This is a genomic window from Streptomyces nojiriensis (assembly GCF_017639205.1).
In the GTDB taxonomy this organism is placed as follows: Bacteria; Actinomycetota; Actinomycetes; order Streptomycetales; family Streptomycetaceae; genus Streptomyces; species Streptomyces nojiriensis.
Map to the genome: position 1 here is coordinate 3,751,683 of NZ_CP071139.1, position 57,107 is coordinate 3,808,789.

Genomic DNA, 57,107 nt, shown 5'->3' on the forward strand with positions numbered 1-57,107 from the left:
ACGGCCCGTACGGTCGTCCGGTCCATCAGCTCCAGCAGCGAGGGGGTCAGGCCCGCCTCCATGACGGCGCAGACGGCCTCGCAGGCGGCCGCGACGGAGGGGAACTCGGCGGCCAGCGCCAGCTGCCGGGGCGGCGCCGGCCGCAGGGCGAGGACGGCCTGGACGACCACGCCCAGGCTGCCCTCGGAGCCCACGAAGAGCCGGGTGAGGTCGTAGCCCGCCACGCCCTTGGCGGTACGCCGGCCCGTGCGCAGCAGCCGCCCGTCGGCCAGGACGACGTCGAGGCCGAGCACGTACTCGGCGGTGACCCCGTACTTGACGCAGCACAGGCCGCCCGAGGCGGTGCCGATGTTGCCGCCGATGGTGCACTGCTCCCAGCTGGAGGGGTCGGGCGGGTAGTACAGGCCCTGTTCGGCGACCGCCCGTGAGAGCACGGCGTTGACCACGCCCGGCTCGACCACGGCGATGCGGTCGACGGCGCTGATCTCCAGGATCCGGTCCATCTTGACGAGCGAGAGCACGATGCAGCCGTCGGAGGCGTTGGCGCCGCCCGACAGGCCCGTCCGGGCGCCCTGCGGGACCACGGGGATCCGTAGGGCCGTGGCGGTGCGCAGGACGTGCTGGACCTGTTCCACGGTCCGGGGCAGGACGACGGCGGCCGGGGTGCCGGCGGCGCAGAAACTGGCCATGTCGGTGGCGTAGGAGGTGGTCACCTGGGGGTCGGTGAGCAGGGCCTCGGCGGGGAGCCCTTCGAGCAGGCGGGCCCGCAGACGTGCGAAGAGGTCGTCATCCATGGGTCCAGCGTGGCAGCCGGGGCCATCGGTGTGAACACGACCGCGACCCCCTTCGGACACCTCGGCGAGCTCTTCATATTGACGCACAGTGACCCCATGGACCGTATCGACGAGGAATCGCAGACGCCGGCGCCGCCCGTGACCTTCACCGGCCGCAAGACGCTCGTGGCGGCCGCGGTCGCCGTGGTCCTGATCGCCGGGGCCCTGCTGATCCGCCCTGCCAGGACGGCCGACGACGCCCGTCCGCCGGAGCCGGGCGAGCGGGCCGCGTCGGCGGTGGGCATGGGCGCGCCCGCGGCCGCGGTGGACCTGACGGCGCTGGTGGCGGACCGGGAGAAGTGGCTCGCGGCGCATCCGGAGGATGACGCCTCGTGGGCCGTGCTCGGCTCCGCGTACCTCGAACAGGCGCGGCGGACGGCCGATTCCGGCTGGTTCCCGAAGGCGGAGCAGGCCCTGAAGCGCTCGCTGGAGGTCCGGCCGGCCGAGAAGGGCAACTTCGACGCGATGACCGGCATGGGCGCGCTGGCCAATGCCCGGCGGGACTTCGGGACGGCCCGCAAGTGGGGTGAGCTCGTACGGGCGCAGGCGCCCAAGCGGTGGACGGCGTACCCGGTGCTGGTGGACGCGTACACCGGGCTCGGGGACTACAAGGCCGCGCAGAAGGCGATGGAGCTGCTGCTGGACATGCGGCCGGGCCTGGCCGCGTACGTCAGGGCCTCGCAGGTCTACCGGGACCGCGGCTGGCGCGAGGACGCGGTGGTGGCGATGGAGCACGCGGCGGGTGCGGCGAAGGCCCCGGCGGAGAAGGCGTACGCGCTGTTCCGTCTCGGGGAGCTGTCCTGGGAGCGGGGTGACGCGGCCGAGGCGCTGCGGCAGTACGAGGGCGCGCTGCGGACGGATCCGGCGCAGGCGGAGGCCCTCGGCGGCCGGGCCCGCGCGCTGGCCGCCCTGGGGCGCGGCGGGGAGGCGGTACGGGACTACCGGCTGGCGCTGGGCCGGTCGGCGGTGCCGCAGCTGGCGCGGGAGCTCGGCGAACTGCTGGACGCGCTGGGGCGGGGGCCGGAGGCGCGCGCCCAGTACGAGGCGCTGACCACGATGGTGGCCCGCGACAGCAGGAACGGGGTCGACGACGTCGTGCTCCTCGGCCTGTACGAGGCGGACCACGGCGATCCGGCGGCGGCGGTGCGGAGCCTGTCGGAGGAGTGGTCGCGGCACAAGAGCGTGCAGGTCGCGGACGCGCTGGGGTGGGCGCTGCACCAGACCGGCGAGGACGCGGCGGCGCTGGAGTACGCGAAGAAGGCCACGGAACCGGGACTGCGCAGCGCCGACTTCGCCTTCCACCGGGCGATGATCGAACGCGGCCTCGGTGACGAGGAGGCGGCCCGCCGCCACTTCCAGGAGGCCATGCGGACGAACCCGCACTTCTCGCCGCTGCGCGGGCCGGTGGCGAAGCAGGCCCTGGCGTCGATCGCGCAGCCGCCGCCGGGGGGCCCGGAGAACATCCGGCCGACCGCTCCGTGGGTGGAACCGGAACTCCCGAAGGCGGCGAAGCCGACGCCGACCCCGAAGCCGGCGGGGCGCTGAACCCCGGCCCGGGAAACACGACGGCGCCGCACCCGGGAACGGGTGCGGCGCCAGGCCCCCCTCGGGCCGTGTCTGCGGGCCTAGGCCGTCTCTTTCGGATCTTGCCGGAGGCTAGAGGTTGCCGCGCTTGTCCTGCTCGCGCTCGATCGCCTCGAACAGGGCCTTGAAGTTGCCCTTCCCGAAGCCCATCGAGCCGTGGCGCTCGATGATCTCGAAGAAGACCGTCGGGCGGTCCTGCACCGGCTTGGTGAAGATCTGCAGCAGGTAGCCGTCCTCGTCGCGGTCGGCCAGGATCTTCAGCTCGCGCAGCTCGTCGATCGGCACGCGGGTGTCGCCGACCCACTCGCCGAGGGTGTCGTAGTACGTGTCCGGGACGGACAGGAACTGGACGCCCGCCGCGCGCATCGAGCGGACCGTCGAGACGATGTCGTTCGAGGCCAGCGCGATGTGCTGGACACCGGGGCCGTTGTAGAACTCCAGGTACTCGTCGATCTGCGACTTCTTCTTCGCGATCGCCGGCTCGTTGATCGGGAACTTGACCTTCTTGGTGCCGTCCGCGACCACCTTGGACATCAGCGCCGAGTACTCGGTCGCGATGTCGTCGCCCACGAACTCCTTCATGTTCGTGAAGCCCATGACCTTGTTGTAGAACGCGACCCACTCGTTCATCCGGCCGAGCTCGACGTTGCCGACGCAGTGGTCGATGGCCTGGAAGGTGCGCTTGGCCGGGGGCTCGACCATCGGGTCGACGGCCACGTAGCCCGGCAGGTACGGGCCGGTGTAGTCGCCGCGCTCGACCAGCGTGTGGCGGGTCTGGCCGTATGTGGCGATCGCGGCCAGCACGACCGTGCCGTTCTCGTCCTTGACCTCGTACGGCTCGTCCAGCCCGCGGGCGCCCTGCTCGACGGCGTACGCGTACGCCGCGCGGACGTCCGGGACCTCGATGGCGAGGTCGATCACGCCGTCGCCGTGCTCGGTGACGTGCTCGGCGAGGAAGCGGCCGTGGTCGGTCGTCGCCTTGATGACCGAGGTCAGCACGAAGCGCGCGGAGCCGTTGGTCAGGACGTAGCTGGCCGTCTCGCGGGAGCCGGTCTCCGGTCCGGAGTAGGCCACGAGCTTCATGCCGAAGGCGGTCGAGTAGTAGTGCGCGGCCTGCTTGGCGTTGCCGACGGCGAAGACGACCGCGTCCATGCCCTTCACGGGGAAGGGGTCGGCCTCACGCGCGGTGTGCGGGGTGGTTTCGAGGTTCGCCAGGGACTCAGTCATGACGGCAGAGTCCCGCCGATCCACAAGCTGCGCAATAGTTTCCAGTTTGACTGTACAAACTGCCCAGCCTGACCGCAGGCTGGTTGAAACATCTGTGCACTATGACCACCCACGAGCACGCGTGGGCACCCGGAGGCGTCCATGGGCATCGACGAACTCGACGGCCGGCTCATCGTCCTGCTCGCCCGCGAGCCGCGGATCGGGGTCCTGGAGGCCTCGCGGCGGCTCGGCGTGGCCCGCGGGACCGTGCAGGCGCGGCTGGACCGGCTCCAGTCGAACGGGGTCATCCGCGGATTCGGCCCGCAGGTCGACCCGACGGCCCTCGGGTATCCGGTGACCGCGTTCGCGACGCTGGAGATCAAGCAGGGGCAGGGGGCCGACGTACGGGCGCACCTGGACGGGGTGCCGGAGGTGCTGGAGCTGCACACCACCACCGGGCACGGGGACATGCTGTGCCGGCTGGTGGCCCGGTCCAACGCCGACCTCCAGCGCGTGATCGACCGCGTCGTCGGCTTCGAGGGGATCGTGCGGGCCTCGACGGCGATCGTGATGGAGAACCCCGTACCGCTGCGGATCATCCCGCTGGTGGAGCAGGCGGCGGAGGACGACACCCGGGCCTGACGCCCGTGCGCCGGGGAAACGGGATCCCAAGAAGGCGTTGCAAAGAACTCTTTGCAAGCCTATCGTCGAGCCATGCCCGAGAAGCCGTTGGAACCCACGGAGCCCAACGTCCGTACGCTCGACGCCCGTTCACTGCGCGGCCTCGCCCACCCCCTGCGCATCCGCCTGCTGGGCGCGCTGCGCCACGACGGCCCCGCGACCGCCTCCCGGCTGGCGGACCGGCTCGGGGAGTCGAGCGGCGCCACCAGCTACCACCTGCGCCAGCTAGCGGCCCACGGCTTCGTCGAGGACGCGCCCGAGCACGGCAAGGGCCGCGAACGCTGGTGGCGGGCCGTGCACGACGGCACGGCGTTCGACGAGACGCTGACGCTCGACGAGGACCCGGCCGTGCGCGGTGCGGCGGACCTCTTCCTGCACGAGATCGCGACGATCCACACGCAGGAGCTGAGCACCTGGCTGGGCAGCGCCCACAACTGGCCCACGGAGTGGCGGCGCGGCGCGGACATGAGCGACTTCACCCTGCACCTGACCCCAGCGCAGAGCCACGAGCTGATCCACAAGATGCACGACCTGATCAACAGCTACCGCGACCTGCCGGCCTCGCAGGAGACGAAGGCGGTCCGCTTCCACACACACGCCTTCCCGCGCGAAGCGTGACCCCGGCGGGGTGCTCGGCGGGCGGCTCGGCGGCACGGATCCCTCTGCCGAGGTGGGTCGCCTCAATCGCCGACGGGGCCGGTCCCCTGCGGGGGGCTTGGCGGTTCACGGCGCGGGCTGCCCCCACCGGGGCCGCGCCTCAAACGCCGGCGGGGCTTCAAAGGGTGGGGCGGTGCCCCGCACGAGGGTCTCCTCGGCTCGGCGCGTTCGGGCTCGTCCCGGCCAGGCGGCCGTGGTCGCGCCTCGTCCTGCGGGGACCCTCCTGCGTGTCCCCGCCCCACGGCAGGGCTTCGACGGCGGAAGGGGAGTGGGGACGGGGCGGGGTGTCCCCGCAGGACGAGGCGCGACCACCGGGCACAACCGAGACACACAGCACGCGCCGAGCCGAGGAGACACCCCGGCGCGGCCCCACGGACCGACCCGTGCCGACAAGCCCGCCACACCCAGCCCCGCCGGCGTTTGAGGCGCGGGTCCGGGCAGCGCCCGGCAGACGACCCGCGCCCGGCAAACGGCCCGCGCACCGCACACATCATCCGAGGAGTCCACCGTGCACGCCTTACCGCCCGACGAACCGACCCGCCGCGCGGACCGGCGCCCCCTGGTCGGGGTACTGACCGCCAACACCATCTCCATAGCCGGGAGTTCACTCACCCTCATCGGTGTCCCGTTCTTCGTGCTGCACACCACGGGCAGCGCCGGCCGGGCCGGGGTCGTCGCCTTCTGCGCCACCCTGCCCGTCATCGTGGCCGCCCTGGTCGGCGGACCGGTCATCGACCGGATCGGCCGCCGCCGGGTCTCCGTCGCCTCCGACCTGGTCAGCGGCCTGTCGGTCGGCGCGATCCCGCTGCTGCACCACACGGGCGTCCTGGAGTTCTGGATGCTGTGCGCGCTGATGGCCGTCGGCGGCCTCGTGCACACCCCCGGCCTGACCGCCCGCGCCGTGCTGCTGCCCCATCTCGCCGAGCACGCCGGCACCACCATCACCCGGGCCGCCGGCCTCTACGACGCGGTCTCGCGCGGCGCCCGGATGATCGGGGCCGCGGTGGCCGGACTGCTCATCGCGGCGTTCGGCGCCGAGACCGTACTGCTGCTGGACGCGGCGACCTTCGGGGCGTCGGCGCTGCTGGTCGCCGCGTTCCTGCGCGGGGTACCGGCCGCCGAACCGCAACGCGCCGCCGGGAAGGTGTCGCTCACGGCCTACCGCGACGAACTCGCCGAGGGCTGGGCCTTCATGACCCGCACCCGGCTGCTGCTGGGCGTCACGGTGATGGTCATGATGACCAACGGGCTGGACCAGGGCTGGTCCTCGGTCCTGCTGCCGGTGCACGGCCAGGAGGCCCTCAGCGGCGCCACCGCGATCGGCCTGACGATCTCCCTCTTCGGCGGCTTCGCCCTGCTGGGCGCCCTGGTCTACGGCATGTGGGGCGAGCGCTTCCCGCGCCGCGCGGTGTTCACGGCGGCCTTCCTGCTCTCCGGGGCGACCCGGTACGTGGTGGCCGCCCTCACCGACACGACCCTGCCGCTCGCCGTGACGATGGCCCTGGCCGGCCTGGGCGCGGGCATGCTCAACCCGATCCTGACCACGGTCATGTACGAGCAGGTGCCGGAGGCGCTGCGCAGCCGTGTCTCGGGCGTCGCCACGGCGGGCTGCGAGCTGACCATGCCGCTGGGCGGACTCGCCGCGGGCCTGCTGGTCGACGGGTTCGGGGTCACCACCGCGCTTTTGCTGTTCGGCGGCACGTACCTGCTGACGACGCTCGCCCCGATGGTCTTCCCGGCCTGGCGCGGACTGGACCGGGCGCCGGCCGTCAGCAGGACGGAGCCGGCTCTCCCCGGTTCAGCGCGCGCAGCGAGTTCACGGCATCCGTCAGCGAGGTGACGGGGACCAGTCGCAGCCCCTCGGGGAGTTCCGACAGGGCGTCCGCGCACTCGGCCTTCGGTACGAGGAAGACGCTCGCCCCGTCGCGCCGGGCGGCCTGGGTCTTCAGGGCCACCCCGCCGACCGCGCCGACCTCGCCGTCGGCGGTGATGGTGCCCGTACCGGCGACGCTGCGACCGCCGGTGAGATCGCCTCCGCTGCCGTCGCCGTCGAGCTTGTCGACGATGCCGAGGGAGAACAGGAGCCCGGCGCTCGGGCCGCCGACGTCGGCGAGGTTGAGCTCGACCTTGACGTCCTTGGGGTCCTTGTGGAGGAAGCCGAGGGCCGCGTCGGTGGCGGCCGACTGCGACTTGGTCATCTCCTCCAGGTTGTGCTTCTCGATCTCCTCGTCGCTTCCGCCCGAGGAGTAGACGGCGTCCCTGGGCATGACCGCCTGATCAGTCTTGAACCAGTGGCCGATGAGCTCGTGCAGCTTCATGGTCGAGGACGGGCCGGTGGCCCGGATGGTGGTCATCCGCAGCTCGCCCTTGGTGTCCCGGACCGGGGCACCGGTCACGGTGATGACCGGCTTGCCCTGGTCGGAGCCCAGAACGTCGGCCGTGAGCCCGGGAATGGCGACCACGAAGGGCAGCGGCGCGAAGGCGGCGGCGGCGAACAGCCCGAGTACGGGCACGGCGCAGACGGCCAGGGCGGCGGGACGCGGCAGACGTGTGAGGCGTGAGAGCACCCGCCCAATCTATCCGGCCCCTCCCACCCCACCGGGCCACCCCGGCCCCGCCGGGCACATCCGGCCGCGGCGCCGCACCCGGCGTCGATCCGCCGAGCCCGCGGCCTAGCGAAGGGCGTCGGCCACCTCGCGCGCCGCGTCGACCACCCGCGGCCCGACCCGCTCCGGCACCGCGTCCGACAGCATGACGACGCCGACGCTGCCTTCCAGCCCGGTGATGCCCACGAGCGGCGCGGCGGCGCCGCTGGCGCCCGCTTCCAGCTCTCCGTGGGTCAGCGTGTACCCCGGCTCGATCAGGGAGCCCTGACGGGCTGCCAGGATGGCCCGCCCGGCGGCCCCGCGGTCCAGCGGGTGGCGGAAGCCGGCCCGGTAGGCCACGTGGTAGTCCGTCCAGGTCGGCTCCACGACGGCGACGGCGAGCGCCTCGGTGCCGTCGACGAGGGTCAGGTGCGCGGTGGCACCTATGTCCTCGGCGAGGGACCGCAGCGCGGGCAGGGCGGCCTCGCGTACGAGCGGGTGGACCTGTCGGCCCAGCCGCAGCACTCCGAGCCCGACCCGGGCCCGGCCGCCGAGGTCACGGCGGACCAGGGCGTGCTGTTCGAGGGTGGCGAGGAGCCGGTAGACCACGGTGCGGTTCACACCGAGGCGGTTGGAGAGCTCGGTGACGGTCAGACCGTGGTCGGTGTCGGCGAGCAGTTTGAGGACTCTGAGCCCTCTGTCGAGAGTCTGGGAGGTTTCCGCGGTCACGACGCCTCTCCCTCTTTCGGTGGGCGGCGGTGACTCTCGGGGTGGCACGTCGCCGGTCCCGCGGCGACGCACGGAGAGGCCGCCGGTAGCGGCCATAGCACCGGCTGCGCTCCCGCGGCGGCGCTGCCACGGTGCGTTTGATGCGGGGACAGTAGCGAGCAGGTCCGCTCAGCGGAAGGGCTCGTCCAGAATCCGGGCGCGTGCTACCTGTTTATGCCGTTTCCTGATCGACCTCGGTGTCAATTCGTGACCTCGATTGCCACAGGACGCCTTTACCACCCCATTACTCTGAGCATGTTCAAAACGACTGTGACCGGCTCCAGGGGGGATGCGCCGACGCGCACCTGGAGTCCACCAGGGGGGAATCACCACCTATGAAGCTCAAGCGCATTGCCGTCGCGGCCGCCGCCGCGGTAGTGGGTCCGACGGTCCTGATGGCCACTCCCGCGATGGCCGACGAGGTCGCCAACCCGGCGGTCTCGACCCCGGACGCGGCCCCGAAGGACGACGCGGCGCCGACGCCCGGCGAGAGCACCGGGTCGCCGGCGCCCGAGGCGCAGCAGCCCGGGTCCGCCCAGCAGCCGGAGGCCCCGGAGACCCCGGAGACCCAGCCGCAGCAGCAGCCGAAGCAGCAGCAGCCGGCCGAGGCTGCCAAGACCGGGCAGAAGGCCGAGGAGCGGGCCGCCGCCGCGGGTCCGAAGCTGACCCTGGACGGGCTCCCCACCAGGTTCACGGCCGGCGCCGGCTGGAGCGAGTTCTCCCTGCACGTGGACAACTCGGGCCGCGCCGCGGTCGACGACCACTCGCTCGAACTGGTCCTGTGGACGCTCGACACCTTCGGCTGGGAGGCGGGCGACATCCGGACCGAGATCTACGCGCCCGACTCCAAGGGCACCTGGGGCTGGCACGCGGTCGAGGCGGACGGCTCCGAGGAGGTGTACTCCTTCAGCCTGGCCGACGTCGATGTCGAAAAGAACGAGGTCTTCGACCTCAAGCTTCGGATGAAGTTCGGCAAGGACACCCCGCCCTCCCGCTTCTCCCTGTCCACGACCTCCGAGGGCGGCACCGGGGACCGCGTCCGGTACGAGTCCAGGGTCACCGGCCCCGGGCAGGAAGAGAGCAACGGCCCGAAGGTCTCGGTGCGGGGCCTGTCGGCGGGCGGCTTCACGGCCGGCGGCGGTTGGCAGCCGTTCTTCCTGAACGTCGACAACTCCGGCAAGAAGAAGATCGACGAGTACGGCTTCACGCTCGTCTTCGACAACGCCGTCAACAGCCTCCGGGGCGAGCACCTCGACCTGGAGATCTGGAACGGCGCCCGCTGGGTCCCCGCCGTGAAGGATCCGTCCGGTCAGCTCGCCGGCACGATCTTCGACCGCGCCGTCGGCGAGGACGCGAAGTTCGACATCCAGCTGCGGGCCAAGTTCAGCAAGGACGCCCCGGTCGGCAAGATCTTCGCCGTCGTGCTCGCGGACGACCACGGCGTGGACCACATCACCTCCGACGTGGCCTTCGCCCACACCTCGATCAACCCGGCGACGAGCACCGGCAACCAGCCCACGCCGGACGGCGGCGGCGCCAAGCCGATCGTCGACGGAAACGGCACCGGAAACGGCACGGGCACCGCGAACGGCACCGGAAACGACACGGCGCCCACCACCGGTGGCCGGCTGGCCGAGACCGGCTCCGACGCCGCCACCAGCTGGGCCCTCGGCGGCGCCGGCGTGGCGCTCGCCATGGGCGCGGCCCTGGTCGCCGGCACCGGCCGCCGACGCCGCCCGACCGCGTAACGGCGGACGGGGTCCGTGCGAACCTCCGCACGGACCCCGTCCCCCACTCCGTGGGAACTCACCGCATACGGGTGGCCCACTCCTGCACCTTCTTGATCCGCTCGCGCAGCTGCCCCGCGGTCGCCTCCGCGCTCGGCGGCCCGCCGCACACCCGGCGCAGCTCCGTGTGGATCACCCCGTGCGGCTTCCCGCTCTGGTGGACGTAGGCGCCCACCATCGTGTTCAGCGACTTGCGCAGCTCCAGCAGCTCCTTGTGCGAGACCACGGGCCGCCGGTCGGCCGGCAGCTCCAGCAGGTCCGCCTCGGAGTCCGGCTTGCGGCGGCTGTGCGCGATCTGCCGCGACTGCCGCTTCTGCAGCAGCATCTGCACCTGGTCCGGCTCCAGCAGCCCGGGGATGCCGAGGTAGTCCTGCTCCTCCTCGCTGCCCGGGTGCGCCTGCATGCCGAATTCGGCGCCGTCGTAGAGGACCCGGTCGAAGACCGCGTCGGACTCCAGCGCCTCGAAGGACATCTGCTCGTCCTCGCCGGTGTCCTCGTCCTCCTGCTTGTTCGCCTCGTCCATCTCCTTCTCGGACTCGGCGTACGGATCCTCCTCGCCCTGCTTCTTGGGCTTGTCGAGGACGTGGTCGCGCTCGACCTCCATCTCGTTGGCGAAGCCGAGGAGGTAGGGAATGGTCGGCAGGAACACGGACGCGGTCTCGCCGCGCCTGCGCGAACGCACGAAGCGGCCCACGGCCTGCGCGAAGAACAGCGGCGTCGAGATGGTGGTGGCGTAGACGCCCACCGCGAGGCGCGGTACGTCGACGCCCTCGGACACCATGCGGACCGCGACCATCCAGCGGCTGCCGTCCTCGCTGAACTCGTCGATCCGCTTCGACGCGCCGGTGTCGTCGGAGAGCACCACGGTCGCCTTGCTGCCGGTGATCTCCCGGAGCAGCTTGGCGTAGGCGCGCGCCGAGTCCTGGTCGGAGGCGATGACGAGGCCACCGGCGTCCGGGATGCCCTTGCGGACCTCCGTCAGCCGCTGGTCGGCGGCGCGCAGCACGTTCGGCATCCAGTCGCCGCGCGGGTCCAGCGCCGTGCGCCAGGCCTGGGAGATGGCGTCCTTGGTCATCGGCTCGCCGAGCCGGGCCGCGATCTCGTCGCCGGCCTTGGTCCGCCAGCGCATGTTGCCGCTGTAGGAGAGGAAGATGACCGGCCGGACGACGCCGTCGCCGAGCGCGTTCCCGTAGCCGTAGGTGTAGTCGGCGGAGGACCGCCGGATCCCGTCGTTGCCCTCCTCGTACGTGACGAAGGGGATCGGGTTCGTGTCGGACCGGAAGGGCGTTCCGGTCAGGGCCAGGCGCCGGGTCGCCGGGTCGAAGGCCTCCAGGCAGGCCTCGCCCCAGGACTTCGAGTCACCGGCGTGGTGGATCTCGTCGAGGATGACGAGGGTCTTGCGCTGCTCACAGCGGTTGCGGTGCAGCATCGGCCGCACGCCGACACCGGCGTAGGTGACGGCGACACCGTGGTAGTCCTTGCTGAGCGGTCCGGCGGAGTACTCGGGGTCGAGCCGGATGCCTATCCGGGCCGCGGCCTCCGCCCACTGCTTCTTCAGGTGCTCGGTCGGCGCGACGACGGTCACCTGCTGCACGACGTGGTGGTGCAGCAGCCAGGAGGCGAGGGTGAGCGCGAAGGTGGTCTTGCCGGCGCCGGGCGTGGCGACCGCGAGGAAGTCCCGCGGCTGGTTCTGGATGTAGCGGTCGAGCGCCCTCTGCTGCCAGGCGCGCAGCTTGTTGGCGGTACCCCAGGGGGCACGGCCGGGGAAGGCGGGTGAGAGATGGTGGGAGGCGGTAGTAGTCACGGTCTCCGGTTCGTGCTCTCGGCGTATCTGGTACGGGTGGCAGGCAGTCGTACGTAGGACAACCGGGCCACCCTACCGGCCCGGGCCCGCCCCTCGCGGAGGGACAGGCCCGTGACCTCGGCGGGTGCGGCGAGCGTCACACCGGCGGGGCGAGCAGCGCCCGCAGCCGCGCGGCGATCCGCACGACGTCGCTCTCGTGCCCGGCGGCCACATCGATGACCAGCGCGTACGCGGCCTCCTGGTCCACGCCGCCCGGGTCGGCCCCGTTCACGGCGAGGAAGGTCGCCGCGGCGAGCCAGGCGGTGCGCTTGTTCCCGTCGACCAGGGGGTGGTTGGTCGCGATGCCGTGGAGCAGCGCGGCGGCCTGCTCGTACGGGTCCTCGTAGGCGGGGGTCCCGAACATGCGGGCGCGGGGCCGGTGCACCGCCGACTCCAGCAGCCCGGGGCCGCGCAGTTCGACGGGCTGGTCCTGGGCCAGGCAGGCGTGCCGGGCCAGGTCGAGGACCTCGGCGAGCGTGAGGTGGCGCACCGGGGCCGTGGGGGCGCTCATGCGCCGAGCCGCTTCAGCAGGGGCGCGTGCCGCTGCGCGAGGCGCAGCGCCTCGGCCCCGACGCGGTCGCGCTCGGCCCGAAGCAGCGCCCGTACGGCGTCCAGCGCGAGCTCCTCGGGCGAGCGGCCCGTCGCGTCGGCGAGGTCGGCGCACTCCGCGCGCTCGGCGTCGGAGAGTCTGATGATCAGCTCGTTCATGGCCGGAACGGTAGTGCGGCGGCCGGTCGTGGCGCAGCCGGATTCTCCGGTGCCCGGCGGGCCCGGGCGGTCACTCTCCGACGGGAACCGCGACCGGAACTTTGGCGGGAACCTTGGCGGGATCCAGCCGGGTCGCCACCCAGGCCCCGACCAGGGCCACGCAGGCCATCGGCAGGAACACCACGGCGAAGGCGGCCGGGTGCGGGGCCGACGCGCCGTCGGTCACGGTGTGCGCGGCCCCCACCGCACCACCGCCCAGTGCGGCGAACGCGGCGCCCCCGCCGGCCAGCAGCACCACGTTCGCCAGCGCGTCCGAGATCTGCAGCGAGGCGGAATTGGCCCCTGCCTCCTCCGGCGCCGACAGCTGGAGCAGCAGCACGCTCGTGGAGCCGATCACCAGGCCCATGCCGAGGCAGCCGACCGCCCAGGCCGGCGCCAGCGTCCACACCGGCACCGACTCGATCAGCACGGCGGGCGCCGCGGCGATGGCCAGCGCCACCAGCACCATCCCGGTCACCATCAGCCGTTCCCGGTACGGCGCCATCCGCCCCTGGGACTGCACCCATGAGCCGCCCGCCCAGGTCACCCCGCCCAGCGCGAGCGAGAACCCGGCCATCGTCGGGCTCAGACCGCGCTGGGTGACCAGCATCAGCGGTACGAACGTCTCCGCCGCGATGAACGACCCGGCGGCGACCCCGCGCAGCAGCACCACGGACGGCAGCCCGCGCCGCGCCAGGTAGGTCCCGCGCGGCAGCAGCCCCCGCACGGCGGGCACGAGCAGCGCGACGCCGGCGATGCCCGGCGCCAGCGACAGCCACCGCAGGTCCTGGGCGGCGTACTGGAGCAGCCCCGCCCCGACCGAGATGCCGAGGGCCAGCCGGATCCGCCGCCGGTCGAAGGCCGCGGGCGGGGCGTCGGGGTCGACGGGCCCGGACGCGGTCCGGCGTATCGCGGGGAGCGCCACCACCAGGGGGACCACCACCAGCGCCGGTATCCCGAGGAAGACCCACCGCCACCCGAGGTGCTCGGTGACCGTCCCGGAGGCCAGCGGTCCGACGATCGAGGGGACCACCCAGCTCGCGGCGAAGGCGGCCATGATCGCGGGCCGCAGCCGCTCCTCGTAGGCCCGGCTGACGACGACGTACAGGGCGACGATGACCAGCCCGCCGCCGAAGCCCTGCACGGCCCGGCCGAGCACGAACACCCACATGACCCCGGCGGTCCCGGAGATCACTAGCCCGGAGGCGAAGGCGGCGATCCCGACGGTCAGCGGCCGCAGCGGCCCCTGCCGGTCGGCCCACTGGCCGGCCAGGACCATGCCGAAGAGGCTGGTGGTGAAGTAGGCGGAGAAGGCGAAGGCGTAGAGCCCGATCCCCTCCAGCTCGCGGGCGGCGACGGGCATGGCCGTGCCGACGGCGGTGGCCTCGAAGGCGATGAGGAAGACGACGGAGATGATCCCGATGCTGAGCGTCCGGTACGCGGGCCCGAGAATCCCGCCCCGGGGCGGGGGCGGGATCGGTGCGGTTCTCTGCGGCACACGGGGTTCAAGGGCGCTCATCGCCCCAGAGTAAGGGGCGTAGCCCAGGATCGTCCCTGTCAATTCGACGGATCCCGCGCTCGTCCCGCAGACCTAGGTCCGCCGGACTGTGAACGCGGCATGGCAGTCGTGTTGCACGGTCCCCGCATCCCTTCCCCGGCCCCGTGGCCCCCCGTAGCGTCATGCACGTCACCACCACACAGCCGTGTGCCCGAGTGGTTGAGGGACTCGCCTGCAAAGCGAGGCACGCGGGTTCAATTCCCGCCACGGCTTCGCGGCGGGCCGTCCAGGGGCAGGCGCACCCCTGGGCGGCCTTCGCCTCTTCCGGGTCCGGGCCGTCCCTTCCGGGTCTCGTACCGACGCTCCGCCCACAACAACCCCGCTCGTACGACCGGTAGCTGACGTACGGTGCCCCGGCGCGGCAGCCGGCGCCGGACCAGTTCGGCGAGGCGCGAGGCCGGCGACTTCCCGGATTCCCCGGGAGTGCCCGCGCGGTACGGGGGGAACCGTTCCTGTTGCGGGCCGGAAGGCGCTGTAGGAATGTGGTGGGTGAAGGGCTGGGGGCTGCCGAATCAGCTGGTCAAAGCGCGGCAGCTGAACCCCGGCCCAGTTCACGGACGACCCCGCGAAACCTGGCGATCTCCAATGCCACGCCTGTCGTGTCGGCGTCAGGGTCGACCTCCGCAGAACTACTCGTACGCCAAACGGGCAGGTGGTCCCATGTCTACGCGCACGTCCCGCACGTCCCGCACGTCCCGTATCTCCGGCAGGTCTCGCACTCTCACGGCCATGGCCCCGATCGTCGCCGCCGTGCTGGCCGGAGGTCTCCTGACGGCTGGTCAGGCCTCAGCGGCACCCATCGTCGGAACGGTGTCCTTCAACGGAAAAGTGACCTGTAAGAACGCGTTCCCGGCCCCCAACAACTCCGTCCCCACGCGGGTATCGCTGGACAGCGATGAGGACGACGGGTCGGGTCCCACCAACAACCCGGTCAACCGCAGGGCGTCGTTCGGCCCCATCAGCATCGACACCCCGTTGGACTCGCCGTTCAGCCTCTCGGTCGAGGTCACGTGCAAGGCACCGGGGAAGCAGCCCCAAACGTTCACCAGGACCGTCCAGCTGGACAGCCTCACCGAAGGCGACACGGTCCCGCTGAACATCAAGTAGGCACCCGCGCCACACCTCGCGCGCCGCCCCGTCAGGCCAACGGTCTGACGGGGCGGCGCGTCTCAGGTGTCGATCACGCCGCCACCGGCCGCTCGCGCCCTCATGCGCCGCACTCGGTCTGCTGCTTGGCGGACTCCAGGAACTTCGTCATGAGCGCGGTGAACAGCGTGCGCGAGGTGCCCGCCTTCACGTGCTCCACGGATCCGCTGAGCCCCAGCTCGAGCTCGAAGGAATCCTTGGACCCCTTGCAGGTCAGGGCGACGCGCGCACCCGTGTCCCACACGATGCCCTTGTCGCCGAGGGGCAGCGGATCCGGCACGGGCGGGTCCGTGGGCGGCCAGACGAAGCTCTGCCCGAGGGGCTGGCGCGTGGCCGTGACGAGGACCCGGCCCCTGCCGTCGACGGCGACGTTGCAGGTGGCCGACCGGCGCGAAGCGGTCAGGCGGGCATCGGCCGGCCCTGACACCTCCACCGTCTCGCCGTAGCCCATCAGGGGCTCCAGGTCGGCTCGGGTGAAGACGCCGAAACAGGTGCGTTCCGGCAGCTGCGGGGCCGCGGACTTCTTGTCCTCGCCGCACCCGGTCAGAGCTGCCACCCCGACCAGCACCGCGGCGAGTGTGCGGGGCCCGATGACGTTGCGCATCAGGAGCCGCCGTTCGACGTGACGACGTGGCCGCGGCCGACCGCGTGGGCGTTCGCCGTCTCCGCCGAGGCCAGCCCGGCGAGGGCGTCGATGCTCCGCTGGTTCATCCCGGTCCCCTCTGCGGCCTTCCGGACCGATTGTTCCGCCGAACGGCCCGCCTCCAGCTGTGCTTGCGTGTAGTCGAGCACGGCCTTGTGGTCGGCCTCCCCGGTCTTCTCCGCCTGGTCCTTCGTGGCCCGCTCGACCACGCCCTCCGTAATGTCCTCCTGGAGCCATTCCACGACGTCTCCGGCGAGCGGCACCATCTCCAGATACTTTCCGCCCGCCGCACTGATGGCCCGGTTGATCCACTTGGCGTTGTCCTCGACGCCCTTGACGTATTCCTCCGCCTTGTGGCCGTTCTCTGCGAACGTTCCCTCGGCCCTGGCCTCGGAAAGGATGCCCGCGATCTGACCACCGGGGTGCACGGCGACCGTGATCGCCGCGTCGATCTCCTCGTACTCGCTCCGGTGCGCGATGACATCGTTGATGAGTGTCGTCGTGAACGCCCGCTGAGCGTTGGTGATGGCGCCGTACGCGTCCGGATCCTGGCCCACCGCTCCGATGAACGCCGCCATGTCGGCCTTGTTGAACTCGGCCATCACGCCGTTGGCCTTGATCATCCCGCTGCCGTTCTCCGCCGCGGCCTGGATGTCCGGCATGTACTCGGCCGCCATCTGGCCGAAGTGCCCGGAGAGGCCGTTCAGCGGGCCGTCCGGTTCCTTCGGGTCCGCGTCGATCAGCTCCGGCTTGTCGCCGATCTTCTCGACGACCCGTTCCATGACGGCCGCCATCTCCTTGGTGTGCGGGACCGGCGGGGCGTCCTCGTCGCCGGGGCCCCGGTGCGAGACCGCGGCCATCAGGGCGTCACCGAGCGCCTGCTGGGCCGGGTGCAGGTCGCCGGCCCGGGTCATGTCGAAGCTGTCCATGTACGGCTTCTTGTCGAGCATGTAGTCGACCATGCCCTGGTCCTTGCCGTGCTGCCCCGAGACCGGCTTGTCGTCCTTCGTGACGATGCCGTCCTTGTTGCTGTCCTCGCGGACCGGTTCGTTGAAGAAGGCCGTCGCCGCGTCCGGGTTGTTGCCCAGCGCCTCCATCAGGCCGGTCAGCGGGTAGAAGCCGCGCCCGTCCCGGCCCTGGCTGAGGACCGTCTCCAGCCCGTACGGGGTGTGGAACTCCCAGGCCCTCGGGTCCTTGCGGTCCATGGCGACCATGTCGCGGCCGACCGAGGTGAGGAACTCCGTGTCGTACTTCCCCTCGCGCAGCAGCGCGCCCAGCGCCTGGTAGCCGTAGATCTGCTGCACGCCGCCGTAGACGGCCATCTCCTTGCGGCCCGCCTTCATCAGCTGGGTCGTCCAGGCCGCGTCGAGGTGGTTGGGGACGTCCTTGTGCGTCGCGAGCCCGAGCATCGCGCCCATGTCGCTCTGGATGTTCGCGACCATCAGCGCGCGGTCCTTGCCCGCCGGTCCCAGGCCCGTCGCGTCGAGGGACATCTTGGAGTACATCTCCAGCGTGCCCTCGGCGCCGATCGTCCGGTAGAAGCCCGTGGCGAACTCGGGGTCCGTACGGTTGTCGTCGAGCAGCTCCTCCAGCTCGCGCAGCGCCTCGACGTTGCGCGCCGTGCCGCCCTCGCCGGTGACCTTTTTCATCAGGTCGGCGGCGCGGGCCGCCTGTTCGGCATCGAGGGTGGTGAACTTCGCTCCGCTGAAGTCGTGTTCGTCCGCGAGGTTCGCCTGGAGGGCCCGGACCAGGGAGTCGTCGGCGTCCTGGGCGTCCTCGACCGCCCGGTTGATCCGGGACTGCCACGCGTTGCGGTTCGTGTTCAGGGTCTGCTGGTAGTCGGGGTCGTGCCGGGCCGCGTTCCGCTCCCCCTCGGTGGGCAGCGGAATGGCGGTGACCCGCCCTTCGGCATCGACCTGGAAGCCGGCCGCCGGGGCCTCCGCGGCGAGCTTCTTCAGCTCGGCCTGGGCGGCCTTGAACGTCGCGTGCGCGTCGGCGAGGAGCTGGTGCATGCCCTTGGCGGCCTTGGCCGCGTCCTCGAACTCCTTGGCCGTCTTGTCGATGAACGGTCGCGCCACTCCTGCGGTGACCCCGCTCCACTCGGCCTTGTCGGACTTCGCCTTCATGCCGTTGCGAGCGGCCTCGGCCATCTCGTCCAGCTTGCCGGCCATCGCCGTCCAGTCGGTGACGGCCGTCTGGAGCTTGTCCAGGGGCGCGTTCATCACGTTCTCGTACGTCAGCATGCGGGCGCCTACTTGAGGTATCTGTCTATCGCGGACGCGGAGAAGTCTGCCTGGAGCTGCTGCTCGTCCTTGGCGTGGGAGGAGAGCGAGTAGTTCAGGCCGTTGGAGATGTTGGCGCAGGCGGCCACGAGGGTCTTCACCTGGCTCTCCCAGACGCTGTTGGCCTTGAGCAGCGCCGCCCCGCTCGCGAAGGCCTCCTTCGTGAGGGCCCCGGCGGCTTCGGCGGTGGCGGTGGCGGCGTGCTTGCCGTCGGTCTGCAGACGCGTGTGCAGCTTGTACGCCTCGGAGCCGATCGCACCGATGTGGTCCTGATTGAGCTCGAGGTCACCGCCCCCGCCACCGCCGCCGGGATCGGCGGGCGCCTGATTGAGGCGCATGGTGACATGGGCGGTGGCGGTGGCGCGAGCCGCCGACCATTCCTCGTCGAACGACATCGCGTGAACTCCCGAAGGCAGGGTGCAGGTCAGATCGGCCCCGGGTCAGCGGTTTCGTCGTACGACGACCACGGCCACGGCTCCACCGATCAGCACGCAGGCTGCCAGACCGAGCCCGATCCAGGGAAGCGCGCTGCCGCTCTTCTTCTCCTCGGCCTGCGCCGCGGGCGTAGACGCGGCCGCCCCGGGGGCCTTGCCGTCGGCGGACGCGGAGGGCTTCTTGGCCGCGTCCGCCGCCGCGAGATCGGGCAGCGGGTAGACGTCCGCGGGGCCGGGGTCGCCGGGGGTCTGCAGCGCGATCCAGGGGCGGACCACTCCGTAGCCGATGTAGTCGTTGCGCTCGACGCCGTCGGTGGGCTTGCCGGCGGTGTTCAGCAGGACGCGCAGCACCTGGTTGTTGGTCCACTCAGGGTGGGCGGACCAGAGGAGAGCGGCGGATGCAGAGGCGAGGGCGGAGGAGTCACTCGTGCCGTTGGTCCTACAGACCCCCGTCTTGCTGGTGCACGCCGTAACGATGTCCGCCCCTGGGGCAGCCAAGTCAACCTGCGGACCGTGTTGAGACTCCTTGGTTGGCTTACCCGCGGCGTCCGCCGCACCAACTCCGACGACTCCCGGTGTCGCAGCGGGGTACTCGATCTCGTTGGTCGAATCCCCGCTGTTGCCGACAGAAGCGAAGATCAGCTTGCCCTTCGACAGGGCGTACTTCACCGCCTCGGCACGGTCACGATCATCCTCCGGGCTACCCGACCGTCCCTGAGAAATGTTGATGATCTTGGCATCCGAGTCTGCCGCGTATCGGATGGCGGCGACCTTCGATGGAGCCTTCGCATCCTCCAGGATGTCGGGCACGCGGATTGGGAGAATCTTGACGCCGGGTGCGAGCCCGTATGCGCCGTCACCAGTCGGGTGCTTGCCGGTCCCTGCGATCAGCGCGGAAATGCCGGTGCCGTGACCGTTGTAATCGTTGTCCTTGTCCCCCGGAGCATCGCCGACAGGAAAGACCGTGCCGGGCAGAACTTGCCCCTCGAGTTCCGGGATGCGGTTCACGCCCGTATCGATCACCGCGACGGTGACTCCCTTACCAGTGGCGACCTTCCAAATTTCGTTGGCCTTCATGGCGTCGAGATGCCACTGCCGCGATCGAATCGTGTCCGCGTGGGCCGGGGTCGCTGCGACCCCGGCCAACAGCAGACCCACCAGGGCCGAGGTCGCCTTGCGCATGCGCATCCCGTGCAATGTCCGTTCCGCTCAGTCGATCACCGGCGGGACAACACGACGGCTGCCCTGCCAGGTCTCTTCGTCTTCGGCCAGGTAGTCGGGGCGTTCGCCCCCCTGGTCGTTCCGTCGCTTACCCGGAGTCTGCGTGCCGGCGCCGCCCGCGTGGCCTACGGGCCTCATGCCCGCGCCGCCGCCGGCCCCATTACGGACGAGACCCGAACCGCCCTGGGTGAACGGCTGGCCGCCCACGCCCGGGCGACCGACCGCACCGGTCTGACGCCCTCCGACGACGCCCCCCGGCTCCGAGGCCAGTCGACGTCCGCCCGAGAAGCCTCCCTGGCTGCTGCCGTGGGCGCCACCGCCACCGTGGCCCATACCTCCGCCACCCATGGGACGGCCTGCCTGGGCGCCTTCGCCGATGACCGTACCCCGCGGGATACCCGAGCTGGGGCCGGTGGACGTCACGGGGCGGCCGCCCATGATGCCGCTGTCACGCGGGAGCATGCCGGGCAGGCCACCGCCCTTGCCGAGGGGACCGGGCGTACCCGGGACAGGGACGCCGGGGCCGAAGACACCGGGGAGACCCGGCCCCTTCACCCCGCTGATCGGTGGGACTGCCATGGGCGGCACGAAGGGACCGGGGGTCGGACCGCCGGGGCTCGTGGGCAGCGGACCGCCGGGCGGCGTCGTCACCGGAGGCAGTGTCTGGTTCGGAGGCAGCGTGCCGACGGTGTCGAGGTCCACCTCCACGTCACGGTCGGGAGTCACCGGCGCGGGCAGAGTCGTCGTCGGCACAGTGCTGTCCGGCTCCGGCTGGTGCCCAGGCACCCGGCCCGGTTCGCTCGACGCCACTCCGCCAGCACTGCCGGAGGGCGTGTACGCGGTGCCCGAACTTCCTCCGGCAGACGCAGAGCTCCCCCCACCCGAACGCGCCTCTTCGCCGCTGTCGTAGCGAACGTCCGGAACGAAGTCATTCGGCGGCGGCGGGAACGTCGGGATCGGGGCCTTGTCCATCTCTGTGGACGACTGCTGGTAAGACTGCGCCAGGTTGGTCATCAGACGAATGGCCTCGCGGCGGTCCGCGTCCAGCGTCGACTGCGCCTCCGCGCGGACTTTCGCCGAGTCCGGGTCGTTGTGGTACTTGATGGCCGCCGCGAGGTCCTTGGTCGCGGTCGCGTCGACCGCGGTCATCTTCGTGGCCTCGGTCATCGTCTGGACGACCCAGCCCATCGCCGTCCCGCCCTTGGCGCTGTACTCGCTCAGGCGAAGCGTCGCGTTGCCCGCGCGGCCCACCCACTCCTGGAAGGCGTCGGCACCTTGGCCCTCCCAGCCGGTCACGACGTGGTTCTTGAGCGCCTCACCGATCTTCTTGATGTCCTCGGCGGCCTTCTTCAGCTGGTCAGCCCGTGCCTGGACCGAGGTGGGGTCCAGCGAAGCGATCATGTCGCGCATCTGCTGGTGCGTGAAGCTTTCGAAATCGGTCATGAGTAGCTACCTCCCGCCGTGCTGGTCGACGGAGTCGGAGTCGGAGTCGTGGACGTCGGTGGCTGGTTGGCTTCCTTGAGGCGGCGCTGTTCCTCCGGCCACGGGTCGCGTTCCTCCACGTACGCCGCCTTTGCCTCTTTGGCGATGGCCGCCATGCGCCGCTTGGTCTCCTCGTCCACGCCGGCGTAGTTGTTGCCCGCCGACAGGACCGCGATGCCGAGGGCCTCGATCGTCCCGGCCAGCCCCTTCGAGAGGTTCTGCAGCTGCGTGACGACCGTGTCGTACGACTTGAACAGCGCGTCGACCTCCGTGAAGCCCTTGCCGAGCTTGCTGGCCGGCAGCTTGCCGTCCGCCAGCTTCTTGTGGTCCGCGTCCGAGCCGGTGAGTTCGTCCAACAGGCCGTCCACCATGCGCTTGTACTCGCTCAGCGAGTCGAACTCGACCCGCAGCGCCGCGTTGGCCGCGCCGTAGGCTGCCCCCGCGAGCGCGCCCATCGGACCCGCCAGCCCCAGCGTGAGGGCTGCTGCCACCTGGCTCGCCCCGTTGTCGTCTGCCACGTTGGCCTCCCCGACTCCCCGTCATCCCCGTGGTCGCGGCGTTTCCGCCGCTCCCCATCCCCGTTCGCACCCGTGTCCGCGCGTACACGTACACCGGTACCGATCACTCTAGCGACCGGCAACGACAGCCCCAAGTCCGGGGTTGCACGTGCAATGTGGGTCACACGGTCACGAGTTGGGCGTACCCACCGCCGCGGACGGCCTGATCGGCAGGCGGTTCACCGGGCGGCCCGTGGCCGCGCGGACCGCCGAGGCCACCGCCGCCGGGGTCGTCACCACGGGGACCGCGCTCGCCGCCTTCGCGCCGAACGGGGCCACCACGTCGCGTTCTTCGACCAGCTTGACGATGCGGACCACCGGGGCGTCCAGCGCCGTCGGCAGGGCGTAGCCCGTCAGGTCGGGGTGGCGGATCAGGCCGGAGACCGTGCGGAGGTTCTCCGTCAGCGCCGCGCCCACGCCCTGGGTGACGCCCGCCTCGATGCGGGCCTCCAGCTGACGGGGGTTCAGGATGCGGCCCACGTCCTGGGCCACCGCGAGTTCGACGACCCGGACCGAGCCCAGTTCGATGTCCACGTCCACCACCGCGCGGATCGCGCAGAAGGCGAGGCCGACGAAGGCGTCGCCCTGGCCGTCCGCGTCCAGGGGTTCCGTGGGGTGGGGGCGGCACTGGGCCGTCGCCCAGAGTTCCTTGCCGGCCATCGCCTCGGCCACCGACATCGAGAACGCGCCGTCGTACGACGTGATGCGGCCGTCCTGGATCTGCAGGAGCTCCGTCGACATGCCCAGTTTGTGCGCCATCGGCTGCAGGAGCTGGGTGCGGACCATCTTGGCCGCACGCTCCACCGCGCCGCCCGACACCCACGTGTGACGTCCGTGCGCCGCCGGGCCGGCCGGCGGCTGGTCGGTGTCCACCGGGGCCATGGCGACCTCGTCGACGCCCAGGACCTCCTGGACGATCTGGCGGGCCAGCGTGGCGAAGCCCTGGCCGGTGTCGACGGCCGCGCAGATGACCGTGGCCGCGCCGCCCACCACCTTCACCGTGGCCGTGGAGACCTCGTCGGTCCCCTCGGCGCCGAGCATGTGGACCATGCCGACGCCGTAGCCCACCCCGCGCCGTACCGCGCCCGGCTCGCCCGCGCCCTCCGGGCCGCCCGGCAGCAGCCACTCGTCCTCCGGGGCGTCCTTGGGCAGGGCGGGCAGTTCGAAGTCGCGGACCGCGCGCAGCAGTTCCGCCACCGGGGCCGGGCAGGTGACCGTCTGGCCCGTCGGGAGGAGGTCTCCCGTGGCCAGGACGTTGCGCATGCGCAGCTCGGCCCCGTCGATGCCGAGGGCGGCGGCGAGCTTGTCCATCTGGCCCTCGTACGCGGCGCACACCTGCATCGCGCCCTCGCCTCGGACGTGGCCCGACGGCGGGTTGTTGGTGCGTACCACCCAGCCCTCGACGAAGGCGTGCGGGACGACGTACGGGCCGCAGGCGAAGGCGACCGCCGCCGCCAGGGACTCGGAGGAGGAGTCGGCGTACGCGCCGCCGTCCATCAGGATCTGTGCCTCGACCTTGACGAGGCGGCCCTCCGCGTCCGCGTGGTGGCGGTAGCGCAGCAGGGTCGGGTGCCGGTGGGTGTGGCCGAGGAAGGACTCCTCGCGGGTGGCGACCAGTTTGACCGGGCAGCCCGTGCGCAGGGCGAGCAGGCCGAGCGGGAGCTGGAAGGCGGCGTCCTCGCGGTCGGCCGTCGCACCCGGCACACCGGTGACGACCACGCGCACCCGGTCCGGATCCAGTCCGAAGCAGGCGGCGGCCAGGTCGCGGTCGGTGTGCGGGTCGGTGGACGCGGTGTAGAGCTCCACGCCGCCGTCGGGGCGCGGCACGGCCAGTCCGGCCTCGGCGCCGATGGGGGCGGGGTCCTGGCGGCCGATCCGGTACAGGCCCTCGACGACCACGTCGCCGGTGGCCTCCGGGTCGCCGTAGCGGAGCGGGATGTGCCGGATCAGGTTGCCGTCGGGGTGCAGTGCGGGGGCGCCGAAGGACTGCTCGGGGTCGGTGACCGGGTCGAGGAGCTCGTACTCGACCGCGATCGCGGCGGCGGCGAGCCGTGCGGTGTCCGGGTGGTCGGCGGCGACGGCGGCGATGGGCTCGCCGTGGTGGCGCACGACGTCGTGCGCGAACACCGGCCGGTCGGCGATCCGGCGGCCGTGCGTGGTGGCGCCGGGCACGTCGGCGTGGGTGACGACGGCGCGGACGCCGGGCATCTCGGCGGCGGCCGTGGTGTCGATGGAGAGGATCCGGGCGTGGGCGTGCGGGGAGCGCAGCACGGCGGCCCACAGGAGGCCCTCGGCCCACAGGTCGGCGGCGTAGGGGAAGGTGCCCTCGGTCTTGGCGCGGGTGTCCGCGGCCGGGACGGAGGCGCCGATCCCGCGCGGGACCTGCTGTTCGGAGGCCTCAGCACCCGGGGCGGCCATGGCCGTCACCGTGGTGTTGACCGTTGTCGTCGCCGTCGCCGCGTCCTGCCCGCTCACGCCGTGCCTCCGTGGTGGATGCCGCCCTCGCCGGGCGCTGCCTGGTGCGGGATGCGCGGCTCCGCCGCGCCTGCGCCCGGGGCCGCGGGCTCCGCGGCCGCCGCCTCGCGCTCGGCCACGACCTCGCGCACGGCGTCGACGACCCCCGCGTAGCCGGAGCAGCGGCAGAGGTTGCCGCACAGGGCCTGACGGGTCTCCAGCTCGCTGGGGGCGTGATTGCCCTCCAGCAGGTCGTGGATGGTCATGGCCATGCCGGGTACGCAGAACCCGCACTGCACCGCACCCGACCTGCACAACGCCTGCTGGACGTCCGAAAGTTCCCCGTCCGTCGCGAGACCCTCGACGGTGCGGACCTCGCTGCCGGCGGCCGTGGCGGCCGGTACCAGGCAGGAGGCGACGAGCCTGCCGTCGACCTGCACGGCGCAGGCGCCGCATTCGCCCTGCGAGCAGCCGTCCTTGGCGCCCGCGAGGCCGAGCCGCTCGCGCAGCACGTACAGGAGGGATTCGCCGATCCAGGCGCCGGTGACGGGCCGGTCGGCGCCGTTGACGCGCAGGACGTAGGAGGCCGACGGGTGCTCGTGATGGGCGGCGGGCCCGGCGGCCGCTTCTTCCTCGTACGTCGCCACCTCGGGCGGGAGACCTTCGCCGGTTCCCTCGGGCGGGAGTGCGCCCTCGCTGTCGGCGGTGTCCGCGTGCGGCGTGAGGTCGCTCGGGGGCTCCTGCGCGGCCGGCCCGTCCCCGGTCCCGGGGTCGGGCTCCACGGCGGCCGGCTCCGCCTCGTGCGCGGGCTCGTGCGCGGCCTCGGGGCCGGGCTCCGGCGCGTGGCCGAACGCGGTGAAGCCGTGGCCGTCGGTGCGGTCGGTGCCGGCGGGCTGCGCGGGCTCGGCGGCCGGCGCCTGGAGGCGCACCCCGCCGAAGAGATCCAGCCCGGTGTCGGCCACCGCCGGCCGCTCGGCGGCGACGGAGGCTTCGGGAGCGGCCGGCTCGGGGTACCCGGTCTGCTCCGCGTACCCGGCGTACTCGCCCTGGACCGTGTGCCCCGTGTACTCGCCCTGGACCGCGTACTCGCCCCGGACCGCGTGGTCGGCGGCCCGGGCGCCCTCGGCCTGCTCCGCGGCCGGGCCGTGCGCGGCCTCGATGTCGTGCGGGGCCTGGTGCACCGGCTCGCCCTCGGGCAGGGCGGTGCCCACCCCGGGCCCGCCCAGCACCCGCGGCCCGCGCCCCGCGGCGCCCACTCCGGGCCCGCCGAGCAGTCGCCCGGCGGCATGCCCGGTCGCGGCGGCGGCGGCCGAAGCGGCGGCGGCCTCGTCCGTGCCGGGCAGCACACCGGCGGCACCGGCGGCGTCCGCGTCGGGGGTCCCGGCCGGCTGCTGCGTCAGGTACGCCCACGGCGCCGGGGCGCCGCCCGGCAGCGTCGCCGGGGCCTGGCTCCAGTCGGCGTCCAGCCGGCCCGGCCGGTAGTCGTTCGACTGCTCGGGGAATTCGGAGAACTCGGGCACGGCCCACTGCCCGGTCGCCGAACCGGCCTGCTCGGGCTCGTGCGCCGCTTCCGGGAACCGCCACTCGGCCGTCGCGCTCGGATCGGTCACCGGCAGCTCCGGCTCCGGCTCCGGCTCGGCGAACGCCGCCGCGACCGACGCCGGGATCGGGATCGACGCCGGGATCGGCCCGCCCACGGACCCGGAGCCCGGGCCCTGACCGGCGCCCTGGCCCGCACCGGCACCAGCGCCACCCGACGGATCGGCCTGCGCCGGGCCGCCCGCCTCCGGCCACTGCACCGGAATCGCCCACGTCCCGGTCGCCGCCGGATCCGTGGTCGCCGAGCCGAGCGGCACGATCATCGGCGGCGGCACGTAGCCGTGCCCGGGCGCCGCGAGCGGCTCCCCGGTGCCGAGCGCGTCCAGCATGTCCTGCGGCAGTTTCACGAAGGCCGTGGCGTCCGAGTCGTACTCGCCGCCCTGCGGGACCGGTTCCCAGCCCCAGCCCGCCGTGCCGTTCCCCTGGGTCACGTTCTCGTTCTCGTTCTCGCTCATGAGGTCAGCGCCCTCCCCAGGGCCCTGCGCGCCAGCACGGCCACCGTCCGCCGCAGATGCAGTACTCCGGGAGCCACCGGCTCGCCCTGGTCGGGCACGCACGCGGCCGCGACGTACTCGCCGAAGGCCTCCAGCGCCTCGGGGGCCAGGGTCCGCCCGCCGTCCCAGTCGATCAGCGAGGCCACCCACTGCTCGGCTTCCAGCGGCCGCAGCGGCATCGGCGCGACCGCTCCGATGGCGCAGCGCACGCCCCGGCGCGCGGGGTCCAGGACGAGCCCCACGGACGCCACGGCACGACCGGGCCCGGTACGGCCCGTGGCCTTCAGGAACACTTGCGGCGCGTGCAGCAGCGGCACCCGCACGAAGCCGATCAGCTCACCGGGCCGCAGCATCTCCCGCCCGGCCAGCAGGTACGACACCGGGATCTCCCGCTGTCCGACCGGGCCGACGATGACGAGTACGGCCTCCAGCGCGGCCAGCACGGGCAGTGCGTCACCCGTGGGCGCGGCGGTGGCGATGTTGCCGCCGAGGGTGCCCGCGTTGCGGATCTGCGGGGGCCCGGCGGCCCGGGCCGCGGCCGCGAGCGCGGGGATCAGAGCGGCGAAATCCGGCCGTCCCATCCGGGCGTGCGTGAGGCCCGCACCGAGCAGCGCGTGGCCGTCCTGGTACTGCCAGCCGCGGATCTCGTTGATCCGGCCCAGGCCCACCAGTGCGGCGGGCCGCAGCAGCCCGGCGTTGACGGCGGCCATCAGGTCGGTGCCGCCGGCGACCGGAACGGCGGCGGGCATGGCGGTGAGCGCCGCCACGGCCTCGTCGAGCGAGGCCGGCAGCGTCACGGACTGCGCCGCCTGCGGGCCCTGCGGCCCCTGAGGTGAATCCAGTGCGTGCGGTGCGTGCGTGGTCAACCCAGCTGCCCCTTCCCGATGTCCCGGTTCCGGCGCTCACGCCTGTTCCGCCGTACGGTACGTGCTCACCGCCGGGACGTGGCAACTCTGGCACATCTTCCGGGCCGCCCGGCGCGAGGGTCCGCCCCCTGCGGCCGTCCCCGGGCGCGGTGCCCCGTACGGGCCGTACGGCCCTGTCGCACCGCCTTCGACGGCGCTCCTCCCTGATTGCCCGATTTTCCCTGTATGCAGGGAAAATGAGGCAGAGTTCCCCTGTCGTTCCCTTTCGCTTCCGGTCGGCGCCGCCATCCACTTGTCACACGTTCGGGGGCGCGCCCTCGATCGGTCGCCCCGGCACCCCGGGCCGCCGCTGCCGTGGCAACGGCCCGCCCGGCGGCCGGTAATCGACCCCCTGCGCGGCCAACCGCGCGTAGTGCGCGCCCATCCGCTCCTCGAACCACGCGAAGTCGCGCTCCGCGGGTTCCGGCTGCCACGACCACACCACCTCGGCGAAGGCCGCCAGCCGCGGGAACACCTGGTAGTCGACCCGGCCCTGGTTCTCCATCACCTCGGTCCAGACGTTGGCCTGCGCACCCAGCACGTGGGCGGCGGCCTCCGGCGACAGCTTCGGCGGCACCGGCTCGAAGCGGTAGACGTCCTCCAGCGAACGCACGTACCCGATGGGCATCGGCTCGTCCGCCCCGCCCGCCTGCCGGTGGTCCAGGTACACCTGCTGCTCGGGGCACATGACCACGTCGTGCCCGGCCTCGGCGGCGGCGATCCCGCCCGCGTAGCCGCGCCACGAGGACACCGCGGCGCCGTCCGCGAGCCCGCCCTCCAGGATCTCGTCCCAGCCGATCAGCCGCCGCCCGCGCGCGGCGAGCCAGCCGTCGAAGTGCCGGACGAACCACGCCTGCAGCCCGTCCTCCCCGGCCACGCCCAGCTCGCGGATCCGCTCCTGGGCGACGGCGGAGGCCTTCCACTGCGCCTTGGGGCACTCGTCCCCGCCCACGTGCACGAAGGGTGAGACCTCGACCGGGAACAGCTCAAGCAGCTCCTCGAAGACCCCCTCGTAGAACCGCAGCACCGCCTCGGTCGGCGCGAGCACGTTCTCGGTGATCCCCCAGTCGTCCCACACCCCGAGCGCGGCGGTGTCGACCACGTCGGTGTTGCCCAGCTCCGGGTACGCGGCGATGGCGGCCTGCGAATGCCCCGGCACGTCGATCTCCGGGACCACCCGGACGTGCCGCTCGGCGGCGTACGCGACGATCTCGCGGATGTCGTCCTGCGTGTAGTACCCGCCGTGCGGGGTCTCGTTCCACAGCGGCGAGGCCCGGTGGCCCCAGCGGCTGCGCGGGCGCCACCCGCCGACCTCGGTCAGCCGCGGGTGGCGCCGGATCTCGATCCGCCAGCCCTGGTCGTCGGTGAGGTGCAGGTGCAGGACGTTGAGCTTGTGCGCGGCGAGCAGGTCGATGTAGCGCAGCACGCCGTCCTTGGGCATGAAGTGCCGGGCCACGTCCAGCATCATCCCGCGCCAGCCGAACCGCGGGGCGTCCGCGACGGAGGCGTACGGCAGGCTCCACGCACGGCCGGGCAGCGGCGCCTTGCGGTACGCGTCGGGCCCCAGCAGCTGACGCAGCGTCTGGGCGCCCCAGAAGAGGCCGGCCGCCGTCGCTCCCGTCAGCTCGGCCCCGTCCGGGCCGATCTCGATGCGGTACGCCTCCGGCCCCTGGCCCGCGGCGCCCTCCGGGTCGACGCGCAGCCGCAGCTCGGCGGTCGCGCCGGCCCCGGCGGCGGGCAGCTCCCAGCCGGTGGCCGCACCCAGTTCGCGCCGCAGCCAGCGCGCGACCGCCGCGGCGCCCGGCCCGGCGTCCAGGGCGGGCGCTGACCCGAACGCGAAGCGGCGCCCGCCCTCGTCGAGGAGTACGACCTGGGGTGCGGGGATCAGGTCCATGCGTCAGCCCTTCACGACTGCGTGCGCGTGTTGCGTCCTGCGCAACGATCGTTCCGCAGGACGCTCGTCGCGCCGACCCTAGTGCCCTGCGCGGGCACGGCAAAGACCCCCGGACGCGCTCGTGCGCACCGGGGGCCTCGGTCCTGCGAAATCCCGTGAAGTCCCGCGAAGCCCCACGAAAGAGGGGCCGGGAGGGAGGACTACTTGTCCTTGCCGCCCTTGTCCTTGTCCCCGCCGGGGCCCATGGACTCGTAGATCTCCTTGCACATGGGGCAGACCGGGTACTTCTTCGGGTCCCGGCCCGGTACCCAGACCTTGCCGCAGAGCGCGACGACGGGGGTCCCGTCGAGCGCGCTCGCCATGATCTTGTCCTTCTGGACGTAGTGGGCGAAGCGCTCGTGGTCGCCGTCACCGTGCGACACCTGCGGCGTCGGCTCTACGAGGGTCCCCGTGCCAGTCCCGCGCTCGGGCTCAAGAGTGCTCATGGAACCCAGGGTACTTAACCCCGCGCCCGTCAGTTCAGCGACGGGTCGTCCGGATAGGTGGCGACCATCGCGAGCTCGCTGCGCTGGCGGCGCAGCACCGCCCGCCACAGCCGCTCCGGATCCGGGAAGGACACGTCCCCGGGCTCCGATTCGACGACGTACCAGGCGCCCTCGCCGAGCTCCGCCTCCAGCTGGCCCGGGCCCCAGCCGGAGTAGCCCGCGAAGATCCGCAGGCCGCCCAGGGCCGCGGCCAGCAGCTCCGGCGGCGTCTCCAGGTCGACCAGTCCGATCGCCCCGTACACGCGGCGCCAGCCGAGCGGACCCTCCTCGCCCGGGATCACCGCCACGCCCAGGGCCGAGTCCATGGCCACCGGCCCGCCCTGGAAGACGACCCCGGGGGCGCCGGCCAGGGGCGCCCAGGGCAGCAGGACGTCGCCGACGCCCACGGGGGTCGGCCTGTTCAGGACCACGCCGAGGGAGCCCTGCTCGTCGTGGTCGAGCAGCAGCACGACCGCGCGGTCGAAATTCGGGTCCGCGAGGGCGGGGGTGGCCACGAGCAGCCGCCCTGTGAGGGAGGACACCTCGGTCATGCCGCCATGATCCCGCACATCGGCCGATTCCGGGGAGCGGGCGGGAAGATCGGATCGATCGCAGCTCAGGGCGCACGGCAGCAGCGAGGAGCGCGCACGGACGGAGTATGCGGAACGCAACGCTCCGCCATGTGGTGGATACGGAGGGTGTTGTGCCGAATTCATGACAGTCCTACGGCCACGTCGGCCTTACGAACAAGGGGGTGGTGGCCCTTACCCTTTTCCCTGGCCCCCTGCCCACCCCTCTCCGGAACGCGAGATTCATGACCGGCATCAGTGACGATGTACTGCTTGTCCACGGCGGTACCCCGCTCGAGGGCGAGATCCGTGTCCGTGGTGCGAAGAACCTCGTGCCCAAGGCCATGGTCGCCGCTCTGCTCGGCAGCGAACCCAGCCGGCTGCGCAACGTTCCCGACATCCGTGACGTGCGCGTCGTCCGCGGGCTGCTCCAGCTGCACGGGGTGACGGTCCGTCCCGGCGAGGAGCCGGGCGAACTCGTCCTCGACCCCACCCACGTCGAGAGCGCGAACGTCGCCGACATCGACGCCCACGCGGGCTCCTCGCGCATCCCGATCCTGTTCTGCGGCCCGCTGCTGCACCGGCTCGGCCACGCCTTCATTCCGGGCCTGGGCGGCTGCGACATCGGCGGCCGGCCGATCGACTTCCACTTCGACGTGCTCCGCCAGTTCGGCGCGACCATCGAGAAGCGCGAGGGCGGCCAGTACCTGGAAGCCCCGCAGCGCCTGCGCGGCTGCAAGATCCGCCTCCCCTACCCGTCGGTCGGCTCGACCGAGCAGGTGCTGCTGACGGCCGTCCTGGCCGAGGGCGTCACCGAGCTCAGCAACGCCGCGGTGGAGCCGGAGATCGAGGACCTCATCTGCGTCCTGCAGAAGATGGGCGCGATCATCTCCGTCGACACCGACCGGACCATCCGGATCACGGGCGTCGACCGCCTCGGCGGCTACAACCACAAGGCCCTCCCGGACCGCCTGGAAGCCGCCTCCTGGGCTTCCGCGGCGCTCGCCACCGGCGGCAACATCTACGTGCGCGGCGCCCAGCAGCGCTCGATGATGACGTTCCTGAACACCTTCCGCCGCGTCGGCGGGGCGTTCGAGATCGACGACGACGGCATCCGCTTCTGGCACCCGGGCGGCCCGCTCAACGCCATCGCGCTGGAGACGGACGTCCACCCCGGCTTCCAGACCGACTGGCAGCAGCCGCTCGTCGTGGCGCTCACGCAGGCCTCCGGCCTGTCGATCGTCCACGAGACGGTGTACGAGTCCCGGCTCGGCTTCACCTCGGCGCTCAACCAGATGGGTGCTCACATCCAGCTGTACCGCGAGTGCCTGGGCGGCAGCGCCTGCCGCTTCGGCCAGCGCAACTTCCTGCACTCGGCGGTCGTCTCCGGCCCCACCAAGCTGCAGGGCGCCGACCTGGTCATCCCCGACCTGCGCGGCGGATTCTCGTACCTGATCGCGGCCCTGGCCGCCGAGGGCACCTCGCGGGTCCACGGCATCGACCTGATCAACCGCGGCTACGAGAACTTCATGGAGAAGCTCGTGGAACTCGGCGCGAAGGTCGAACTCCCGGGCGGGGAGCTCGTCTGAGCCGTACCCGGACATCCGGACGTACGCAGAAAGCCCCTCGGGCTCCCACAGGGCCCGGGGGGCTTTCCCGTACCTCCCGTACCCCGGCCGGGTCCGCGGTTCCGGCCTCGGCCCGCGGGCCGCGGGCCGCGGCAAAGGGCCCGCCGAGGCCCGCGAAGCCCCGTACGGAGCCGAACGGCGGCCCGGTGGGACGTGCCAGTGGCATACCTGGGCCCCGCCAGGCCCCTGACGGGCCCTCACAGGGCCTGCCAGGCCCGCCGGGCGGCCCGGGGGCGGCCCCGGGCCCGTCCGGGCCCACCGGCCCGCGTCCGGCCCCGGACAGACCGAAGGGCGGCCACCCCGCCCGGGGGTGACCGCCCATCGTCGTTCTGCGTACTACTGCCGTTCCAAAGGCCTGTGCGGCCCTCGGCGCCGGGGCAGGACTTACTTGCCCTTGGCGGCTTCCTTGAGCTTGGAGCCCGCGGAGACCTTCACGCTGTAGCCGGCCGGGATCTGGATGGGGTCGCCGGTCTGCGGGTTGCGCGCGGTGCGAGCGGCACGGTGGGTGCGCTCGAAGGTCAGGAAGCCGGGGATGGTGACCTTCTCGTCGCCCTTGGCGACAATCTCGCCGACGGTCTCGGCGAGCGCGGCCAGAACGGCGTCGGCGTCCTTGCGGGTCACCTCGGCGCGCTCGGACAGAGCGGCCACCAGCTCACTGCGGTTCATGTTGTACTCCCGTGTTCAACTTGCCTTAGAGGCGTGAGATCGAAGCCGATGCTGCCAGGGCCCTAGGACAGTCCCCGGACCCGGGTCTGAACGTCAGACCCTCTCGCCCGGTTACGCATCCTGCCCCCACCAGCGGCGGGAAAGCCAATCCGGCACCCGTCGGGGTCACACGAAAAGCGCCACAGTCACGCCGCGGTGACGCTCCGTCCACGCCTTCGCCCACACGCCACCGCGGACCGCGGACCCCGCGGGCATCCCCGCAAACCCTAGAGGCGGCGCGTCGGGCCCGCATCTCGCGACGCGCCGGGATCGGAGCGCCGTGAGGGCCGTCACAGCAGGGCTCAGACCCCCGAGGCCGCCTTGCGGACGGCGCCCGCGACCGCGCCCGCGACCTTGTCGTTGAACACCGACGGGATGATGTAGTTCGCGTTCAACTCGTCCTCGCCCACGACGTCCGCCAGCGCGCTCGCGGCGGCCAGCATCATCTCCGTGTTCACGGTGCGGGACTGAGCGTCCAGCAGACCGCGGAAGACGCCCGGGAAGACCAGCACGTTGTTGATCTGGTTCGGGAAGTCGGAGCGGCCCGTGGCCACGACGGCGGCGGTCTGGCGGGCGACGGCCGGGTCCACCTCGGGGTCCGGGTTCGCGAGCGCGAACACGATCGCGCCTTCCGCCATGGCCGCGACGTCCTCGCCGGACAGCACGTTCGGGGCCGAGACGCCGATGAACACGTCGGCGCCGACCACGGCTTCCTTCAGCGTGCCCGTGTAGCCCTCGGGGTTGGTGTTGTCGGCGATCCAGCGCAGCGGGGAGTCCGCGGCCGCGTCGACGAGGTCGGGGCGGTCCGCGTGCACGACGCCGTGGATGTCGGCGCTCACCGCGTTCTTGACGCCCGCCGCGAGGAGCAGCTTGAGGATGGCGGTACCGGCCGCGCCGGCGCCCGACATGACGACCTTGACATCGCCAACTGCCTTGCCCACCACGCGCAGTGCGTTGGTGAGCGCCGCGAGCACGACGATCGCGGTGCCGTGCTGGTCGTCGTGGAAGACGGGGATGTCGAGGGCCTCGCGCAGCCGGGCCTCGATCTCGAAGCAGCGCGGCGCGGAGATGTCCTCCAGGTTGATGCCCGCGAAGCCGGGGGCGATGGCCTTGACGGCGGCCACGATCTCGTCGGGGTCCTGGGTGTCCAGGCAGATCGGCCAGGCGTCGATGTCGGCGAAGCGCTTGAAGAGGGCCGCCTTGCCCTCCATGACCGGCATGGCGGCCATGGGGCCGATGTTGCCCAGGCCCAGCACGGCGGAGCCGTCGGTCACGACTGCGACGGTGTTGCGCTTGATGGTGAGGCGGCGCGCGTCCTCGGGGTTCTCGGCGATCGCCATGCACACGCGGGCCACGCCCGGGGTGTAGATCATGGAGAGGTCGTCACGGTTGCGGATGGGGTGCTTGGACGCCATCTCGATCTTGCCGCCGAGGTGCATCAGGAAGGTGCGGTCGGAGACCTTGCCGAGGCTGACGCCCTCGATGCCGCGCAGCTTCTCGACGATCTCGTCCGCGTGCGCGGTGGAGGTCGCGGCGATGGTGACGTCGATCCGGAGCTTCTCGTGGCCGGATGCGGTCACGTCGAGACCGGTGACCGATCCGCCGGAGGACTCCACGGCGGTGGTGAGCTGGGAGACCGCGGTTCCGCTCGCGGGCACTTCCAGACGGACCGTCATCGAATACGAGACGCTGGGCGCCGTTGCCATGGCCGTGTTCCTCTTCTGTCCCTGGTTCGCTGTAACACACAGAGCCCCGCTGCACAGCAGGTGCGGCAGGACCTGTTGTCCGATCGTCCCACCTACCAGCCAGTACAAGGTAACCAGCTACAAAATTCGGAAAGACTCTTCCACCATACGAGATACCCGGGACGTTCGGAATGGTGGGGTCATACGAAACAGGTCCGCGCCCCCCACAGGTGGGGGACGCGGACCTGGTGATTCGTACGTCTATGACACCGACCCGCCATGCTCGCCTCGCGGCAAGTGGTCGCTCTGAGCGACGAAGGTTGGGCCCGGGGGCTTGGATCGAGTCGGTGCCGTACCCAGGCTAACAAAGGATCGCCGAAAGTGATCCCCCTGCTCTCGCTCGTATCCGGGCACCACGCTCCTGGCCGCGGACCATCCGGCCGTACGGGGCCCTGAGCGGGCCCGGGACGGCACCCCTCAGGGCAGCAGCAGCTCCGGTACCCCGTCCGCGTCGGGCTTGTCCCGGTCGGCCGAGACCACCGTCAGCTGCTGCGTCGCGCGCGTCAGCGCCACGTACAGCACCCGCAGGCCCGCCGGGGACTCGTCCGCGATCTCCGCCGGGGAGACCACCACCGTGGCGTCGTACTCCAGGCCCTTGGCCTCCAGGCTGCCCAGCGCCACCGCCCGCTCGCCGAGGTCCGCGAGCCAGCCCGCGGCCTCCGCGCGCCGGTCCATCGCCACGACCACGCCGACCGTGCCGTCCACCTGCTCCAGCAGCCGCCTGGTCTCCTCCCGCACCGCGGTGCCGAGATCGCCGGCGGCGGCCGTGAAGCGGGGCTCCAGCCCCGTGGAGCGCACCGCCGACGGCGGCTCCATGCCGGGCATCGCCAGCCGCAGCACCCGGGAGGCGACCTCCGCGACCTCGGCCGGGTTGCGGTAGTTGACCGTGAGCGTGAAGCGCCGGCGCGGCCGGGAGCCCAGGGCCTCGTCGCGGGCCGCGGCGGCCTCCTCCGGGTCCGTCCAGGAGGACTGCGCCGGGTCGCCCACCACCGTCCAGGTGCCGTGCCGGCCCCGCCGGCCCACCATCCGCCACTGCATCGGCGTCAGGTCCTGGGCCTCGTCCACGATGACGTGCGCGTACTCGGTGCGCTCCGCCGAGAGCCGCTCGGCCCGCTCCCACTGGGTCTCCTCGCGGGTCGGCATCAGCTCCTCCAGCCCGCTGAGCTGGTCGAGCGGATCCATCTCCCGTCTGCGCTTGGGCCGCGCGGGCGCGCCCAGCAGCAGCTGGAGCTCGTCCAGCAGCGCCACGTCGTGCACCGACAGGGGGCCCTTGCCGTCCGGGCCCACCCGGCGCAGCGAGCGGGCCAGCTGGCGGGTCTCGCGCGGGTTGAGGTCCCGGCGCGACCAGCGGCCGAGGTGGCGCTCGTCGGCGAGCGCGGCGAGCACCGTCCGCGGGGTCAGCTCGGGCCACCAGGCGTCGAGGAAGCCGATGAAGGCGTCCTCGGTGGAGATGTCCTCGTCGAAGGCGGAGCGCAGCTCGGCGGCCAGCTCCGGGTCGCTGTGCCGGCCGGCGCCGCCGGACTTCGCGTAGAGGGCGTCGAGCAGCAGCTTGCGGGCGCGCGGGCGCAGCAGGTTGACCGGGGCGGTGCCGCTGAGCACGTTCTGCCGGATCCGGTTCAGCTCGTCGGCCTCCAGCTCCTGGCGGCGGCCGAAGGCCACCACGCGCAGCCGGTCGGGTGCGCCGCCGAGCTCCAGTGCACCGCGTACGGCCTTGCGGAGCACCTTGAGCATCCGGGAGGAGCCCTTGATGCGGGCCACGGCCGGGGAGTCGTAGGTGGTGGCCTCCGCGCCGTCGACGAGCGAGCCCAGGGCCCGGATGGCCACCTGGCCCTCCTCGCCGAGCGAAGGCAGCACGCCCTCGGTGTACGCGACGAGCAGCGGGGTCGGCGAGACGATCAGGATGCCGCCGGAGTAGCGGCGCCGGTCCTGGTAGAGCAGGTACGCGGCGCGGTGCAGGGCGACGGCGGTCTTGCCGGTGCCGGGGCCGCCCGCGACCTCGGCGACGGAGGCGGCGGGGGCCCGGATGACCAGGTCCTGCTCGGCCTGGATGGAGGAGACGATGTCGCGCATCGAGTGCGTGCGCGCCCGTCCGAGGGCGGCCATCAGGGCGCCGTCGCCGATGGCGGGGAGCTCCCGGCCGTCCTGGAAGGCGGTGACCTCGGGACGCATCAGGTCGTCCTCGACGCCCAGCACCTTGCGCCCCTTGGAGCGGATGACGCGGCGGCGCACGACCCGGCCGGGCTCCTTGGGCGTCGAGCGGTAGAACGGCGCGGCGGCCGGCGCGCGCCAGTCGATGACCAGCGGCGTGTAGTCGGAGTCCAGGACCCCGATGCGGCCGATGTGCAGCGTCTCGGCGATGTCGGCGGTGAGGTCCTCGCGGATCGCGTCGTCGGCGGGCTCGACGGAGGTGTACGCGCCGTCGGCGCCGCGCTCCCCGTCCTTGCCGAGCACCAGGTCGATGCGGCCGAAGAGGAAGTCCTCGAACTCGTTGTTCAGCCGGTTCAGGTGGATGCCCGCCCGGAAGACCTGCGCGTCGCGCTCGGCGAGCGCGCCGGGCGTACCCACCTGGCCGCGCTTGGCGGCGTCGTTCATCAGGAACTCGGCCTCGTGGATCTTCTCCTCGAGGCGTCGGTACACCTGGTCGAGATGCGTCTGCTCGACCGCGATCTCCCGATCGCGGACGGAATCCGCCGTGCTGTCGACAGCGGCATTCTGCGCGGCCACCAAGGCCCCCTTCTGACGTGCATGGGCGACCGTCAAAGGTACGCGAATCGGCCCCCTGTCCGCACGCCCGTTCCGGAACCGGTCTCGCAGGGTGGTACGCCCCTCACCGGGACCCTTGCCCCGCCCCGGCCGCCAGGGCCCGGCGGCGGTGCCGGGCCACGCGCTCCCGGTTCCCGCAGCGCTCGCTGGAGCACCAGCGGCGCCGGTGGCCCCGGGAGGTGTCCAGGTAGACGCGGGTGCAGCCGTCGCCCGCGCAGGCCCGCAGCAGCGCCCGGTCGCCGGGGTCGGTCAGCAGCTCGACGGCGTCGCGGGCGACGGCGGCGAGCAGCGCACCGCACTCCACGCCGCCGCACAGCTCCCGTACGAGGTGTCCTTCCCGGTCCCGTACGGCGCACAGGCCGGGGGGTGGTCCGGCGGCCAGCGCGTTGACCCGGGCGAGGGCGTTCTCGTCCGTGTCGGTGCCGAGCAACTCCGCCCGTACGAGGGTTTCCACGTCGGCGCGCAGGGACCGGAAGGCCGCGGCCCAGTCGGGCCCGACCCGGGCGAGCGGCGTCCGGTCGGGCACCAGGCCGGCGCCGGCGAGCCACAACCGCAGCTCGTCACCGTCCGGGATCCCCTCGTGGGGGGTGAAGGTGGCCACCAGATCCAGACAGACCCGCCCGGAATCGAACCGCATGCCGTCAGCCTCCCGTCGTGGGGTGCCGTACCAGATTGCCGCCCGGCGGGTCACAGCGGAAGCCCCCGAACCGGTGGGTCCGCCATCCCGCTCGCGCGAAGCCCCACGCTGCGCAATCCAGCCTCGCCGGCGTTTGAGCAGGGGGCACCTCCCAGCGGTAGCCGGGGGAGGGTCCGGGCGGAGCCCGGTGCCCGGCGGAGCCGGGTTTCCTGGGGCTCCGCCCCAGACCCCGCTCCTCAAACGCCGGAGGGGCTGAACATGGCCGGAGGGGCTAAGGGGTCGGAGGCTGGTCGTGGAGGAGGCGTTGGAAGAGGCGGTGGTCGCGCCAGGCGCCGTCGATGTGCAGGTAACGCGGCGCGAGGCCGAACGGCTCGAAGCCCGCCTTCGCCAGCACCCGCTGCGAGGCCAGGTTGTCGACCAGCGTGCCGGCCTCCACCCGGTGCAGGCCCAGCTCGTCGCGGGCGACCCGGCAGACCTCCTCCACGGCCGCGGTGGCCAGCCCCTTGCCGTGCCAGGCCCGGTCGACCCAGTACCCCAGACCGCCGCTGCACAGCGGCCCGTACGCGATCGAGCCGAGGTTGATCGCGCCGACGGGCGTACCCGTGGCCGTCTCGACGAACACGTACGGGACGATCCGCCCCGCGTCCCGCTCCGCGAGCACGCCCTCGAGCCGCTCCCGCTGGCCGTCCTCCGTGTAGAAGGCCTCCGGCCGGACCGGCTCGAAGCGGGCCATGAACGCCCGGTTCCGCGCGAACGCCTCGGCCAGCCCCGCCGCGTCGCCGAGCGCGGCGCCCCTCATCTCAACCCCGTCGATGATCATCCCGGCACGCTAGCCGAGGACACCCCTGGCCGTCACCGAATCCGCCGGGAGCTCCCCGTACTTGGCCTCCCCGCCCGCGTCCAGCGACAGCCGGTACCCCCGCTTGACCACCGTCTGGATCAGGTTCGGGGCCCCGAGGGCCACCCGGAGGCGGGCCATCGCCGTCTCCACGGCGTGCTCGTCGCGCCCCGCGCCCGGCAGCGCCCGCAGCAGTTCCGCGCGGGACACCACCCAGCCCGGCCGCCGGGCCAGCGCCCGCAGCAGGGCCATCCCGGCGGGCGGTACGGGCCGCAGCTGCGCGTCCACCAGGACCGCGTGCCCCCGGATCTCCACCCGGTGCCCGGCCACCGGCAGCACCCGGGCCCGGCCGGGCAGTTCCTGGCAGAGCAACTGCACCAGCGGGCCCAGCCGGAACCGCTCCGGCTGCACCGTGTCCACCCCGTGCGCCTGCAGCGGCAGCGCGGTCACCGGGCCGACGCACGCGGACAGCAGCCTGCCGCGCAGCGCGTCCAGCACGGCCTCCCGCAGCCCCCGCTCCTCGGCCCGGGACAGCAGCGAGGCGGCCGCCGGCGCCGAGGTGAAGCTGACGGCGTCCACTGCGCCGCCGATCATCGCGTCCAGCAGCCGGTCAAGCGGCCCGAGGTCCTCCGGCGCCATCCACCGGTACACCGGGACCACCACCACCTCGGCCCCGCCGGCCCGCAGCGCCTCGACGAAGCCGGGCAGCGGCTCCCCGTGCAGCTGGAGCGCGATCCGCCGTCCGTCCACCCCGTCCGTCAGCAGCCGCTGCAGTACCTCGGCGAGCGACTCGGAGTCCGGGGACCAGGTCTCCACGAGCCCGGCGGCCCGGATGGCGCCCTTCACCTTCGGTCCGCGCGCCAGCAGTTCGGCGGCGCGCAGCCGCTCCAGGAGTTCCTCGCCGACGCCCCATCCGTCGGCCGCCTCGATCCACCCCCGGAAGCCGATGGCGGTGGTGGCCACGACCACGTCCGGTGCGCAGCCGATCAGTTCCTTCGTCGCGGCCAGCAGCTCGCTGTCGTCGGCGAGCGGCACGATCCGCAGCGCCGGCGCGTGCAGCACCGCCGCCCCGCGGCGGCGCAGCAGTGCGATGAGCTCGTCCGCGCGCCGGGCGGCCGTGACCCCGACGGTGAAGCCCGCGAGCGGGCCGGTGTTCGTGTCGTCCATCGTGACCTGCCTAGTGACGCATGTGGGGGCGGTACGGGTGGACCGAGCCTGCCAACTCGTCGTGTCGGACTCGGTTCACCCGTATTTCACCGCGGTTACACCGACGTGAGCTGCGGTTTCGTCTCGACCCCGACCGTGTGGATCACCGGGGCCGCCGGGCGGCGAAGGTATACCGCCCAGGTGACCGCGCAGCACAGGGCGTAGAAGCCGAGGAAGGTGACGAAGGCCGCCGTTCCGGAGCCGGAGGTGCGGAACGCCTCCCGGAAGACCAGGTTGATGCCGAGTCCGCCGAGCGCGCCGACCGCGCCGATGAGTCCCATCGAGGCGCCGGAGAGCCGCCGCCCGTACGCGGCGGCGCTCTCGCCGCTCATGCCGCGCGCCAGTGCCTTCGCCTGGAAGATGCCCGGGATCATCTTGTACGTCGATCCGTTGCCGAGCCCGCTCAGTACGAACAGGGCCACGAACCCGACGAGGAAGACCGGCAGCGAGGACCTCTGCGAGGCGAACACCACCACGCCGGTGGCCGCCGCCATCGCCACGAACGTCCCCAGGGTGATCCGGGCCCCGCCGAACCGGTCCGCGAGCGCCCCGCCCACCGGCCGGATCAGCGAGCCGAGCAGCGGTCCCATGAAGGTCAGCGAGGCGGCCTGGAGCGGGGTGCGGCCGAACTGGGTCTGCAGCACCAGGCCGAAGGCGAAGCTGTAGCCGATGAAGGACCCGAACGTGCCGATGTAGAGGAACGCCATGATCCAGGTGTGCGCGTCCTTCAGTGCCTCGCGGACCGCGCCGGTGTCGTTGCGCACGGGCGCCAGGTTGTCCATCCGTACGGCCGCCAGGACGGCCGCGGTCACGATCAGCGGGATGTAGGCGGCCAGCAGGTACCGGGGGTGCGCGGCCCCGGCGGTCGCGATGACCAGCAGCCCGGCCAGCTGCACCACGGGCACGCCGATGTTGCCGCCGCCGGCGTTCAGGCCGAGCGCCCAGCCCTTCTTGCGCAGCGGGAAGAAGGCGTTGATGTTGGTCATCGAGGAGGCGAAGTTGCCGCCGCCGACGCCGGTGAGGGCCGCTACGACCAGGAAGGTCCCGTAGGAGGTCCCGGGCTCCATCACCACGATCGCGGCGACCGTCGGCGCGAGCAGCAGCAGTGCGCTGACGACGGTCCAGTTGCGGCCGCCGAAGCGGGCCACGGCGAAGGTGTACGGCACCCGTACGATCGCGCCCACGCAGGTCGCTGTCGCGATCAGGAAGAACTTCCCGGCGGGGTCGATCCCGTACGCCGGTCCCATGAAGAGGACCATCACGGACCAGAGCGACCAGATGGAGAAGCCGATGTGCTCGGAGAACACGGAGTAGACGAGGTTGCGGCGGGCGGTCCGCTCCCCGGTCTCCTTCCAGAAGGTCTCGTCCTCGGGGTCCCACCGCTCGATCCAGCGGCCCCCCTTGCGCGGTGCGGTCGTACCGGTCATCACACGCCTCCACAGCTCTCGCGTCCGTGGAACGACCGTAGGAACGGCGCGTTTCGGCCCCGGTCCCCGCCGGATGACCGCCGGGAAACCTTGCTCTCACCCGCCGCCGGGGGCACCTGTGAGCGCGGCCGGGCGCCAGCTCGCCGGGGGTACTTCCAGCCAGCCGCGTTCGCCGCCGAGCCCGGCCACGGCCCGGTGCAGCGCTTCGAGTCCGGGGTGGCTGAGCCCCTTGCGCCAGACCATGGACAGCGGGGAGAGCGGTACGGGGTCGACCAGCGGCCGCTTGACGGACCCGGGCAGGTCGACGAAGTCGACGGTCACCAGCACCGGATTGCGGGTCTTGGCCATGACCCGGCTGAACTCGTCCTTGCCGATGGCCACCGGCGCGGGCGGCGCCATCAGGATCCCCCGCCCGGCGAACAGCTCGCGCGCGAGTCCCGTCCACTCCAGCGTGCGCGGGTTCCCGGCGCCCGCGTAGACGGTCTCCCCGGCCAGCGCGTCCAGCGGTACGGCCGCCAGCCCGGCCAGCGGGTGCCCCTCGGGCAGCAGCACGGCGAGCGGCTCGTAGCGCACGGGCCGGTGCGCGATGCGCGAGCGCCATACCGGGTCCAGCCCGTCGGCGTACCCGAAGGAGACGTCGAGGCGCCCGGCGGCGATCTCGGCGGCGGCGTGGGTCAGCCCGCTCTCCCAGCGGGCCATCAGCTCGCAGTCCGGGGCCAGCTCCCGGGCCCGGTCCAGCACGGTGCGCGCCGTGCTCGGGCCGTCGGTGTTCAGATCGACGAGCAGGGGCCGGGGCGCGGCGAAGGCGGCGGCGACCGCCTCGTGCGCGGCCAGCACCCGCCGGGCGAGCGGCAGCAGCCGCTCCCCGTCGGGGGTCGGCTCGACGGCGCGGGTCGTACGGACGAACAGCACGGTGCCGAGGGCCTCTTCGAGCCGCCGTACGTCGCGGCTCAGCGCCTGCTGGGCGACGTAGAGGCGGGCGGCGGCTCGGGTGAAGTGCAGTTCCTCGGCGACCGCGACGAACCCGCGCAGCAGCCGGGGATCCACGTCACGGGGCATCATCCCCGGAGACTAACAACAGATCGGCGTGAATGGCTGACGGACAGGTGTTGGACGGTTCGCCCGGTCCGGGCCGAGGGTGGTGGTCATGCCCCTCATGGCCGTCACCGGCAGCACGCTCGTCCTCGCCGCCCCGCCCGCCTCGCCCGTCCCGCCCGTCCCGCCGATCCCCGCCCGCACTCCCCCGCGCCCGGCGCGCCCGGCGGGTCCGCTGGACCCCTACCGGCGCCTGTTCGCGCTGCCCGGCACCCGCGGCTTCACCGCCGGGAACCTCCTCGCCCGCCTCCCCATGGGCATGTTCGGGGTCAGCGCGGTCATGATGATCGCCGGCCAGCGCGGCTCGTACGCCCTCGCCGGCGCGGTCACGGCGACCGGCCTGGCCGCCACCGCGCTGGTCGGGCCGTGGACCGCCCGGCTGATCGACCGGCACGGGCAGGCCCGGATCGCCGTCCCGGCCACCCTGATCGCGTTCCTCGGCTCGCTGTCCCTGGTCGTGTGCGTCCGTACCGGGGCACCGGCCTGGACCCTCTTCGCCTCGTACGCCGCGACCGCCACCACCCCCAACATCGGGGGCATGTCCCGCGCCCGCTGGACGCACCTGCTGCGCGGCGACTCGAAGGCGCACCACACCGCAATGTCCTTCGAACAGGCCGCCGACGAGCTCTGCTTCATGCTCGGCCCGGTCCTGGCGGCCTTCCTCTGCTCGGTCGTCCTCCCCGAGGCCGGCACCCTCACCGCGGCCGCCCTGCTGCTGACCGGCATGCTGGTCTTCACCTCCTGCCGCGCCACCCAGCCCCCGGTGAAGGCGGGTCCGCGCCACGGCTCACCGCTGCGCGCCCTCGGCCCGCTGCTGCCCCTCTTCCTCGCCACGGGCGTGGTCTTCGGCTCGATGGAGATCGCCTCGATCGCGCACCTCTCCGCCCTGGGGCTGGGCGCCGCCTCCGGCCCGGTGCTGGCCCTCCAGGCGGCGGGCTCCTGTGCGGCCGGCCTGCTCTACGGCACGATGCGCCCGCGCGGCCTGCGCACCTGCCTGGTCGCCATGGCCGCCGCGATGGCCCTGCCCTGGCTCGCGGCGAGCACGGGCTCGCTCGTCCCGCTGGCCTGCGCGCTGCTGCTGGCGGGCATGGCCACGGCTCCGACGATGGTGACGTCGATGTCCCGGGTCCACGCGCTCATCCCGGAGGGCCGCCTCAACGAGGGCATGACCCTCGCGGTCACCGCCATCTTCGCGGGCATCTCCCTGGGCGCGGCCACGGCCGGCACCCTGGTCGACCGCCTAGGCCCGGCGACCGCCTACGCCCTCCCGGCCGCGGCGGCCGTTCTCGCGCTCGCGGCCACGAAAGTCGTACCGGTTTCCAGTACCAGAGACGTACCATAAACTCGTACGAGTACGACCCGGAGAGAGGAGCGCACCATGTCCATAAGCGCCAGCGAAGCCAGGGCGACCCTGTTCCCGCTGATCGAGCGCGTGAACACCGACCACGCCCCGGTGCGCATCACCTCCAAGAGCGGTGACGCGGTCCTCATGTCCGCCGACGACTACGACTCCTGGCAGGAGACCGTGTACCTCCTGCGCTCCCCCGCCAACGCCCAGCGATTGATGGAGGCCGTCGCGCGTGACCGCGAGGGTGCTTCCACCGTGGTCAGGACGCTGGACGAGCTGAGGGAGTTGGCCGGGGGCGAGGAGTGAGGAGCGTCCACTTCGACCCGGCCGCCTGGGAGGACTTCCTGTTCTGGCTCTCGTCGGACCGGAAGATGGCCCGACGGATCACCCGCCTGATCGGCGAGATCCAGCGGGACCCCTTCACCGGCATCGGCAAGCCCGAGCCGCTGAAGGGCGAGTTGACGGGCTACTGGTCCCGCCGCATCGACGACGAGCACCGCCTCGTGTACCGGGCCGACGACAAGGAAGTGAAGGTCCTCAAGGCGCGCTACCACTACTGACGCATGACGAAGGCCCCGCAGCCGAGAGGCTGCGGGGCCTTTGCCCACATGGGATGAGTGGAGATGGCGGGAATCGAACCCGCGTCCAACGGTGCAGAAGCAGGGCTTCTCCGAGCGCAGTCCGCTGCGCTTTTCTCGGCCCCGGAGATCACACGGACAAGTCTCCGACGGGCTCAGTCACTGTTTGGTTTCCCTCCAACCCCCGTGACCGGGGCTAGAGGTTTAGATCCCTAATTGACGCCAGGATCCGGACCGGGACCACTTCCGGGCTGACGCTCCTCACAGAGGCTTCAGCTCACTGTTATTAGGCAGCGAGGGTGAAGCGGGAGTTATCGCTCTTGGAGTTGGCGATTATTTTTTGCGACATGTGGTTAGCGAGATCATTGCCGCTTCCTCGGCTCGCTTCCCCTGCATCGACATCCGCTGTCGAAACCGATCATCCCCATGTTTTTTTAACAAGCTGCTCCACCCCGAGGGGCGGTGCTGACGCCATGGTACGCGAAGTGGACCACGGGATGCCAGGAGATTACAGCTGACCACGCTCCTTGCGCTTCACGGCCGAGATCACCCGGTTCGTCTCGCGCGTGTCCTGCTTCTCACGCAGGGCCTGGCGCTTGTCGTACTCCTTCTTGCCCTTCGCCAGCGCGATCTCGACCTTCGCCCGGCCGTCCTTGAAGTACAGCGAGAGCGGCACGATCGTGTTGCCCGTCTCGCCGGTCTTCGAGTCCAGCTTGTCGATCTCCTCGCGGTGCAGGAGGAGCTTGCGCTTGCGGCGGGCGCTGTGGTTGGTCCAGGTGCCCTGGCTGTACTCCGGTACGTGCACGTTGTAGAGCCAGGCCTCGCCGCTCTCCACCGACACGAAGCCGTCCACCAGCGAGGCACGGCCCTGGCGCAGGGACTTGACCTCGGTACCCGTGAGCACGAGACCGCACTCGTAGGTGTCGATGATCGTGTAGTCGTGCCGCGCCTTCTTGTTCTGGGCGATCAGCTTGCGCCCTTTTTCCTTAGCCATAGTGCGGTCATTTTCGCACTACGGACCCACCCCGAGGCCACCCAATACCGTGACGGCCCGCTCCTCGACCGCCTCGCCCGCCGGCACGTCCGGGGTGATGCCGGCGCCGTCCAGACTGCGGCCCGCCGGCGTGCGGTACGTGCCCACCGTCAGCTCGGCCACCGAACCGTCCGGGAGCTCGGTCGGCATCTGGACCGAGCCCTTGCCGAAGGTCCGGCTGCCCACCGCCACCGCCCGGCCCCGGTCCTGCAGGGCACCCGTCACGAGTTCGGCCGCGCTCATCGTGCCGCCGTCGACCAGGGTCACGAGCGGCCGGGTGGTGTCCCCGCCCTCGGCCGCGTACAGGACCCGCTGGTCGCCCCGTACGTCGTAGGTGGCCACGAGCCCGCCGTCGAGGAAGGCGGAGGCGGCGGTGACCGCCTCGGTGACCAGCCCGCCCGGGTTGCCGCGCAGGTCGAGCACGACCCCCTTGCCCGGCGGGGCCGCGCGGACGGCGGCCTTGACGCGATCGCCAGAACCGCGGGTGAAGGAGGCGACCTTGATGACCGTGACCCCGTCCGGGCGCTGCCGTACGGTCACCGGCTCGGTACGCAGCTGCTCGCGGCGCACGGTCTCGGTGAGGTCGGCGCCGTCCCGGCTCAGGTTCAGCACGACGGGGGTGCCGGCATCGCCGCGCAGCAGGGCGACCACGTCGGTCACGGCGAGGCCCGTCACGGCGTGCCCGTCGACGCTCAGCAGCCGGTCCCCGGCGCGCACTCCGGCCCGGGCGGCGGGACTGCCGGGCTGGACCCGGTCGACCTTGATCACACCGTCGGTGGCCCGCCCGGCCCATACCCCGACGCCGGTCCAGCGGCCGTCGAGGCCCTCGGCGAAGGCGGCGTACTCACCCTGGTCGTAGACGGTGCCCCAGCGGTCGCCGCTGCGGCTGACGACCTCCTGGGCCGCCTTCTTCCCGGACTTCCCCTCGGCGACGGCCTCGGCGACGGCGCGGGCGACGGCCTCCCGGTCGGCGGTGCCCGTCCCGCGCGGGGTCTCGGTCGCGGAGGCGCCGGTCAGGGCCGCAGCAGCCGTGGCGCCGTCCTCGTGCTCCCAGCATCCGGTTAAGGCACCGGTGGCGACGGCGGCGAGGAAGGCCAACGTCAAAACGGCCCCGCGACGCAGGTCGCGGGGCCGGAGACAGAGAGCGGGCAGTCCCGGCATGGCGCCGAGTCTAGGACAAGCCCCGCTCCGGTACGGATGGTTGACCGGACCGCTCGCGGGGCGCTTGTCACACCTTCAGGTACTTGCGCAGAGCGATGAAGGCGGCCATGGAGGGCATCAGGAGGCCGATGAAGAGTACGTACGGGAGCTTGGCCAGCACCGATCCCCAGCCCATGAAGTCGATGAGCTGGATCTTGTCCCGCAGGCCGACGCCGTGGTCGATCACGAAGTACTGGCCGGAGACGAGCATGCCGCAGGCGAAGAGCGCGCCGATGAGGCCGGCGACGGCCGCCTCCATGATGAAGGGGACCTGGATGTAGAAGCTGGACGCACCCACCAGCCGCATGATCCCCGTCTCACGCCGTCGGCTGAAGGCCGAGACGCGCACGGTGTTGACGATCAGCAGCAGCGCCACGATCAGCATGATCAGCATGATGGCGAGCGCCGCGATGTTCAGGTAGTTGAGGATCCGGAAGAGGTCGTCGATGGCCTGGCGCTGGTCGTCGACGGTGTGGATGCCGTCGCGGCCGACGAAGGCGGAGGTGACGACCTTGTACTTCTCCGGGTCCTTCAGCTTGACCCGGAAGGACTCCTGCATCTGGTCCGGGGTGATGGAGGAGGCGAGCGCCGTGTTCCCGAACCGCTCCTGGTAGTGCTTGTACGCCTCGTCCGCCGACTCGTAGGCGACGGACTTCACCAGGGACATCTTCTTGAGTTCGGACTCGATCTGCTTCTTCTGCTCGTCCGTCACCGCACCCTTGGCGCAGGTGGTGACGCCCGTGGAGGCCGCAGGCGAACCGTCGGCCTTCTTGGCGGCCGCCTCGCTCGCCTCCACGGCGTCCTGCTTGTTGCAGAGGTAGATCGAGACGTTGGCCTTGTCGTACCAGTAGCCCTTCATCTTGCTCACCTGCTCGCTCATGAGCATGGAGCCGCCGAACAGGGCCAGGGAGAGGCCCACCGAGATGATGACCGCGAAGGTCATGGTGAGATTGCGACGGAGACCGACGCCGATCTCCGACATGACGAACTGGGCGCGCATTGCGTCTCAGGGACCTTTCAGTGCTGGTAGCCGTAGACGCCGCGCGACTGGTCGCGCACGAGTCGGCCCTGTTCGAGTTCGATGACGCGCTTGCGCATCTGGTCGACGATCTGCTGGTCGTGGGTGGCCATGATCACGGTGGTGCCGGTCCGGTTGATCCGGTCCAGCAGCTTCATGATCCCGACCGAGGTCTGCGGGTCGAGGTTGCCGGTGGGCTCGTCCGCGATCAGCAGGGCGGGGCGGTTGACGAAGGCGCGGGCGATGGCCACGCGCTGCTGCTCACCGCCGGAGAGCTCGCCGGGCATCCGTTCCTCCTTCCCGCCCAGACCCACGAGTTCGAGGACCTGCGGGACGGCCTTGCGGATCTCGCCCCGCGGCTTGCCGATGACTTCCTGGGCGAAGGCCACGTTCTCGGCCACCGTCTTGTTGGGGAGCAGGCGGAAGTCCTGGAAGACGGTCCCCAGCTGGCGCCGCATCTGCGGAACCTTCCAGTTGGAGAGCTTGGCGAGGTCCTTGCCCAGGACGTGCACCTGGCCGTGGCTCGCCCGCTCCTCGCGCAGGATGAGCCGCAGGAAGGTGGACTTGCCGGAGCCGGAGGAGCCGACGAGGAAGACGAACTCGCCCTTCGCGATGTCGAGGGAGACTTCCCTGAGTGCGGGACGGCTCTGCTTCGGGTAGGACTTGGAGACACTGTCGAATCGGATCACGGGTGCACCACGGTCGCCGGGAGTAGGTGTGCGTGACCATACGCGAACGGGCGCGAGGTGTGGACCCGGCCTCCGGACTTGCCCGTTTTATCCCGGCGTGCGGGCGCTCAGGACCGTGATTGCCCGGACGGGCCGCGCCGAATGTCGGCGAAGCTGGCACAGTGGTAGGGGGAACGCTCCGGTTCCCCACGCCGTTAAAGGCAGCAGAAGACGAGGGGACGAGAGGAGGAGCGCATGACATATGACCGGCTCGTGTGCGCGAACTGCGCCGCACCCGTCAGCCAGGGCCGCTGCCCGGTGTGCCGGGCGAACCGGGAGCGCCTCCAGCAGGAGGGCCCCTTCTCCGGCCTGAACCCCGTGACGCTCATCGTGCTCATGGTGGTCCTCGTGACAGCTCTGGTCCTGGTGGCCCAGCACACCGCCTAGACCGCCCGGCCGTGGTGCCCGCAGCAGGCCCGTGCCACGTACCGATCACACACGCGAGAACACGCGAGAAGGGCCCGGACACCTGGTGTCCGGGCCCTTCCGCTCGTACGCGCCGTACGCGCGGCCACCGAGGGTTACGCGGTCTGCTCCTGCTGCTTGCGCCAGCGGATCCCGGCCTCCAGGAAGCCGTCGATCTCGCCGTCGAGCACCGCCTGCGGGTTGCCGACCTCGAACTCCGTCCGCAGGTCCTTGACCATCTGGTACGGGTGCAGGACGTAGGACCGCATCTGGTTGCCCCAGGAGCTGCCGCCGTCCTTGAGGGCGTCCATCCTGTCCTTCTCCTCCTGGCGGCGCCGCTCCAGCAGCTTGGCCTGGAGGACGTTCATGGCGCTCGCCCTGTTCTGGATCTGCGAGCGCTCGTTCTGGCAGGAGACCACGATGCCGGTCGGGAGGTGCGTGATGCGGACCGCGGAGTCGGTGGTGTTGACGCCCTGGCCGCCGGGGCCGGAGGCGCGGTACACGTCGACGCGCAGCTCGGCCTCGTCGATCTCGACGTGGTCGCTGGTCTCCACGACCGGGAGCACCTCGACGCCCGCGAAGGAGGTCTGGCGGCGGCCCTGGTTGTCGAAGGGCGAGATGCGCACGAGGCGGTGGGTGCCCTGCTCGACGGAGAGCGTTCCGTAGGCGTACGGGGCCTTCACGACGAAGGTGGTCGACTTGATGCCGGCCTCTTCCGCGTACGAGGTCTCGTAGATCTCGGTCGAGTAGCCGTGCCGCTCGGCCCAGCGCAGGTACATGCGCTGGAGGCGCTCGGCGAAGTCGGAGGCGTCGACGCCGCCGGCCTCGGCGCGGATGTTGACCAGGGCCTCGCGCTCGGCGTACTCGCCGGAGAGCAGGGTCCGGACCTCCATCTCGTCCAGCGCCTTGCGGACGGAGATCAGCTCGGCCTCGGCCTCGGCCAGGGTGTCCGCGTCGTCCATTTCCTGGGCGAGGTCGAAGAGCACCCCGAGGTCGTCGATGCGCCCCCGCAGCGTCTCGGCCTTGCGGACCTCCGCCTGGAGGTGCGAAAGCTTGCTCGTGATCTTCTGGGCGGCCTCCGGGTCGTCCCACAGGGACGGCGCAGCGGCCTGCTCCTCGAGCACGGCGATATCTGCCCTCAGCTTGTCGAGGTCCAGGACGGCCTCGATCGACCCCATGGTCGAGGAGAGGGACTTCAGCTCTTCGGAAACATCGACGACTGCCACGGGTCCAGCGTAGCCGGTCCCCGGACAACGCCGTCCGGGCAGGCCGAATCACCCGTTCTGATGACGGATCGCACGGGCGTACCCTCTCGGTATGACCGTTCACCTCGTCAAGCGCCGCCATGTCGACCACATGCGTGTCACGACGACGAGCTGTCCGCCGCCGGACCGAGCCCAAGCCTGATCCACCACGATCCGACTTGGTCCTGTACGCGGCTCCCGCGGTCCCGGCACCATCCCTGTCGGAGACCCGCCCCCCGCCCGCGGCCCCCACCACCTCTGGGGAACAGGACCCCGTGACATCCGAAACGGAGCCGTCATGCCGTCCGCGCACACTCTCCCCGTCCTGGACCTCTCCCAGGCCGACGACCCGGCCCAGCGGGCCGATTTCCTGAAGAAGCTGCACGCAGCCGCCAGGGACACCGGTTTCCTGCACCTGACCGGGCACGGCGTCACCGCCGCCGAGAGCGCCCGCATCCTCGAACTGACCAAGGCCTTCTTCGCCCTCCCGGAAGCCGACCGGCTCGCCGTCAGCAATCTGAACTCCCCCCACTTCCGCGGCTACACCCGGATCGGCCACGAGCTGACCGGTGGCGCCTCCGACTGGCGGGACCAGCTGGACGTCGGCGCGGAGCGCCCGGCCCCGGTCGTGGGGCCGGACGACCCGGCGTTCCTGTGGCTGGAGGGCCCGAACCAGTGGCCCGCCGCCCTCCCGGAGCTCCGTACGGTGGTCCTGGACTGGCAGACCCGGCTCGCGGCGGTCGCCCACCGCCTGCTGCAGGAGCTCCTCGTGGCGATCGGCGCCCCGGCGGACTTCTTCGACGAGGCCTTCGCGGACCGCCCGCACCTGCACACCAAGCTGATCCGCTACCCGGGATCGGCCCCCTCCGGCGCCGACCAGGGGGTCGGCGCGCACAAGGACTACGGCTTCCTGACGCTGCTGCTGCAGGACTCGGTGGGCGGCCTCCAGGTGGTCCGGGACGGCGGCTACGTGGACGTACCGCCGATGCCGGGCGCCTTCGTGGTGAACCTGGGCGAGCTGCTGGAGATCGCGACCGAGGGCTACCTGACGGCGACGGACCACCGGGTGGTCAGCCCGCCCGGCGCGGTGGAGCGGTACTCGGTGCCGTTCTTCTACAACCCGCGGCTGGACGCGGTGATCGAGACCGTCCCGGGCGACTACCTGCGTTCCGCGCCCGGTGTCGCGCACGACGAGTCGAACCCGCTGCACGCCGAGTACGGCCTCAACGAACTGAAGGGCTGGGTCCGCGCCCACCCCGCGGTGGCGCGGCGCTGGCACCCGGAACTGGCCTCGGTGTAGCCCCCGGGCTCCGCCCGGACCCGGTCCTCAAACGCCGGACGGGCTGAAATTCAGCCCCGCCGGCGATTGAGGCGCGGGGGGGGCGGAGCCGCCGACCGCGGCGCCGCACCGGGCGGCTACCGCTTCGCGGGGACCGAGTGCTTGCTGTCCTGCGGGGGCGGGGCGTCGTCGCCCGAGACGGCCAGCCACGTGCCCAGACCGATCGCCGCGGCCAGGGCCAGGGCCGATGCCGACAGGACCAGCCGGCGCTTGCGGGCCGCCTCCGCCCGGTGCCGGGCGGAGCCGGGACGGTGGCCGCCCGCGGGGCGCGGGACCCGGGCGGTGCCCAGCGCCCCGCCCGCCAGCTCGTCCGGCCCCGGCACCCGCATCGAGGTGTGTGTGTCCCGGTTGGAGTCGGTCGCCGAGCCCGGCACCAGCGGGACCACGCCCCGCCGCCGGACGGGGTCGGCCGCCGGTTCCTCGGAGGGCTCGGGTTCCGGATCCGCGTCGTCCGGCTCGTCCACGTCCAGCGGCGGCATCCCGGCCAGCATCGGCAGCAGGTCCCGCAGCCGGACCGACAGCTCCGAGGCCCGCAGCCGCGAGGCCGGGGCCTTGGCCAGGCACTGCACCATGAGCTGCCACAGCTCGTCGGGGATCCCCGGCAGCGGGACCACCGTCTCCGTCACGTGCCGCCGCAGGACCGCGCCCGGGTGGCCCCCGCCGAAGGGGGTGAATCCGGCCAGCAGCTCGTACAGGACCGTGGCCAGGGCGTAGATGTCCACCGCGGCCCGCGGGGGCAGGCCCTCGACGATCTCCGGCGCCAGGTAGTCCGGGGTGCCGATGATCCGGGTCGTCGGGGCCGAGGCCCGGCCCGTGGAGGCCCGCCGCGGGGAGTCGATCAGCTTGGCCACGCCGAAGTCGGTCAGCAGCGCCGGGTGCGAGCCGCCGGGGCCGAGCCGGCCCTGCATGTCCAGCAGGACGTTCTCCGGCTTCACGTCCCGGTGGACGACCCCCGCCGCGTGCGCCGCGGCCAGCGCGTCGGCGACGTCCGCGACGATCGCGACGGCCGCCTCGGGGGCGAGCCGCCGTTCGCGGTCGAGGCGCGTGCGCAGGTCCGTACCGCGGACGAGGTCCATGACGAGGGCGAGGTCGTTGCCGTCCACGACGAGGTCGCGGACGGACACGACGTGCGGATGCTCCAGGCCGAGCAGCGCGCTGCGCTCCTGGACGAACCGTCCGACGAGTTCCTGGTCGGACGCGAGGTCCTCGCGCAGCAGTTTGACGGCGACGGGCCCGTCAGGCCCCTCGCCCAGCCACACCGTGCCCGCGCTGCCGCGCCCCAGGATCTGGTGCGCGGTGTACCGGCTGCCGATCTTCCGTGCCACGACTGCTCCCTCAGCGGCTGGCGTACGCACCAAAGCTACGCGGCCGGGTGGGCATTGGAGGCCAGCAGGGGTCCGGATTCGCGGCGACCTTCACTTCTGCGAGCGAAATCATGTCCCAGAAGTCGACAAATCCACGAAGTCGGAGCTACGAGGGCTCGCTTCAGGGCTTGGTCGAGCCCGAGGAGCTCACGGAGTCCCCGATCGAGCTGACCCAGTCCACGGCGTCGCCGCCCCAGGTCCAGACCTGGTCCCACCAGCCCTTGCCGGTGCCGATCCACTCCTGGAGCGGGGTCAGCTCCCAGACCAGCCAGCCCGCGACGAAGAACACCAGGATCAGCACCAGGCAGCCCTTGAGGCAGCCGAGGCCGGGGATCCGCACCGGGTTGGCGCTGCGGCGGCGCGGCTCGCGCGGCTCCCGGGGGGCCGGCCGCTGCTGCGGCGGAGGCTGCGGGGGCTGCTGCTGCGGCTGGGGCTGGCGGTACTGGGGCTGCTGCGGCTGAGGCTGCTGCTGGTACGGCTGGGGCTGGTGCTGCTGCGGCTGGTAGTGCTGCGGCGGCGGGGGCGGCGCGTACTGCTGCTGGGGCGGCTGCTGCGGCGGGCGGTACTGCGGCTGCTGAGGCTGCTGGTACTGCTGCTGCGGGGGCGGCGGGCCCTGCCGGTACTGCGGCGGCTGCTGCTGGGGCCGGTGCTGCGGCGGCGGGGGCGCCTGCCGCTGCGGACGGCGGCGCAGCGGGTCCTCGTTCGGGTCGAGGTACTGGATCTGCGTCTGCTCGTTGCGGTCGCGGGCGGCCTGCATCTGCGACTGCCACGGGTGCGGCGAGTCGGGCCGCTGCACCGGGGGCATCACCGAGGTCGGGTCGGCCGCCCCGGGACCCGCAGTTTCCCCTGGCCCTCCGGGCCGCGGAGACCCCATGGGCAGCACCGAGGTGGCGTCGGCCGCGCCGACCGGCGGCATGACGCTCGTCATGGCGTTCGGGTCGTACGCGCCCATGGGCGCACCCGCGTCGGGGGTCTCGGGGACCGGGGCCGGCGAGGGGTCGGGCGCGAGCAGCGCGCCCACGCCGAGCGCAGCCTCCACCTCGGCGGCCGAGGAGTGCACGCCGATGCCGGAGGCCACCACGCGCAGCGCGCGGGCCAGGCTCTCGGCGCTGGGGCGCTCGTTCGGCTCCTTGCGCAGGCAGCGCTCGATGACCGTCCACAGCGGCTCGGGCACGGTCGAGGGCCGCTGCGGGTCCTCGCTGAGGTGGCGGTGGAGCACTTCGAGCGCGGTGCCGCCGGCGAACGGCGGGCGGCCGGTGAGCAGCTCGTACAGCAGGATGCCGGCGCCGTAGATGTCGACGGCGGAGGTCTGGGGGCGGCCCTCGGCGGACTCGGGGGCGACGTAGGCCGGGGTGCCGACGAACTCGTGGGTGCGGGTCAGGCCCGGGGAGTCGGCGAGGCGGGCGATGCCGAAGTCCGTGAGCATCGGCTTCATCTGTCCGCCGCGCTCGTCGAGCAGCACGTTGGCCGGTTTCAGGTCGCGGTGGACCACTCCGTCGGCGTGGCTGGCGGCGAGGGCGTCGGCGATCTGGGCGGTCAGCAGGCTCGCGGCGACGGGCGTGAAGGGGCCGTTCTCGCGCAGGTACCGGTGCAGGTCCGGGCCGTCGATCAGGTCCATGACCAGGGCCAGCAGGTCGCCCTCGACGACGAGGTCGCGGGTGCGCACGATGTTGGGGTGGGTCAGGCGCAGCAGGACCGAGCGTTCCCGCAGGAAGCGCATGACGATGTCGGGATCCTGGGCCAGCTCCTCCTTGAGGACCTTGATGGCCACGGTCTCGCCGGGCTGTCCCGCGACGGCCGCCTCGGCGCCCGCGGCCTCCCTCTGGCGGGCACGCCAGACAGTGCCCGTGGCGCCGCGCCCGAGCGGCTCCTCGAGCAGGTACTTGCTGCCGACTGGCCGCACGTCTCGCGCTCCCCTGCTGTCGTCGGATGTGGTCGATCCGCTGATTGGTTTTCCGGCCCACTCTAGGGGGTGTCCCCCGGGAAGACGCCGGTCCCCGGAGGTTGGTTGCCGTACATATGTACGGAGGGTGATGTTTACGGGGTATGCCGGAGGCGATTTTCCCGTCTTCCGCCGCCTTCGTGTCCGGATCCGACCGGGGTCCGACCCGGGTTCCGGAACATCAAGATCATTTATTGCCGGGTGCCGGGCGTGTTGTCCGTGACAGGTGCGAGGATGCACATGTACGGACGGCACGGGACGGGAGCCCCGCCTTCCGGGCAGACCTGACCGGACGACGCGTCCGTGCCGGGTGGGGGGGCGACCGGGCGGTCATGTCACGGGATTCCCCTGCCGGGCGCACACACCGCGCACCGCGCAGAAGGGACCGCTGACGGCGATGCAGATCCGGCTGACCGTCCTTGGGTCGCGCAGCGGCCACCAGACCGCGACCGCCCCCGCGAGCTGTGACGTGCTCGTCACCGCACCCGTCGGCACCGCGCTGGCCGCGGTCGCCTCCGGGCTCGCGGCGACCGTCGGCGGGCCCGACACCGGGGGCACGGTCGTGCTGTACGCCGGCTCCGAGCGCCTCGACCTGCAGCGGCGGGTACTCGGTGAGCCGCCGCTCGTGGACGGCGCGGTCCTGGCGCTGCACGGGCCCGTGCCGGACGTCCTGCCGGAGGACGGCCTCGGCGCGGCCCAGCTGCACGTCGTCGCCGGACCCGACGCGGGCGGGGTGCACCTGCTGCACAGCGGGCAGATCCGGGTGGGCCGCTCCGCCGACGCCGACGTCCCCCTCGACGACCCCGACGTCTCCCGGCTGCACTGCGCGGTCACGGTCATCCCCGACGGGCGGGTCGCGGTGGCCGACCTGAACTCGACGAACGGCACCACGCTGGACAGCGCCCCGGTGGGGGCGCAGCCCGTCGCCCTGCCCCCGGGGGCGCTGCTGCGGGTCGGCGAGTCCACCCTGCGGCTGGCCCCCGCGGGCGCTCCCGCGCTGCCGGTGACCCCGGACCTCCAGGGCCACCTGTCGGTCTCCGCCCGGCCCGTCACCCCCGGCCCGCCGCCCGGCCCGCTCCCCGGGGCGGATCCGGCCGCATCCGGACCGGCCGCGCCGGCGGCGTCTGCCGCGTCTGCCGCAACCGAGGCCCCCGGCGCCCCTGGCGCCCCCGAAGCCGGGCCGCAGGGCGTACCGCCGAGCCCCGGCCCGGGCAGCGGCACCGGCCCCGGGCGGCGCAAGGGCCTCGGGGCCTGGGCCCGCAAGTGGGTGCGCGGCGAGGAGCCCGCCGAGGCCCCGCAGGAACCGGCCGCCGCCGCACCCGACCCCGACGATCCCGCCGCGGTGCTGCTGGCCGCGCTGGGCCCCACCGAGCGCCTGTGGTCCCGTACCCCCGGGCATCCCGCCGTACTGGACGTGGGGCTCGGCGCCGGGAGCCGGGTGTCCCTGCCCGCCGTCGGCGCCCTCGGGCTGGCCGGCCCGCGGCCCCGGCTGGCGGGGGCCGCCCGCTGGGTGGTCGCGCAGCTGGCGGCACTGCACGCGCCGGGGCAGCTGGAGATCGTGCTCATCTCCGCCGACCGGGCGCGCGGCCTCGCCGACCGGCGGCGCGACTGGGGCTGGCTCGGCTGGCTGCCCCACGTACGGCCCGCCCACGGCCAGGACTGCCGGCTGCTGCTCGCGTACGACCGCGACCAGGCCGTCGCCCGCACCGGTGAGCTGACCCGGCGCCTCGACGAGGGTCCGCTCGGCGCGCACTGGACCGCCGCCGACGCCGGACAGGTCCGGCGGGCCGCCGCCGTCTACGAGGGCCCGTACACGCTCGTCGTCCTCGACGGCGATCCGGGAGCCGGCCCGCTGCGCGACATCACCGGACGGCTCGCCTCGCACGGCCCGGCCGCCGGGATCCACGTGCTCGTGCTCGCCGAGGCCCCGGCCGCCACCGCCGCCTCGCCGGTCGAAGAGACGTACGAGGCCGCCTGCGCGGGCGCCCCCGCCTTCCGGGACTGCGGCGCGGTCGCCCTGCTCAGCGGCGATGTGGCCACGGCCGTACGCACCTTCACGATCAGCGGCGGCCGGCCGGTCCCGTCGGGCGGCACCGCCACCGCCGACGCCGTCTCCGCCGCCTGGGCCGAGCGCTTCGCCCGGGCCCTGGCCCCGCTGCGCACCGCCGAGGGCGGATCCGCCGAGCCCTACCGGCCGACCGCTGCCGCCCTGCCCGCCACCGCGCGGCTGCTGGACGAGCTGGGGCTGGCCCGGGCCACCCCGGCCTCCCTGATGGCCCGCTGGGCCGCCGCCACCGACCAGGGGCAGGGCGTGGGCGGCCTCGCCGAGATCGTGCTGGGCAGCGGCCGCCGCGGGCCCGTCGGCACCGAGCTCGTCCACGACGGCCCGCACCTGCTCATCGAGGGGCCCG

General features: G+C 72.5%; 48 protein-coding genes, 1 tRNA gene and 1 other RNA gene (2 of these 50 cut by a window edge). 14 read left to right on the forward strand and 36 right to left on the reverse strand.

Annotated features, from left to right (window positions below):
* Positions 1-794: the 5' portion of an FAD-binding oxidoreductase gene (locus JYK04_RS17485; protein ID WP_189737410.1), read on the reverse strand. The gene continues 589 nt to the left of window position 1, outside the view; 794 of the gene's 1,383 nt are visible here — the first part of the coding sequence; its start codon is at positions 792-794; its stop codon lies off the left edge, out of view.
* Between the two features lie 96 nt (positions 795-890).
* Between JYK04_RS17485 and JYK04_RS17490 the strand changes: the two genes are divergently transcribed.
* The gene (locus JYK04_RS17490; protein WP_229875279.1) at positions 891-2,378 is read left to right on the forward strand and encodes a tetratricopeptide repeat protein; all 1,488 of its coding nucleotides are present in this window, start codon (positions 891-893) and stop codon (positions 2,376-2,378) included.
* A gap of 111 nt (positions 2,379-2,489) precedes the next feature.
* Here the strand turns inward: JYK04_RS17490 and hppD are convergent, their stop codons facing one another.
* Positions 2,490-3,644, reverse strand: a complete 1,155-nt coding sequence (gene hppD / locus JYK04_RS17495; RefSeq protein WP_189737413.1) for a 4-hydroxyphenylpyruvate dioxygenase — start codon at positions 3,642-3,644, stop codon at positions 2,490-2,492.
* 141 nt (positions 3,645-3,785) lie between these two features.
* On the opposite strand from hppD, the gene JYK04_RS17500 reads away from it, so the two are divergent.
* The 3 genes from JYK04_RS17500 to JYK04_RS17510 all read left to right on the forward strand — a co-directional run bounded on the left by JYK04_RS17500 (position 3,786) and on the right by JYK04_RS17510 (position 6,801).
* Positions 3,786-4,265, forward strand: coding sequence for an Lrp/AsnC family transcriptional regulator (locus JYK04_RS17500; RefSeq protein ID WP_189737417.1), 480 nt, complete (start codon positions 3,786-3,788; stop codon positions 4,263-4,265).
* Positions 4,266-4,337: 72 nt separating this feature from the next.
* Entirely contained in the window at positions 4,338-4,922 is a 585-nt protein-coding gene (locus tag JYK04_RS17505; protein ID WP_189737420.1) for an ArsR/SmtB family transcription factor, read from the forward strand.
* 547 nt (positions 4,923-5,469) lie between these two features.
* Positions 5,470-6,801 (forward strand): MFS transporter, encoded by a 1,332-nt coding sequence (locus JYK04_RS17510; RefSeq protein WP_373297535.1) that lies wholly within the window; start codon positions 5,470-5,472, stop codon positions 6,799-6,801.
* On the opposite strand, the gene JYK04_RS17515 is transcribed toward JYK04_RS17510, so the two are convergent.
* Both JYK04_RS17515 and JYK04_RS17520 read right to left on the reverse strand, forming a co-directional pair.
* Entirely contained in the window at positions 6,731-7,528 is a 798-nt protein-coding gene (locus tag JYK04_RS17515) for a S16 family serine protease (RefSeq protein WP_189747268.1), read from the reverse strand. The two genes, JYK04_RS17510 and JYK04_RS17515, sit on opposite strands and share 71 nt — an antisense overlap.
* 105 nt (positions 7,529-7,633) lie before the next feature.
* Positions 7,634-8,275, reverse strand: a complete 642-nt coding sequence (locus tag JYK04_RS17520) for an IclR family transcriptional regulator (protein ID WP_189747270.1) — start codon at positions 8,273-8,275, stop codon at positions 7,634-7,636.
* A gap of 374 nt (positions 8,276-8,649) precedes the next feature.
* On the opposite strand from JYK04_RS17520, the gene JYK04_RS17525 reads away from it, so the two are divergent.
* The gene (locus JYK04_RS17525) at positions 8,650-10,062 is read left to right on the forward strand and encodes a hypothetical protein (protein WP_189747272.1); all 1,413 of its coding nucleotides are present in this window, start codon (positions 8,650-8,652) and stop codon (positions 10,060-10,062) included.
* Positions 10,063-10,120: 58 nt separating this feature from the next.
* Here the strand turns inward: JYK04_RS17525 and JYK04_RS17530 are convergent, their stop codons facing one another.
* From JYK04_RS17530 to JYK04_RS17545, 4 genes are all read right to left on the reverse strand, one after another.
* Complete coding sequence (locus JYK04_RS17530; protein ID WP_189747274.1) at positions 10,121-11,905, reverse strand: DEAD/DEAH box helicase; 1,785 nt, start codon at positions 11,903-11,905, stop codon at positions 10,121-10,123.
* A 136-nt stretch (positions 11,906-12,041) separates the two neighbouring features.
* On the reverse strand, positions 12,042-12,455 hold the full coding sequence (locus JYK04_RS17535; protein WP_189747276.1) for a type II toxin-antitoxin system death-on-curing family toxin: 414 nt from the start codon (positions 12,453-12,455) through the stop codon (positions 12,042-12,044).
* The gene (locus JYK04_RS17540) at positions 12,452-12,652 is read right to left on the reverse strand and encodes a hypothetical protein (RefSeq protein WP_189747278.1); all 201 of its coding nucleotides are present in this window, start codon (positions 12,650-12,652) and stop codon (positions 12,452-12,454) included. The genes JYK04_RS17535 and JYK04_RS17540 overlap by 4 nt, the downstream gene beginning before the upstream one ends.
* Before the next feature lie 70 nt (positions 12,653-12,722).
* The gene (locus JYK04_RS17545; protein ID WP_189747279.1) at positions 12,723-14,210 is read right to left on the reverse strand and encodes an MFS transporter; all 1,488 of its coding nucleotides are present in this window, start codon (positions 14,208-14,210) and stop codon (positions 12,723-12,725) included.
* Between the two features lie 180 nt (positions 14,211-14,390).
* Here JYK04_RS17545 and JYK04_RS17550 point away from each other — a divergent pair.
* Positions 14,391-14,462 (forward strand) — tRNA-Cys (locus JYK04_RS17550).
* A 516-nt stretch (positions 14,463-14,978) separates the two neighbouring features.
* Positions 14,979-15,356, forward strand: coding sequence for a hypothetical protein (locus JYK04_RS17555; RefSeq protein WP_189747281.1), 378 nt, complete (start codon positions 14,979-14,981; stop codon positions 15,354-15,356).
* 100 nt (positions 15,357-15,456) lie between these two features.
* Here JYK04_RS17555 and JYK04_RS17560 read toward each other — a convergent pair whose 3' ends face one another.
* The 12 genes from JYK04_RS17560 to JYK04_RS17615 form a co-directional block, all read right to left on the reverse strand.
* Positions 15,457-15,999 carry a hypothetical protein gene (locus JYK04_RS17560; RefSeq protein WP_189747283.1) on the reverse strand — a complete coding sequence of 181 codons (543 nt, stop codon included), beginning with the start codon at positions 15,997-15,999 and terminating at the stop codon, positions 15,457-15,459.
* Entirely contained in the window at positions 15,999-18,281 is a 2,283-nt protein-coding gene (locus tag JYK04_RS17565; protein WP_189747285.1) for a hypothetical protein, read from the reverse strand. The genes JYK04_RS17560 and JYK04_RS17565 overlap by 1 nt, the downstream gene beginning before the upstream one ends.
* 8 nt (positions 18,282-18,289) lie before the next feature.
* Positions 18,290-18,715: a hypothetical protein gene (locus tag JYK04_RS17570; RefSeq protein WP_189747287.1), complete on the reverse strand. Its 426-nt coding sequence runs from the start codon at positions 18,713-18,715 to the stop codon at positions 18,290-18,292.
* Between the two features lie 45 nt (positions 18,716-18,760).
* Complete coding sequence (gene mycP / locus JYK04_RS17575) at positions 18,761-19,942, reverse strand: type VII secretion-associated serine protease mycosin (protein ID WP_189747289.1); 1,182 nt, start codon at positions 19,940-19,942, stop codon at positions 18,761-18,763.
* A gap of 21 nt (positions 19,943-19,963) precedes the next feature.
* Positions 19,964-21,418: a WXG100 family type VII secretion target gene (locus tag JYK04_RS17580; RefSeq protein ID WP_189747291.1), complete on the reverse strand. Its 1,455-nt coding sequence runs from the start codon at positions 21,416-21,418 to the stop codon at positions 19,964-19,966.
* Entirely contained in the window at positions 21,415-21,975 is a 561-nt protein-coding gene (locus JYK04_RS17585) for a hypothetical protein (protein ID WP_229876893.1), read from the reverse strand. The genes JYK04_RS17580 and JYK04_RS17585 overlap by 4 nt, the downstream gene beginning before the upstream one ends.
* 168 nt (positions 21,976-22,143) lie before the next feature.
* Positions 22,144-24,432 carry a xanthine dehydrogenase family protein molybdopterin-binding subunit gene (locus JYK04_RS17590; protein WP_189747379.1) on the reverse strand — a complete coding sequence of 763 codons (2,289 nt, stop codon included), beginning with the start codon at positions 24,430-24,432 and terminating at the stop codon, positions 22,144-22,146.
* Between the two features lie 53 nt (positions 24,433-24,485).
* A complete protein-coding gene (locus JYK04_RS17595) occupies positions 24,486-26,522 on the reverse strand; it encodes a 2Fe-2S iron-sulfur cluster-binding protein (protein ID WP_189747292.1) in 2,037 nt (678 codons plus the stop codon).
* Entirely contained in the window at positions 26,519-27,403 is an 885-nt protein-coding gene (locus JYK04_RS17600; protein ID WP_189747381.1) for an FAD binding domain-containing protein, read from the reverse strand. Before JYK04_RS17600 ends, JYK04_RS17595 begins: the two co-directional genes overlap by 4 nt.
* Before the next feature lie 319 nt (positions 27,404-27,722).
* A complete protein-coding gene (locus tag JYK04_RS17605) occupies positions 27,723-29,360 on the reverse strand; it encodes a beta-N-acetylhexosaminidase (RefSeq protein ID WP_189747294.1) in 1,638 nt (545 codons plus the stop codon).
* A 200-nt stretch (positions 29,361-29,560) separates the two neighbouring features.
* Positions 29,561-29,845: a DUF3039 domain-containing protein gene (locus JYK04_RS17610; RefSeq protein WP_030010729.1), complete on the reverse strand. Its 285-nt coding sequence runs from the start codon at positions 29,843-29,845 to the stop codon at positions 29,561-29,563.
* Positions 29,846-29,874: 29 nt separating this feature from the next.
* A complete protein-coding gene (locus tag JYK04_RS17615; protein WP_189747296.1) occupies positions 29,875-30,435 on the reverse strand; it encodes a YqgE/AlgH family protein in 561 nt (186 codons plus the stop codon).
* 263 nt (positions 30,436-30,698) lie between these two features.
* Between JYK04_RS17615 and murA the strand changes: the two genes are divergently transcribed.
* Positions 30,699-32,042, forward strand: a complete 1,344-nt coding sequence (gene murA / locus JYK04_RS17620; protein ID WP_150257633.1) for a UDP-N-acetylglucosamine 1-carboxyvinyltransferase — start codon at positions 30,699-30,701, stop codon at positions 32,040-32,042.
* A gap of 423 nt (positions 32,043-32,465) precedes the next feature.
* On the opposite strand, the gene JYK04_RS17625 is transcribed toward murA, so the two are convergent.
* The 8 genes from JYK04_RS17625 to JYK04_RS17660 form a co-directional block, all read right to left on the reverse strand.
* Positions 32,466-32,747 (reverse strand): HU family DNA-binding protein, encoded by a 282-nt coding sequence (locus tag JYK04_RS17625; protein ID WP_007264399.1) that lies wholly within the window; start codon positions 32,745-32,747, stop codon positions 32,466-32,468.
* A gap of 341 nt (positions 32,748-33,088) precedes the next feature.
* Positions 33,089-34,492, reverse strand: a complete 1,404-nt coding sequence (locus JYK04_RS17630) for an NAD-dependent malic enzyme (RefSeq protein ID WP_150257634.1) — start codon at positions 34,490-34,492, stop codon at positions 33,089-33,091.
* A gap of 456 nt (positions 34,493-34,948) precedes the next feature.
* On the reverse strand, positions 34,949-37,255 hold the full coding sequence (locus JYK04_RS17635) for a HelD family protein (protein ID WP_189747298.1): 2,307 nt from the start codon (positions 37,253-37,255) through the stop codon (positions 34,949-34,951).
* A 103-nt stretch (positions 37,256-37,358) separates the two neighbouring features.
* Positions 37,359-37,931 (reverse strand): CGNR zinc finger domain-containing protein, encoded by a 573-nt coding sequence (locus JYK04_RS17640; protein ID WP_189747300.1) that lies wholly within the window; start codon positions 37,929-37,931, stop codon positions 37,359-37,361.
* Between the two features lie 271 nt (positions 37,932-38,202).
* Positions 38,203-38,751, reverse strand: a complete 549-nt coding sequence (locus tag JYK04_RS17645) for a GNAT family N-acetyltransferase (RefSeq protein WP_189747302.1) — start codon at positions 38,749-38,751, stop codon at positions 38,203-38,205.
* 9 nt (positions 38,752-38,760) lie between these two features.
* Complete coding sequence (locus tag JYK04_RS17650) at positions 38,761-39,936, reverse strand: uroporphyrinogen-III synthase (protein WP_189747304.1); 1,176 nt, start codon at positions 39,934-39,936, stop codon at positions 38,761-38,763.
* A 95-nt stretch (positions 39,937-40,031) separates the two neighbouring features.
* Positions 40,032-41,402 carry a nitrate/nitrite transporter gene (locus tag JYK04_RS17655; protein ID WP_189747306.1) on the reverse strand — a complete coding sequence of 457 codons (1,371 nt, stop codon included), beginning with the start codon at positions 41,400-41,402 and terminating at the stop codon, positions 40,032-40,034.
* A gap of 96 nt (positions 41,403-41,498) precedes the next feature.
* Positions 41,499-42,464: a LysR family transcriptional regulator gene (locus JYK04_RS17660; protein ID WP_189747308.1), complete on the reverse strand. Its 966-nt coding sequence runs from the start codon at positions 42,462-42,464 to the stop codon at positions 41,499-41,501.
* A gap of 94 nt (positions 42,465-42,558) precedes the next feature.
* Between JYK04_RS17660 and JYK04_RS17665 the strand changes: the two genes are divergently transcribed.
* The 3 genes from JYK04_RS17665 to JYK04_RS17675 are packed head-to-tail and all read left to right on the forward strand — an operon-like array spanning position 42,559 to position 44,405.
* A complete protein-coding gene (locus JYK04_RS17665) occupies positions 42,559-43,839 on the forward strand; it encodes an MFS transporter (RefSeq protein ID WP_189747383.1) in 1,281 nt (426 codons plus the stop codon).
* A 36-nt stretch (positions 43,840-43,875) separates the two neighbouring features.
* Complete coding sequence (locus JYK04_RS17670) at positions 43,876-44,151, forward strand: type II toxin-antitoxin system Phd/YefM family antitoxin (RefSeq protein ID WP_030010371.1); 276 nt, start codon at positions 43,876-43,878, stop codon at positions 44,149-44,151.
* A complete protein-coding gene (locus JYK04_RS17675) occupies positions 44,148-44,405 on the forward strand; it encodes a Txe/YoeB family addiction module toxin (protein ID WP_081523370.1) in 258 nt (85 codons plus the stop codon). The genes JYK04_RS17670 and JYK04_RS17675 overlap by 4 nt, the downstream gene beginning before the upstream one ends.
* 55 nt (positions 44,406-44,460) lie before the next feature.
* Here JYK04_RS17675 and ssrA read toward each other — a convergent pair.
* The 5 genes from ssrA to ftsE all read right to left on the reverse strand — a co-directional run bounded on the left by ssrA (position 44,461) and on the right by ftsE (position 48,363).
* Positions 44,461-44,849, reverse strand: a transfer-messenger RNA (tmRNA) gene (gene ssrA, locus JYK04_RS17680).
* 82 nt (positions 44,850-44,931) lie between these two features.
* Positions 44,932-45,417, reverse strand: a complete 486-nt coding sequence (gene smpB, locus JYK04_RS17685; RefSeq protein WP_030161337.1) for an SsrA-binding protein SmpB — start codon at positions 45,415-45,417, stop codon at positions 44,932-44,934.
* Between the two features lie 18 nt (positions 45,418-45,435).
* Positions 45,436-46,617 carry a S41 family peptidase gene (locus tag JYK04_RS17690; RefSeq protein WP_189747310.1) on the reverse strand — a complete coding sequence of 394 codons (1,182 nt, stop codon included), beginning with the start codon at positions 46,615-46,617 and terminating at the stop codon, positions 45,436-45,438.
* Between the two features lie 67 nt (positions 46,618-46,684).
* Positions 46,685-47,656 carry a permease-like cell division protein FtsX gene (gene ftsX, locus JYK04_RS17695; protein WP_189747312.1) on the reverse strand — a complete coding sequence of 324 codons (972 nt, stop codon included), beginning with the start codon at positions 47,654-47,656 and terminating at the stop codon, positions 46,685-46,687.
* Positions 47,657-47,673: 17 nt separating this feature from the next.
* Positions 47,674-48,363: a cell division ATP-binding protein FtsE gene (gene ftsE / locus JYK04_RS17700; RefSeq protein WP_030011324.1), complete on the reverse strand. Its 690-nt coding sequence runs from the start codon at positions 48,361-48,363 to the stop codon at positions 47,674-47,676.
* A 234-nt stretch (positions 48,364-48,597) separates the two neighbouring features.
* Here ftsE and JYK04_RS17705 point away from each other — a divergent pair, with 234 nt between their 5' ends.
* Positions 48,598-48,789, forward strand: coding sequence for a hypothetical protein (locus JYK04_RS17705; protein WP_030011325.1), 192 nt, complete (start codon positions 48,598-48,600; stop codon positions 48,787-48,789).
* Positions 48,790-48,923: 134 nt separating this feature from the next.
* Here JYK04_RS17705 and prfB read toward each other — a convergent pair whose 3' ends face one another.
* The gene (gene prfB / locus JYK04_RS17710) at positions 48,924-50,033 is read right to left on the reverse strand and encodes a peptide chain release factor 2 (protein ID WP_189747314.1); all 1,110 of its coding nucleotides are present in this window, start codon (positions 50,031-50,033) and stop codon (positions 48,924-48,926) included.
* Between the two features lie 316 nt (positions 50,034-50,349).
* Between prfB and JYK04_RS17715 the strand changes: the two genes are divergently transcribed.
* Positions 50,350-51,351 (forward strand): isopenicillin N synthase family dioxygenase, encoded by a 1,002-nt coding sequence (locus JYK04_RS17715; protein ID WP_189747316.1) that lies wholly within the window; start codon positions 50,350-50,352, stop codon positions 51,349-51,351.
* Between the two features lie 116 nt (positions 51,352-51,467).
* Here JYK04_RS17715 and JYK04_RS17720 read toward each other — a convergent pair whose 3' ends face one another.
* Both JYK04_RS17720 and JYK04_RS17725 read right to left on the reverse strand, forming a co-directional pair.
* On the reverse strand, positions 51,468-52,715 hold the full coding sequence (locus tag JYK04_RS17720; RefSeq protein ID WP_189747318.1) for a serine/threonine-protein kinase: 1,248 nt from the start codon (positions 52,713-52,715) through the stop codon (positions 51,468-51,470).
* 160 nt (positions 52,716-52,875) lie between these two features.
* Positions 52,876-54,657: a serine/threonine-protein kinase gene (locus JYK04_RS17725; RefSeq protein WP_189747320.1), complete on the reverse strand. Its 1,782-nt coding sequence runs from the start codon at positions 54,655-54,657 to the stop codon at positions 52,876-52,878.
* 436 nt (positions 54,658-55,093) lie between these two features.
* Here JYK04_RS17725 and JYK04_RS17730 point away from each other — a divergent pair, with 436 nt between their 5' ends.
* A protein-coding gene (locus tag JYK04_RS17730) for an FtsK/SpoIIIE domain-containing protein (protein WP_189747323.1) crosses the window boundary here: on the forward strand, positions 55,094-57,107 show its 5' portion. It continues 914 nt past the right edge of the window; only the first 2,014 of its 2,928 coding nucleotides appear in the window; it begins with the start codon at positions 55,094-55,096; its stop codon lies beyond the right edge, outside the window.

Excerpts from the sequence above, each read along its gene's own strand:
- JYK04_RS17490 (WP_229875279.1), top strand. The coding sequence starts at position 891 with ATGGACCGTATCGACGAGGAATCGCAGACGCCGGCGCCGCCCGTGACC.
- hppD (WP_189737413.1), bottom strand. The coding sequence starts at position 3,644 with ATGACTGAGTCCCTGGCGAACCTCGAAACCACCCCGCACACCGCGCGT.
- JYK04_RS17500 (WP_189737417.1), top strand. The coding sequence starts at position 3,786 with ATGGGCATCGACGAACTCGACGGCCGGCTCATCGTCCTGCTCGCCCGC.
- JYK04_RS17505 (WP_189737420.1), top strand. The coding sequence starts at position 4,338 with ATGCCCGAGAAGCCGTTGGAACCCACGGAGCCCAACGTCCGTACGCTC.
- JYK04_RS17525 (WP_189747272.1), top strand. The coding sequence starts at position 8,650 with ATGAAGCTCAAGCGCATTGCCGTCGCGGCCGCCGCCGCGGTAGTGGGT.
- JYK04_RS17535 (WP_189747276.1), bottom strand. The coding sequence starts at position 12,455 with ATGAGCGCCCCCACGGCCCCGGTGCGCCACCTCACGCTCGCCGAGGTC.
- JYK04_RS17540 (WP_189747278.1), bottom strand. The coding sequence starts at position 12,652 with ATGAACGAGCTGATCATCAGACTCTCCGACGCCGAGCGCGCGGAGTGC.
- JYK04_RS17545 (WP_189747279.1), bottom strand. The coding sequence starts at position 14,210 with ATGAGCGCCCTTGAACCCCGTGTGCCGCAGAGAACCGCACCGATCCCG.
- JYK04_RS17555 (WP_189747281.1), top strand. The coding sequence starts at position 14,979 with ATGGCCCCGATCGTCGCCGCCGTGCTGGCCGGAGGTCTCCTGACGGCT.
- JYK04_RS17560 (WP_189747283.1), bottom strand. The coding sequence starts at position 15,999 with ATGCGCAACGTCATCGGGCCCCGCACACTCGCCGCGGTGCTGGTCGGG.
- JYK04_RS17565 (WP_189747285.1), bottom strand. The coding sequence starts at position 18,281 with ATGCTGACGTACGAGAACGTGATGAACGCGCCCCTGGACAAGCTCCAG.
- JYK04_RS17570 (WP_189747287.1), bottom strand. The coding sequence starts at position 18,715 with ATGTCGTTCGACGAGGAATGGTCGGCGGCTCGCGCCACCGCCACCGCC.
- mycP (WP_189747289.1), bottom strand. The coding sequence starts at position 19,942 with ATGCGCATGCGCAAGGCGACCTCGGCCCTGGTGGGTCTGCTGTTGGCC.
- JYK04_RS17580 (WP_189747291.1), bottom strand. The coding sequence starts at position 21,418 with ATGACCGATTTCGAAAGCTTCACGCACCAGCAGATGCGCGACATGATC.
- JYK04_RS17590 (WP_189747379.1), bottom strand. The coding sequence starts at position 24,432 with ATGGCCGCCCCGGGTGCTGAGGCCTCCGAACAGCAGGTCCCGCGCGGG.
- JYK04_RS17595 (WP_189747292.1), bottom strand. The coding sequence starts at position 26,522 with ATGAGCGAGAACGAGAACGAGAACGTGACCCAGGGGAACGGCACGGCG.
- JYK04_RS17605 (WP_189747294.1), bottom strand. The coding sequence starts at position 29,360 with ATGGACCTGATCCCCGCACCCCAGGTCGTACTCCTCGACGAGGGCGGG.
- JYK04_RS17610 (WP_030010729.1), bottom strand. The coding sequence starts at position 29,845 with ATGAGCACTCTTGAGCCCGAGCGCGGGACTGGCACGGGGACCCTCGTA.
- JYK04_RS17615 (WP_189747296.1), bottom strand. The coding sequence starts at position 30,435 with ATGACCGAGGTGTCCTCCCTCACAGGGCGGCTGCTCGTGGCCACCCCC.
- murA (WP_150257633.1), top strand. The coding sequence starts at position 30,699 with ATGACCGGCATCAGTGACGATGTACTGCTTGTCCACGGCGGTACCCCG.
- JYK04_RS17625 (WP_007264399.1), bottom strand. The coding sequence starts at position 32,747 with ATGAACCGCAGTGAGCTGGTGGCCGCTCTGTCCGAGCGCGCCGAGGTG.
- JYK04_RS17630 (WP_150257634.1), bottom strand. The coding sequence starts at position 34,492 with ATGGCAACGGCGCCCAGCGTCTCGTATTCGATGACGGTCCGTCTGGAA.
- JYK04_RS17640 (WP_189747300.1), bottom strand. The coding sequence starts at position 37,931 with ATGCGGTTCGATTCCGGGCGGGTCTGTCTGGATCTGGTGGCCACCTTC.
- JYK04_RS17645 (WP_189747302.1), bottom strand. The coding sequence starts at position 38,751 with ATGATCATCGACGGGGTTGAGATGAGGGGCGCCGCGCTCGGCGACGCG.
- JYK04_RS17650 (WP_189747304.1), bottom strand. The coding sequence starts at position 39,936 with ATGGACGACACGAACACCGGCCCGCTCGCGGGCTTCACCGTCGGGGTC.
- JYK04_RS17655 (WP_189747306.1), bottom strand. The coding sequence starts at position 41,402 with ATGACCGGTACGACCGCACCGCGCAAGGGGGGCCGCTGGATCGAGCGG.
- JYK04_RS17660 (WP_189747308.1), bottom strand. The coding sequence starts at position 42,464 with ATGATGCCCCGTGACGTGGATCCCCGGCTGCTGCGCGGGTTCGTCGCG.
- JYK04_RS17665 (WP_189747383.1), top strand. The coding sequence starts at position 42,559 with ATGGCCGTCACCGGCAGCACGCTCGTCCTCGCCGCCCCGCCCGCCTCG.
- JYK04_RS17670 (WP_030010371.1), top strand. The coding sequence starts at position 43,876 with ATGTCCATAAGCGCCAGCGAAGCCAGGGCGACCCTGTTCCCGCTGATC.
- smpB (WP_030161337.1), bottom strand. The coding sequence starts at position 45,417 with ATGGCTAAGGAAAAAGGGCGCAAGCTGATCGCCCAGAACAAGAAGGCG.
- JYK04_RS17690 (WP_189747310.1), bottom strand. The coding sequence starts at position 46,617 with ATGCCGGGACTGCCCGCTCTCTGTCTCCGGCCCCGCGACCTGCGTCGC.
- ftsX (WP_189747312.1), bottom strand. The coding sequence starts at position 47,656 with ATGCGCGCCCAGTTCGTCATGTCGGAGATCGGCGTCGGTCTCCGTCGC.
- JYK04_RS17705 (WP_030011325.1), top strand. The coding sequence starts at position 48,598 with ATGACATATGACCGGCTCGTGTGCGCGAACTGCGCCGCACCCGTCAGC.
- JYK04_RS17715 (WP_189747316.1), top strand. The coding sequence starts at position 50,350 with ATGCCGTCCGCGCACACTCTCCCCGTCCTGGACCTCTCCCAGGCCGAC.